Genomic DNA, 57,671 nt, shown 5'->3' on the forward strand with positions numbered 1-57,671 from the left:
GACAAAGGTTGAAAAATGGCCAGAGGCACTTTTTTCATCTTTGTTCTCCTTTGATTCATCAGTAGTACCCGCTGACGACGTATCCCCGCCCGCTTTCATCGACGTTTCGTTCCCAGATGCTGAAACACTGATATCTCCACCAGATGGATTCGTTGGTGTACCATCCTTGCTTAAACTAAGCGCAAACACACCAAGGCCTGTCCCAAGAACCACTGCAAAAACTATCGTTGTCATCACTCTCTTGAAGGGGCCCCGGTTTTTACCGAATTTCTGATCAAAGGAGCCTTTTTTCTTTTGATAAGGCGTGACGACCTTTGGATCAGAATGATAAATATGATCGGCTGCATCATCCCACTGAAAATCTTCTTCTTTCGGTTTAGACGAATCCTCCTGAGAAGCCGCTGTCTCCTGTTCCGACTGCCTTTTCTCCTCCCAATTCGAAAACGTCACTTGATCCTCCTGCTGTTTTAGCGGCTTGTGATCATCTTCATGGAGCATTTCTTCTTTGCCATTAATATTGACCTTTAACCCTTGTTTTTTTGACTGCCTTTTTTTCACTGTCATTCCCCGCTTTCTGACATTGTTTGTAAGAAAGACCTTTTTGTCCAATGAATCAGTGCGAATGTAACCCGTCCTTCTTTCTGTTTCACACTTTAACATAGCGATTAAAAAAAAGAACAAGACTTTTGTCGGCACGGAAAAAAAGTGTTCGCCAATTTTTTCATCCGGTCGATCCAGCGAATGGGAGCATGACTTGAGCTCCGAAAAGATACAGCCAAAAGGATAAAGAGATTGCAGGAACAAAAGGAAATGGCTCATCTAACCGAAAGGAAAAAACCTTTGCATGGACCAATCCAGTAATACATGAGAGGAAAAGAATGAGAAGGAATGGCTTGAAGCCAAAGCAAAATGCCAGCACAGCAAACAGCTTCATATCAGCTCCGCCCATGCTATTTGGCTTGAAACGTTCTAAACTATAGAACATAAGAAAGCAAAAAAGAAGCGAAGCCGCTCCTTCCCACCAAATAAGAAGTGGGTCAATCGTGCGGTATATGACGAAAAGAGGAAAAAAGAAGAGAAACAGCTCGTTTGGCACCCTCATATAAAGAAGATCGCTCACGACAGCAATCACGAATAAACTACAAAGAATCACAAGAAAAAGACTTTCAAATGAAACACCAGCGATTCTATAGATGAGCAAAAAAAGACTGCCTGACAGCAGTTCAACCATTGGATAAAGGAAAGACAGCCGAATGCCGCAATGTTTACAATTCCCCTTCAGTATGGCATATGAAAGCAGCGGAATCATCTCGAGGAGGGAAAGAGGCTGTTTACATGCTATGCAGTGAGAACGTGGAAAAAGTATGGACCGCTGCACTGGCAGCCTTTCGCCCACAAGGTGAAAGAACGATCCCATCGTGATGCCTGCAAGAAACACAAAAATACCCATCATATATCGCAGCTCCTTCTGAGAATAAGATAGACGGATTTTACCATGAGCGATATTCATTGAGCACATAGCGAAAATATGATTTCGCCTCTCTTCTACACTTGAAAAGAAAAAAACGCAAAAGGCATTAAAGCCATTTGCGTCTTTTTCTTACCCGATCATACGATTTCGTATATCTGAAATAAAATAAAGGGAGCCGGTCACAAGGATTACTGCTGAAGGATCATCACTTTTTTTCTGAATCCATTCTAGCACTTCATGAGGATCATCATCATATGACTTCGCTTCTAACTGACTGCATGCATATAGCTTTTCTGCTGATTCAGCTCTTGGAAAATCAAATGAAACAAAATGGATAGAAGAACTAATAGCTTCAAGTTTTTGAATCATTTGTTTGTACGGCTTATCTTTTAAAGCACTAAAACATACATGCACCTGTTTACTAGAAAAATGAGCCTGTACGGTTTCAATTAAACGGTCGATCCCTTCTTCATTATGAGCACCGTCTAAATAAACTGGTGGATGATCTTTGACCTTTTCAAATCTTCCAGCCCACACTGCCTGCCGAATGCCTTCATACATTTGCTCTTCTGTCACGCTTATATGGCCTTCATGCTCCAGCCATTCAATGAGTAAAACAGCAAGGGAAGCATTTTGCCTTTGATGCGTTCCAATCAACCCCGTTTCAAGCTGTCGATACTGCCTTTTTGATGTGCGTAACGTGAACCGTTCACCTGTTTCGGTTGGCTGCTGCTCATCAAAAATGCAAGTATCATATAATGAGATACATTCAGCATTCTTTTCTTTTGCTGTGTTTTGAATAACCGCTAGAGCTTCCGGCTGGTGAACTGCCGTGATCATCGGAATCCCCTCTTTGATAATGCCCGCTTTTTCAGCGGCAATCTGTTCAAGTGTATCACCTAGAATAGCCATATGATCATGACCAATCGACGTAATCGCTGTTAAGATCGGCACTGCAATATTTGTAGAATCAAGCCTTCCGCCAAGTCCTGTTTCCAATAGGACAAAGTCTACTTGGTGCACATGAGCAAAATAAGCAAATGCACACGCTGTTATGATTTCAAATTCTGTTGCTGCACCAAGCTCTGTTTGATCTAATTCATCAACAAAGGGCTTAATCTCATTCACCAAACTCAGCCATTCTTTATCCTCTATAGGCGTTCCGTTCACGCTGATTCTTTCATTGAACGTTAATATAAACGGAGAGGTGAAGGTTCCGACTGAATAGCCGGCTGCCTGTAAAACAGAACGCGTAAACGCAATGGTTGATCCTTTACCATTAGTACCTGCAACATGTACTGCTTTTATGTTTTGTTCCGGATTTCCTAATCTGTTCATCAGCCATTTCATTCGTTCAAGACCCGGCTTTACGCCAAAGGCCAGTCTGCTGTGAATCCACTCAATGGCTTCATGATAGGTTGTAAACAATGTCATCTCTCATTTCATAGGAAATTTTCAAAAAAGACGACTCCCTTTCATTAGGAGCCGTCTTTTCAACCTTATGCTTTCAGCTCTTCAATACGCTTTTGAACAGCTTCGCGTTTTGCGACATAATCACGTTCTTTCGCACGCTCTTCTTCTACGACACTTTCAGGTGCTTTTTTCATAAAGCCTTCGTTGCCAAGCTTTTTCTGTACTCGTTCTACTTCTTTTGTCAGCTTATCAAGCTCTTTTTGCAGACGGGCAATTTCTTCATCTAAGTTGATTAAACCTTCAAGCGGCAAAATGAGTTCTGCTCCAGAAATGACAGCTGTCATCGCTTTATCACTAGCTGGGACAGCTGTGCCGATTTCAAGAACACTTGGGTTTGTGAAGCGCTCAATATATGAACGATTTTTCTCTAAACGTTCCTGCACGTCAGCTGTAGAAGCTTTAATATAAAGTTCAACTTGTTTGCTCATTGGCGTGTTCACTTCACTACGAATGTTACGAACAGAGCGAATGAGTTCAACAAGTAGCTTCATATCAGCAGAAGCTTGCTCGTTTGAAAGCTCCGGCTTCACTACAGGCCATGCCGCAACAGTAATAGATTCGCCTTCATGCGGTAGATGCTGCCAGATTTCTTCTGTTAAGAACGGCATAAACGGATGAAGAAGTCTCATCGTTTGATCTAATACATACGCAAGGATCGAACGAGTGGTTTTCTTCGCTGCTTCATCTTCTCCATAAAGCGGAAGCTTCGCCATTTCAATATACCAATCACAGAAATCATCCCAAATGAAGTTGTATAAATGTCTGCCCACTTCACCGAATTCATACTTATCAGCAAGCTGTGTGACACTTTCAATTGTTTCATTTAAACGAGTTAAAATCCATTGGTCAGCAACTGATTTTTCTCCTGTCAAATCAAGCTCATCATACGTTAAGCCATCCATATTCATTAGAGCAAAACGCGAAGCGTTCCAAATTTTGTTCGCAAAGTTCCAAGTGGATTCAACCTTTTCAAAGCTAAAGCGAAGATCCTGACCTGGTGAGCTTCCAGTCGCTAAGAAATATCTTAATGAATCCGCTCCGTATTTATCGATGACCTCCATTGGATCAATTCCGTTGCCAAGCGACTTACTCATTTTACGTCCTTGTTCGTCACGGATGAGCCCATGAATGAGGACATCTTTGAACGGTTTTTCTCCTGTGAATTCAAGACCTTGGAAGATCATTCGGGATACCCAGAAGAAAATGATATCATAGCCTGTTACAAGTAGATTTGTTGGATAGTAGCGCTTGAAGTCTTCACTGTCTGCATCCGGCCAGCCCATTGTAGAGAAAGGCCAAAGCGCTGAACTAAACCATGTATCAAGCACATCGTTGTCCTGCTCCCAGTTCTCAATATCTTCTGGTGCTTCAAGCCCAACGTAAACTTCTTTCGTTTCTTTATGATACCAAGCCGGGATACGGTGTCCCCACCATAGCTGACGAGAAATACACCAGTCACGGATATTTTCCATCCAATGTAAATATGTTTTTTCAAATCGGTCTGGAACAAATTGAACTTGGTCGTCCCCTTTTTGCAGGTGAATGGCTTCGTCTGCCAGCGGCTGCATTTTCACAAACCATTGTGTAGATAAATAAGGTTCAACGACAGCTCCGCTGCGCTCACTATGACCAACTGAATGCATATGATCCTCAATTTTGAACAAAATACCTTCCTCTTGTAAATCCTTCACAAGCTGCTTGCGACATTCGAAGCGGTCCATTCCCTTGTATTGCAGTGCATTTTCATTCATTGTGCCATCTTCATTCATGACAAGAATACGCTCTAGCTCATGACGGTTTCCTAGCTCAAAGTCATTCGGGTCATGAGCAGGTGTAATTTTCACAGCTCCTGAACCAAACTCCATATCGACATAGTCATCACCAACGATTGGGATCTCGCGGCCTGTAATTGGTAAAACCACTGTTTTTCCGATCAAATGCTGATAGCGTTCGTCTTCAGGGTGGACGGCAACAGCTGTATCACCTAGCATCGTTTCAGGTCTTGTCGTCGCAATTTCAATTGAACCTGTTCCATCTGAAAGCGGATATCTCAAGTGATAAAACGCACCTTGAACATCCTTATAAATCACTTCAATATCAGAAAGTGCCGTTTTCGTCGCCGGATCCCAGTTAATGATGTACTCGCCGCGATAAATAAGCCCTTTTTCATACAATTGGACAAACACTTGTCGAACGGCTTTATTTAGACCTTCATCTAGTGTAAAACGTTCACGAGAGTAATCGAGGCCAAGACCCATTTTCGCCCACTGGCTGCGAATAAAGTCCGCATATTCTTCTTTCCACTTCCACGTTTCTTCCACGAACTTCTCCCGGCCAAGGTCATAACGGCTTACGCCTTCCTCGCGGAGCTTTGCCTCTACTTTTGCTTGAGTGGCAATACCAGCATGGTCCATACCTGGAAGCCAAAGAACGTCATAGCCCTGCATCCGTTTCATACGTGTCACGATGTCTTGAAGGGTTGAATCCCATGCATGCCCAAGATGCAGTTTTCCTGTCACGTTTGGTGGAGGAATGACGACTGTATATGGATCTTTCGTTTTGTCATTTTGTGCTTCGAAGAATTTTCCTTCAAGCCAGTACGTATAGCGGTCTTTTTCAATCGCATTTGGATCGTACTTTGTTGGCATTTCCTGATTATTTGTTCCCATTTGTGTAACCTCCACATTTTATCGGCTGATGAAACATAAAAAAAGCCTTTCCATCCTTATAAAAGGACGAAAAAGCTTTTTCGCGGTACCACCTTTTTTCATGAGACACATACACGTGTCCCATACACTCTAAAGGATAACGGGGTTCTCCCGAATTTCTCTACTTGTTCATTCAAGAAATTAAGCTCACAGGCGACCTTCCAAACAAGTACATCCTAGGAAACCTTTCAGCTCTTGGCTTCCCTCTCTTTAGGGTCTTGCTTGTACTCTTCCTGATCCACGCTTACGATATATCACGTTCATCAGCACATACTCATCTTTTATTAATATTACTAAATGCCTTTTGTTTTCGTCAATCATCTTTTCCGCTTTTCTTCTTCTTTATACAAATTGGGCAGGCACCCTTTGCCTTTTTGCCCATATGATAATAACAAAATGAAGAAGGAGGGCGTTTGACTTGAAGAAGATTAATCCTTATACACTCCCCCCCTGGCTGAGACAAATACGGGCAGTTGCCTCCCAAGTCGTTCTCCCGATTGCTATCTTTCAAGGGTTTCGTACGATTATTTTCCCCACGACATTCGACGTCCTCATTCTAGGTATTCTGATTTTTCTCGCCTGTGCCTTTCATCTTGATTGGTTTTAACACACATGCTTATGTACGGAGTATAAAGTCAACGCAACATAACCTCGTCATTCTGCGGATGACGAGGCACTTTGTTCTTCTTCAAGCCGTCTAGCCTGCTCAATCTCGTGAATCTTCATGACGGTCGGCTCTGAATTTTTCATCTGCCAATACGCTCTTAACAGCTGCTGACAGCTTTCCATTTCATCCTGTCCGCCTGCTTCATAAGCTTTTACAGTATCAAACAAACCTTGCGGATAAGCAAGGTAACTTAGGAACAAGTGCAGTTCTTCCTCTCGAAGAGGATTTCCTTTTTGATACGTATAAAATAAAGAAGTGCATTCAGGACAAGACGTGGGATAGGTTTTGAATGTACGAAAGTAAAAGGTCAGAAGATCATAAATGGGAGCGGCTTTTTTAGACCGCTCAAAATTGGTGAAATGTCCTGTCCCTACATCATTATACAAAAAGTGATGGATCGACAGCTGCCCATGATTTAGCACAACACGTGTTGTCTCTTGGTCTTTCATTTCTTCATGCCAATCCTCTAAACGTTCAAGCGCAAACTCACTGGCAGACATCGCCTCTGAAAAATACATAGCCGCGGCCAGCTCAAATGGCGACATATACCACGTTTGTTCTGCCCGCTCTATAAATCGTTCATACATGTCTTTCTCAGTTTCCCATTTGGTCTTGATTTGTGAGTAGTGCGCTTCTATTTCTTGCTCTGTAATATCCATCATGACTTCAGTCCGCTTATGAAGTCTAGCAATCTCTTGAAATAAATATTCATGCTTATCGTCCTGCTCTTCTCTCTTTTCATTCGTCAGCCACGGCATAAGATAATATGCAAACTGGCTTTCCCGATGACTTGAGAAAAAGGAACCGCTCTTCGTCCGATAAATCGGTACAAAGGAGCGATACCCCTTTGATTCTAGCTCAAGCATTTGCTCTGTAAATTGCATATGCCTGTTCGCTTTGACTTGCTTTAGGGCAAATACACCCTGCTTTGTATAGACCTTGACGACAGCAGGACTGACAGGTTCAATGTATTCAGCCTCAAGTCCGTATTCGTATAAGACAGATTGGATTTCATCCACGTTCACTCACCACATTTTCTCGGTCAGTCATCGCTTGCTATGCATTGCTTTTTTGATATTCAGGTATATAAAGAATCTGCCCTTCCTCAAGCTCCGTATCAATCGATAATGAGTTCGTGCGAAGAAGCTGCTGCACATTCAACTGATATCTCTCACAAATACGATCGACCGTATCTTCTTGCTGCACTATACATATTTTCATGCGAGAAAAATCTTCCTCCTCCTGCTTAGCGAACAGCTTTGTTAAATAAAGAGAGTTCTCACTGCCAGACGTTTCTCTCACGTCTTCTTCAGGCTCTTCTTCTTGAGCTGACTCATATATTTTAGGTGCTTCCCGTTCATATAACCGCCCGAGCTGATATTCGTCCTCCTGCACCTCTTGCTCAGTCTCTGGCTCTACTTGATAAGCAGGTGATTCAAATGCCGGATACGACTGTACCGTTTCTTCCTGCTCTTCGGTAGCTTCCGGATCTTTTCTCACTTCCACTTCAAAGAACGTATCATCCCGCTCCTCTTCTTCTAAGAGCTTAGGCGGTTCAAAAAATGGCGGTTCCTGCACCTGAGCTTCAGGAAAGGATCGATAACCAAGCGTCACTGCTTCTTCATGGTTATCCGTTTCTTCCAGCTCTTCTGGTTCGTCTTCCTCCACTTCTTCCCTGCTCACCAGCTCTATATCAATTTCTTCTTCCTCTTCTTCCAGTTCCTCGTGTTCTTCTTGCTCGGCGCGCATGTCGTGTTGTAATACAGGCTGTTCCTGATCATTCTCATGCTCATCACTTTGTAGCTCTTCTTGCTCCTCATGTTCCGGCAGCGCCTCATATTCATAGGTCACATCGCCATATTCCTCTACAGGACGATGGACAAATTCATACGGCTCCTCTACAGGCGCTTGAGGCTGTTCCTCGTTTAACAAACCCTCAATTGCTAGATCAGCCTGAATGGTGAGCAAACGATTCTCTGTCAGCTGGTAATCAAACGCATCAATAAACACAAACACATCATTTAAATGACTAATTTTGTTCTTCGGGATGGTGATATCGACCGGAAATTGATGCAGAAGCTCCGCCGTTCCGTCTTCTCTTACCTTTACCTCATCAGCTTCCCTGTATGATGGATAGGAACTCAATTCACCCAATAGCTCCTCTTGATTTATGTTGTATTCTCCTGTTAGCTCGAGTGAACCTCTAATGGAAACATAATCATTCACTTCTTGAACGAGAATGTCAGGATCGAGAGAAATTGACAGCAGCTCACTGACTTCCTGTCCGCTTTTGAAATAAATGGATTCTTCTACCGAAAACTGTAATCGATTGTTTTGAGACAAGTCGGTGTCCTCCTTTCATCTAATCCTTAAAAAATAAAATTAGATGTCAATACAGTTGTATGTGGGAGAGAGTCAAAATATGATTGGTTTTCTCCAATACAAAAAAGCCGATATGTCTCCATATCGGCCCAGCGTGCAGACAAACCTCCGCATTCGTTGTCAGGTCTGTGCGCCGGTGCTCACGAATATCAAATTCGCTCCGCTCCTGTGCTCGACCTTCCTAGACTTCAAAGGTTTTCAATTCACGCTGAAAAGAAAACAAAAGGCTGAAAACAAGCCTTTTGTCATGATAAAAAAGCCGATATGTCTCCATATCGGCTTTTGTTTATCGACGTAGTTTTTGAAAGACCTTTTCCACTGTCTCAATTGTATATTCGATGTCTTCATCTGTATGAGCTGTTGATAGGAATAATCCTTCAAATTGAGAAGGTGGAAGGAAGATGCCGTGATCGGCCATTTCCTTGTAAAATTCAGCGAATAGAGCAAGATCAGCTGTTTTCGCTTTGTCATAATTGATCACGTCTTCATTTGTAAAGAAGAATCCGATCATGGAACCCGCTCGATTAAACGTTAATGGAATTCCGTTTGCTTTCGCCGCTTTCGAAATGCCTTCTTCCAGCCGGTCCCCTTTTCGTCTAAACTCTACATAAGACTCAGGAGTCAGCTGTTTCAACGTTTCTAAGCCCGCTGTCATCGCAAGTGGGTTACCAGATAACGTTCCTGCTTGATAAATGGGACCACTTGGCGCAATTTGTCTCATAATATCTGCTCTTCCGCCATAAGCACCGACCGGAAGACCGCCTCCAATTACTTTACCAAGACACGTCAGATCAGGTGTAATGCCAAAATAGCCTTGTGCGCAGTGATAATCCACACGGAAGCCTGTCATGACCTCATCAAAAATGAGTAAGGATCCGTATTGCTCCGTGATGTCTCTCAGTCCTTGCAGGAAACCTTCTTGCGGAGGAACAACCCCCATATTTCCTGCCACCGGCTCTACAATGACACCTGCAATATCGTCTCCAAATTCTTGAAAAGCAACTCGAATGCTTTCTAAGTCATTGTACGGCACTGTGATCGTATTGCTGGCAACCCCCTCAGGAACACCAGGACTATCTGGAAGTCCAAGCGTTGCCACTCCAGAACCCGCTTTAATAAGCAAAGAATCACCGTGACCATGATAGCAGCCTTCAAATTTTACAATTTTATTTCTGCCTGTAAAACCACGCGCTAGACGAAGGGCACTCATCGTCGCCTCTGTACCCGAGCTGACCATACGAATCACCTCGATGGACGGAACTCGTTCACATACAAGCTTAGCTAATTCATTTTCAACTAATGTAGAAGCACCGAAGCTTGTCCCATATTCCGCTACTCGCTGAATGCTTTCAACTACACGATCATTCGTATGTCCTAAAATAAGCGGTCCCCATGATAACACGTAATCGATGTATTCATTTCCATCAATATCATAGATCTTAGAGCCTTTGCCTCGTTCCATAAAAATCGGGTCTGTGTTGACTGATTTAAATGCACGCACAGGGCTGTTGACACCACCAGGCATTAAATGCTGCGCTTCTTCAAATGCTTGCTTTGATTTTTCATAGCTACGTCCCATTTCAATGTCCTCCTGTCTATCCATTCTTTATTCTGAGAGCCATTTTGCTGCATCTTTTGCATGATACGTAATGATGAGTTCTGCTCCTGCACGTTTCATGCTTGTCAGCATTTCAAGAACAAGCTCTTTTTCAGAAATCCAGCCATTTTGTGCAGCGGCTTTAACCATTGCATACTCTCCGCTCACATTGTAGGCAACAACAGGGAGTGTAAATTCGTTTTTCACATCACGCATAATGTCTAAGTAAGAAAGGGATGGTTTGACGATTAAGAAATCTGCTCCCTCTTCTACATCAGATTGCGCTTCTCTTAGTGCCTCTAAACGATTTGCAGGGTCCATTTGATATGTTTTACGATCTCCAAACTGCGGAGTACTATGCGCCGCATCACGGAACGGACCGTAAAAAGCACTTGCATATTTCACAGCATATGACATAACAGGTACATGAATAAAGCCTGCTTCATCAAGAGCCTCACGAATGGCAACAACAAATCCATCCATCATATTTGAAGGAGCAATGATATCTGCACCAGCGCGCGCTTGACTGACAGCGGTTTTCGCTAATAGCTGAAGCGATTCATCATTTAAAATTTCACCATCTTCAACGATTCCGCAATGTCCGTGATCTGTATATTGGCATAAGCAAGTGTCTGCAATGACCACAAGCTCTGGGAAATGCTTTTTGATCTCTAGCGTTGCTCTTTGAACAATACCATGATCATGATACGCCTCGCTGCCCACATGATCTTTATGATCTGGCACACCAAATACAATGATCGATTTGATGCCAAGGTCGACAAGCTCTTGGATTTCTTCTTTCACAAGATCCACAGAAATGTGATATACACCCGGCATTGAAGCGACTTCTTTTCGAACATTTTCTCCCTCTACAAAAAAGATCGGATAAATCAAATCAGTTGGTCTTAAAAAGGTTTCTCTAACTAGCTCTCTCATACCTGCGCTTGTCCGCAATCTGCGGTGTCTGTTAAATTTCATCAATGGTTCAACTTCCTTTCAGATAAACGGCACATCAAATCAAGCATCCCGTCTACCGTATAAGTATCTGGGGTTTCAGAAGAAATCCCGTATTGAAGCAGGGCCTCTTTTGTCAGAGGACCGATCGTCACAAAACTGGTGTCAGATCGAGCCAGCATTGCTGCATCTGCTTCCATGGCATGCATAAACGAATGAACAGTGGATGAGCTCGTAAATGTAATAAAATCAAATAATTGCTTCGTCATTGCCGATTTGAGAGCGGCAATTCCGTCCTCATCCTTGACTGTTTCATATAAAATCCATTCTTTTACCTCTATGCCGAGCGGAATGAGGGTTTTCTTTACCACATCGCGTGACAGATGCCCTTTTGCGACAAATACACGCTCTCCTGGGCGCACATGGTCGAGTAACGCATCTGCCAGCTCTTCCGCTATAAATCGTTCTGGTACCACATCCACCTTCAAGCCATGCTGCTCAAGATAGGCAGAGGTTTTCTCTCCTACAGCAGCGACTTTCAAATGGGATAAGCTCTTATGTAAATGATGGTCTTTAATAAAGTTCAGAAAAAAAGACGCACCATTCACACTCGTGAAAACAAGCCAGTGGCTATTTTCTAAGTCCTTTAAAAAAATCTGCGCTTTTTCTTTTGTGAGCGTAGGCTCAAATCGAATAAGAGAGGTTAAAACAGCATGGCCGTTCAGCGCTTCAATCTTCTGCTGAAACACGCCCGCTTGACGTTCATTTCGAGTGACAAGCACCGTCTGTCCGTGAAGCGATTTTCCTATGGTCATTGGGAGGACAGATCCTTTTTCACCTTGTCGATCAAATCCTTTGCTCCCTTATCAGCCATCTGCTTCGCACATGCTGTTCCAATTGCCTCTGGGTCAGTGCCTGTGACAGTTTCCCGAATAATCGTGTGCCCATCTGCAGATGCCACAAGACCTGTCAATTCAATTTCATCATGCTCATTCATCGTTGCATAGCCAGCGATCGGCACCTGACAGCTTCCATCCATTTGTTTGAGGAAGGCTCGTTCAGCAAGGACCGTTTTCTCCGTATATTCATTCGTAAATTGAGCAAGAAGCTGCAATAGCTCTTCATCATCTCCGCGGCACTCAATCGACAGTGCGCCTTGTCCAACAGCAGGCAGACAAGTCTCAGGAGATAAAAATTCCGACACGACCTCTTTGCTCCATCCCATTCTGGACAGACCAGCAGCCGCTAGAATAATGGCATCATATTCTTCATTTTTCAGCTTTTCCAATCTCGTATCAATGTTTCCTCGAATCCATTTAATCTCAAGATCTGGTCTTTCCTGAAGAAGCTGCGCACTGCGCCGTAAGCTGCTCGTTCCCACAATTGCGCCCTTAGGCAGTTCACTTAGACTCAAATGATCCTTCGAAATCAGTGCGTCCCGCACATCTTCCCGCTCAGGAATACAGCCAATGACTAAACCTTCCGGAAGAGCGGCCGGCATATCCTTCATGCTGTGCACCGCCATATCAATGTCATGATTCAGCATCGCCTGTTCAATTTCTTTCACAAATAGTCCTTTTCCGCCAACCTTAGATAAGGTCACATCTAAAATTTGATCACCCTTTGTCACAATCTCTTTTATTTCAAAAGAATAAGAAGGGTTTAGTTCAGACAGCTTTTGAATGACCCATTTTGTTTGTGTAATTGCCAGCTTACTTCGTCTAGAACCTACTTTAATTGTACGCAATACGTCTTCCTCCCGACAATGCCCTTAAGACTCATCATTATTGAAACCAATGAAAGGTTGATAAGCTACCAAGCAGAAAATAATTAATCATCAGCACAAGAAATGAAGCGACATTCCACAGTGCCACGACTTTGCCCTGCATATTTCTCACCAATCTGATATATAAGTAAAAGCCGTATAAAAACAGCATAATGAACGAACCAAGCACCTTTGCATCTATCCAGTACACCGTATCATACGAAATATACGCCCAAATGATGCCAAGAATTAAACTAAGCAGGAGCATTGGCACCCCAATAATGTTTAAGACGTACGCCATATGATCAAGCTTTGATAAGTCTTCAATTCTCAGAAGCCATTTCCCCCATTTTTTCTTTTTCAGCAAACGATATTGAAAAAGATAGAGCAGCGAAAAAGCAAATGATAGTGAAAAGGCACCGTAGGATAAAATCGCCATCGTTATATGAATCACGAGCAGTTCACTCGTCAGCTTCCCCGTAAGTTCTGCTGAATGGAGATCAGATGGTGTAAAGGTGTGAATCGCCATCATGGAAAAGCCAATCACATTTGTAAAAAAGACAATAAATTCAACGCGCAATACTTTTGTGAGAACAAGTGAAAGTGTCACAAGCACCCACGTATAAAAATATAACCCCTCTGCTACATTCAACACAGGGAACCGGTCTGTTTCCATCATAATATAGAACATGTAGACTGTTTGCAGCAGCCAGACAATAGAAAGCAACCAGAAAGCCATTTTTCCAGCCTTCCGGTTGTGTTGAAGAAAATCTATGAAATAGAACAAGACACTGAGTGCATAGATTAAGATCGTCGCTTCGTTGAGTCTCGCTACAATGGATTCCATCATCGCTTAATCACTCACTGGCAACCGTAGCAAAGCCTTGTGCCATATTTGGTTTGAACAGCTGAAATGACCCTTGTTCCACCTGTACAGGCTCCACCTTTTGCTCTTCATCTTCAACCTGTAAATCAAAGATTTCTTTGAAGAGTAAAAGCTTTTCCTCTGCATTCGGCTCCGCGGCAATTTCTTTCGCCTTTAAGATAGGATCTTTCAGCATTTGATTGATGATGCTTTTCGTGTGTTTATTTAACAGCTTCATTTCACGGTTTGTGAGATTTGGAAGCTTCCGTTCAATACTCTGCATCGTATCCGCTTGAATGGTGAGTGCCTTTTCTCTAAGTGCAGAAATGACCGGAACAACACCAAGCGTATTCAGCCATTGCTTAAATTCAACAATTTCTGCTTCGATGAGGAGCTCAACCTGCTCAGCTACTGCACGGCGCTCTTTTAGGTTGGCTGCCACGATGCCTTCAAGGTCATCAATGTCATACAAAAAAGCACCTTCTACTTCAGAAATGGCTGGATCTAAATCACGGGGTACGGCAATGTCTACCATAAATAGAGGTCTGCCCTTCCGCTTTTTATTCGCACTTTCAACCATTTCTTTTGTAATGACAAATTGTTTAGCACCCGTTGAACTAATTAAAATATCCGCTTCGGATAATGTTTTTTCCAATTGATTTAAGCTCTTAGGCTCTCCAGAAAAACGTCCGGCCAATTCTTTCGCCTTCTCATACGTTCGATTGATGACCGTTACTTGGCCAATTCCTTGACCTTGAAGGTTTTGAGCCGCCAGTTCGCCCATTTTGCCCGCACCAAGAATCAGGACATGCTTATCAGAAAGACGTCCAAAGATTTTTTTAGCGAGCTCAACTGCCGCATAGCTGACAGACACAGCATTAGATGCAATATCTGTTTCCGCATGAGAGCGTTTTGCAACAGTTACCGCCTGTTTAAACAAATAATTGAAAACGGTACCAATGGTCTTCTCCTCTTGAGCTACTTTAAAGCTGGATCGCACCTGACCAAGTATTTGTGTTTCACCAATCACCATGGAATCAAGTCCACATGTCACACGGAATAAATGCTCAACCGCTCCATCGTTTTCGTAAAACTTCAAATATGGAGAAACGTCTTCCTTTTCTAAACCGAACCAATCGGCTAAAAATCTTTTTATATAAAACCGTCCAGTATGAAGCTGATCTACCACTGCGTAGATCTCTGTTCGATTACATGTTGAGATAACGATATTTTCTAGAATGCTTTTTTCTTCTTTAAGCTTGGACATCGCTGTTCCGAGCTCACTCGGTTCAAAACTCAGCTGTTCCCGTATCTCAACAGGGGCTGTTTTATAATCTAAACCCACAACAAGAATATGCATAACTTCAGCTTGCACCCCCAACGCCCTGTCTAATTTATAATAATTACAATATAGAATTTATTATTTATAATGATTATAACATATATTCATTTTTAACTGGATAAAAAATGTGAACAGATTTCAAAAATCTTGTGATATAGTAGAAAAATGTTCGACACCCACTGATGCCATATCATCACTTCAAGCAATTTACCAGATTTGGCGCGTGCGGACAAATGATCTGCTTAAAAGAAGGTGACATCTTTGAAGAAGAAATCCATTTTGCTGCCGCTTACTTTGCTGGCTGTAGCGCTATACGCCATTCTCTCAGGAGGTCAATTTGACATTTGGAAGGACCAAGAGAAATGGTACACACTTGTATTACTTTTTGGCCTCGCTTTCTTATATCAAGGAAAAAAGGAGCAAGAAAGCGCTCATGTGTTTATCGGTATGCTCATGACAGGCCTTGCGCTACACTTTATTCTTCAGCCAAAATTGGACCACTGGCCAGACACATTTACGATGATTGTGTTCATTGTAGGACTTGCACTTTTTGTGAAATCATCTCAGAAAAAAGAATATCGTATTGAAAGTGTTGTGCTGATTGCACTCGGTCTGTTCCTTTATTTCTTTCAGCAAATTACAAAACAGCTGAGTTCCCTTTCGATCCCTACTTCCGGCTTTGAATTGTACTGGCCTTATGTATTGATTGCTGTCAGTCTCCTCTTATTATTTTTAAAAAGGAAATAACTTATACAATAAAAAGGCATCTGCTGATAACAGATGCCTTTTTTTTAGTTATTAATCTTCGCAAGGATGGCATTCCAGGCTTCATCTTTTCCCTTTTTTGTTTCAGAAGAGAATAGGATGAGTTCATCTGATGGGACAATGTCAAGCGTCTGTTTGACGACTTTCGCATGCTTTTCCCATTTGCCTTTTGGAATTTTATCCGCTTTTGTTGCGATGATAATGACAGGAACTCCGTAATATTTAAGGAATTCATACATGTTCACATCATCTACTGATGGCTTATGGCGCAGATCCACAATTTGGACGACTGCTTTTAATTCTTCACGCATAGTAATATACGTTTCGATCATTCTACCCCAGGCTTCGCGCTCTGTTTTTGATACCTTGGCAAAGCCGTAGCCTGGAACGTCCACAAAATGGAGCATATCATTAATAATGTAGAAATTAAGCGTCTGTGTCTTACCTGGTTTAGAAGACGTACGCGCTAAATTTTTACGATTAATCAATGAGTTGATGAACGAGGACTTTCCAACATTTGATCGTCCAGCAAGAGCGATTTCAGGCAGCCCGCCGCTCGGGTACTGCTCTGGTTTCACCGCACTAATGACGATATCTGATTTTGTTACTTTCATCTTCCCTCTCCTACCAACGCTTTCTCAAGCACTTCATCTAAATGTGAAACCGGAATAAAGGTTAATCCCTCTCTCACACTTTCAGGAATATCATCAATATCCTTCTCATTGTCCTTTGGAAGAATAATGGTTTTCAATCCTGCACGATGTGCGCCTAATGCTTTTTCTTTTAGTCCGCCAATCGGAAGCACTCTTCCTCTTAACGTAATCTCTCCTGTCATACCAACCTCTTTTGATACAGGACGTCCTGTGAGTGCTGATACAAGAGCCGTCGCAATGGTGATACCAGCTGATGGCCCGTCCTTTGGAACCGCACCCTCTGGAACATGGATATGAATATCATGCTTTTCATTAAAATTAGGATCAATGTTCAGTTCATCTGCTTTGGAACGAATATAACTGAATGCCGCCTGTGCAGATTCTCTCATGACATCACCAAGCTTACCGGTTAACAAGAGCTTGCCTTTCCCCGGCGAGAGGGATACCTCAATGGATAAGGTGTCTCCACCAACTGTCGTATACGCAAGTCCTGTGACAACCCCCACTTGATCTGTCGTTTCAGCCTGACCATAACGGTACAGTCTTTTTCCTAGAAATTCAGTTAAATTCTTTTCCGTCACCGTGATGCGTTTGCGGTCTTCAGCCACAATCGCTCTTGCCGCTTTTCGGCAAATCGCCGCAAGCTGACGCTCTAATCCACGAACTCCTGCTTCTCTTGTGTAATAGCGAATCATATCATAAATCGCTGCTTCACGAAGCTGCAAGTTCCCTTTCTTTAATCCGTGCTCCTTTAGCTGCTTCGGCAGAAGATGATCTTTCACAATCTCTGCTTTTTCAACCTCTGTATACCCTGCAATCGTGATAATCTCCATTCTATCACGAAGTGGACCTGGAATGGTTGCTAAATTGTTGGCAGTGGCAATAAATAACACCTGAGACAAATCAAATGTCTCTTCAATATAGTGATCGCTAAAGTTATGATTTTGCTCTGGGTCCAATACTTCAAGCATAGCAGAAGACGGATCACCTCTAAAATCAGAGGACATCTTATCGATTTCATCTAAAAGAAACACTGGATTCATAGTACCTGCCTTGCTCATCCCGCGAATGATACGGCCTGGCATCGCACCTACATATGTTCTTCTATGTCCACGGATTTCAGATTCATCACGGACACCGCCAAGTGAGATACGGATAAACTTCCGGTCAAGTGATTTAGCAATGGACTTGGCAAGTGATGTTTTCCCTACTCCAGGAGGTCCTGCTAAGCAAAGAATCGGTCCTTTTAATGAATTGGTGAGTTTCTGTACAGCAAGGTATTCAAGCACACGTTCTTTGACTTTTTCCAGCCCATGATGCTCATCATCTAAAATTTCACTTGCAAGCTTTAAATCTAGACGATCTTCTGTATAAATTCCCCATGGAAGATTGATCAGCCAATCAATATAATTTCGAATGACAGAGCTCTCAGCTGAGCTTGAAGGAATTTTTTCATAACGATTCAATTCTTTTAGCGCCGTTTCGCGAACAGAATCCGGCATGCTGGACTCTTCGATTTTAGACATTAATGAACTGACTTCGCCTGTTTTTCCTTCTTTGTCACCTAGCTCCTTTTGGATGGCTTTCATTTGTTCACGCAAATAATATTCTTTTTGCGTTCGTTCCATTGAACGTTTGACGCGCTGCCCAATTTTCTTTTCAATTTCCAGCACTTCTTTTTCATTGTGAATTAAGCTGATGACTCGATTTAACCGTTTTTTGACATCGACTGTTTCTAGTACTTCTTGTTTGTCCTTTAATTTAAGCGGCAGGTGAGAAGCGACGATATCTGCCATTCTCCCCGGTTCCTCAATATCCGTCACCGTTGCATATGTTTCAGCTGAGATTTTTTTTGAAATTTTTATGTATTGATCAAAGTGATCTAACAAAGTGCGCATGAGTGCTTCTGCTTCTGCGTCCTTTAATTCTTCTTCTGCCAATTCTTTAATATCAACGGACGTATAGTCCTCCAGCTCCACGTATGTTTCGATCTGTGCTCGATTTAAGCCTTCAACGAGTACACGAATCGTTCCATTTGGCAGTTTTAGCATTTGTTTGATTTTTGTGTAGGTGCCGACTTTGAAAATTTCCTCTTCACCTGGTTCATCTATTGAAATTTCCCGCTGTGTTGCTAGAAAAATCATATGATCGTTCATCATGGCCTGTTCTAATGCTTGAACAGACTTCTCGCGTCCAACGTCCAAATGCAAGACCATTGTTGGATAAACAAGCAAACCTCGCAATGGAAGGAGCGGAACATTCTTTTTGATTTCATCTGCCATGTTGATTGACACCTCCGTCACTAGTATGAATCATTATAATATACCTGTTTCAGTCTTGTACAATGTAAAAGACTTAAGAAATGATGATCTTACCGTAGTATACCCTTTCTTTTTATCTTGAAAAAGAAAAAAAGATCTATTTCACTAAAAAATCCCCATATGTGATGGGGATTAAACAGATTTTCTCTTCATTTCGTCTTCTAGTCCATCTTTCTTCTCGTCTGGCGGATTGACCAAACACTGATCCAGCACCTCTTGGAAGTGCTTCACAGGCACGATGGTGACACCTTCAATCTCTTTTAAGATCGACTGCTGGTTGTCATAAGGAATAATGACTGTTGTGGCACCTGCTTGTTTCGCCGCCTTAATCTTCGGTATCACACCACCGATCGGCTTCACCTGACCCTGCAAGCCAATTTCACCTGTCATCGCTGTCAAATGATCAATCGGGATTTGATGAATGGCAGAGAAAATCGCTGTCGCCATTGCAATCCCAGCAGACGGACCATCAATAGGGGCACCGCCTGGGAAATTAATATGGATGTCATATTCATTTGTCCGAATGCCTAAGTTTCTCATTACTGTTAATACATTTTCAACAGAGCCTTTGGCCATACTTTTTCTTCTAATGGATTTAGACTGGCTGCCTATGCTTTCTTCTTCTGCAATGCCTGTAATGTTGATACTTCCTTTTTCAAGCGCCTTACATATGTTCACTTCAATCTCAAGCAGGGCACCGCTGTTTGGCCCGTAGACAGCCAGACCATTCACTACCCCCACTTTTGGCTTTTCCGGTACTTTTTGTTCATATCTTGGTGTCAGCTGACTTGAATGAATGACCCACTCTACATCAGCGAGTGTGATGTCTTTTCGATTTTCCGTGACGGCCATTCCAGCGGCGATCTGTACCATATTGACGGCTTCACGACCATTTTTCACATAGGTGGTTAACAAGTTCAGCCCTTCATCACTTAATTCCTTTTGAATCTTTTGGACAGCCTTAGCAGCGACGATTTTCAGTTCATGCTGGTCAAGATCCTTAAAGAAAATTTCTAAGCACCTTGAGCGAATTGCTGGTGGAATTTCTTCTGGTGTTCTAGTTGTGGCACCAATCAATCGAAAATCAGCCGGCAGCCCATTTTGGAAAATATCATGAATGTGATTCGGGATTTGGGTGTTTTCCTCACTGTAATAGGCACTGTCTAAAAATACCTTCCGATCTTCAAGTACTTTAAGCATTTTATTCATTTGGATCGGATGCAGTTCGCCAATCTCATCGATAAACAGAACCCCGCCATGCGCATGCGTGACGGCTCCTTGTTTCGGCTGCGGAATACCTGCCTGCCCCATCGCTCCTGCCCCCTGATAAATCGGATCATGAACGGAACCTATCAAAGGGTCCGCGATGCCCCGTTCATCGAATCTTGCGGTTGTGGCATCGAGCTCTACAAATACGGCATCTTTTTTAAACGGTGAGTCAGCATGACGTTTCGCTTCTTCCATGACAAGACGGGCTGCGGCTGTTTTTCCAACCCCCGGCGGTCCGTAGACAATGACATGCTGAGGATTCGGTCCGCACAGCGCTGCTTTTAGAGCACGAATGCCGTCTTCCTGCCCTACAATATCTTGAAACCCCTTTGGCCGGACTCTCTCTGATAAAGGCTCACTCAGCTTGATTGACCGCATCTTTCTGAGCGCTTCCATTTCTTTCTTTGATTCTTTGTCAATCGTCACCTTTTGTGTACGCTGATTTCGCAGTAAGTTCCAAAAGTACAGCCCGATGACGATTCCAAAGAACAGCTGTATGAATAATACGATTCCTGTCCAGCTCAATCGGTGCTCCCTCCTTCATCTATCGTATGTATTGGTTTCTGTCTGCTAGTATTTCCTAGAGCTGGACGGAATAAACACGTCTTCCACGATAAATAAAAAACTCCTGAATCAATTTGATTCAGGAGTGATAACTTCTCTTATGCAGATGTTTTTGTATCTTTATTGACGACTGTTCCGTCCTTCAACACAAGACGGGGCGGCTCACCATCAGCAACCGTTGCACCAGTGATTACACATTTTTCAATATCATCACGAGATGGAAGGTCAAACATCACATCAAGCATGATGCCTTCAATGATTGAGCGAAGACCACGTGCTCCTGTTTTGCGCTCAATTGCTTTTTTCGCAATTTCGCTAAGAGCATCTTCTTCAAACTCAAGCTCAACATCATCAAGCTCAAGCATTTTTGTATATTGCTTAACGAGTGCATTTTTAGGCTTCGTCAAGATTTCTACAAGTGCTTTTTCATCTAACGGCTCTAGGCTTGCAATAACCGGAAGACGACCGATGAATTCTGGAATTAAACCGAAGCGAAGCAAGTCTTCTGGAAGTACTTTTGATAGAAGAACTTCTTTTTCAAGATCTTCGACTTTATTTTCCGCACCGAATCCGATCACTTTTTGACCTAAGCGGCGTTTGATAATTTGCTCAATACCGTCAAAGGCTCCACCACAAATGAAGAGGATATTCGTTGTATCAATTTGAATGAATTCTTGATGCGGGTGCTTACGTCCACCTTGAGGCGGCACACTAGCAACGGTTCCTTCAAGAATTTTCAAAAGGGCTTGTTGAACACCTTCCCCAGATACATCACGAGTGATAGAAGGGTTTTCTGATTTTCTTGCTACTTTATCGATCTCATCGATGTAGATAATGCCTTTTTCCGCTTTTTCTACATCATAATCCGCTGCTTGGATCAGCTTTAGTAAAATATTCTCTACGTCTTCACCAACATAACCTGCTTCAGTTAATGATGTTGCATCTGCAATCGCAAATGGAACATTTAAAATACGAGCAAGTGTCTGAGCAAGTAATGTTTTACCGCTTCCTGTTGGACCAATCATAGAAATATTACTTTTCGAAAGCTCAACATCATCAATCTTGCTGTTGGAATTGATCCGTTTGTAGTGGTTATAAACCGCTACAGCTAAGGATTTTTTCGCATTGTCTTGTCCGATGACATACTCATCAAGAATCTCCCGAATTTCATGAGGTTTCGGAACATCCTTGAATTCAACTTCTTCCTCAGTGCCGAGCTCTTCTTCAACTATTTCCGTGCAAAGCTCGATACATTCATCACATATATATACGCCAGGTCCTGCGACCAGTTTACGCACTTGATCTTGCGTTTTTCCGCAAAACGAGCATTTTAATTGACCTTTTTCCTCGTTGAATTTAAACATTCTTTCACCCCTTATTCTTCTTCACTTGCCTGTAGCTAACAGTCAGCTACCTTTCTGGGTCCAGTATGTATGCATTTTACCATACTTTCCTAAAAGACGGTAACGATGTGTTTCTAACACTGCACATTCAGATATGTATAACAGAAAGATGCGACTTACACTATCGTTTCCAAAAGAAGCGATGATAAGTCAAAAATTGTACAAAACAAGGCACGAGTCACTCGCGCCCTGTTTTATTATTATGCACCATATTAACGGTTTTCTACAAGAAAATCAATTGCTTTGCGAACTTTTAGATCTTCTTTCATTGCTTCAGTAGATCCGATCGCTTGTTTGATATTTTCAATTGGCATGTTGTATGCTTCAGCCATTTTTGAAAGTTCTTCTTCCACTTCTTCGTCAGACACTTGTAAGTCTTCTGCAGCAGCAATTGCTTCAAGTGTTAGGTTAGATTTCACGCGTTTAGCAGCATCTTCTTTCATTTGCTCTTTAAGCGCATCTTCATCTTGTCCAGAGAATTGGAAGTAAAGCTCAAGATTCATTCCTTGCATTTGAAGACGTTGTTCGAATTCTTTCATCATGCGGTCAAGCTCTGTGTCAACCATCGCTTGTGGGATGTCAACTTCCGCATTTTCAGAAGCTTTTGCAATTAGCTCTTCACGAAGTTTTCCTTCTGCTTCGTTTTCTTTTGCTTCTTCAAGACGTTTCTTCGTTTTTTCAGTTAACTCAGCAAGAGTTTCTACTTCTTCATCAACATCTTTAGCGAACTCATCGTCAAGTGCTGGAAGTTCTTTTGCTTTGATTTCATGAATTTTCACTTTGAATACAGCTGGTTTACCTGCAAGGTCTTCAGCATGATATTCTTCTGGGAAAGTGACTTCTACGTCTTTTTCAGCGCCAGATTCAAGACCAACTAGCTGCTCTTCGAAACCAGGGATGAATGAACCAGAACCTACTTCAAGAGAGTAATTCTCAGCTTTTCCGCCTTCGAATGCTTCTCCATCAACGAATCCTTCGAAATCAAGAACAACTGTATCGCCGTTTTCGATTGCACCTTCTTCTTTGACAACAAGCTCAGCTTGACGGTTTTGCATTCCTTTTAACTCTTCTTGTACATCTTCATCAGTAACAACTGTGTCGTCTTTTTCTACGTTAAGACCTTTGTAGTCACCAAGTTTCACTTCAGGCTTCACTGTTACTTTTGCAGTGAAGATTAAGCTTTCGCCTTTTTCGATTTTCTCAACATCGATTTCAGGGCGGTCAACTGGCTCGATACCAGCTTCGTCGATTGCTTTTGGATACTCAACTGGAAGAAGAATATCTAATGCATCTTGATAAAGAGATTCTACACCAAAACGTTGCTCGAAAAGACCGCGTGGTACTTTCCCTTTACGGAATCCAGGGATCGATACTTGCTTAACAACTTTCTTAAATGCATCATCAAGTGCTTTGTTAAATGTTTCAGCGTCAACTTCTACAGTTAAAACGCCTTCGTTACCTTCTTGTTTTTCCCATTTTACTGACATGTGTGTTTCCCTCCAAAAATCTATTCAGATTGTGCGTTGTTACATTCTAAAGCATCATAAAGACTTCGTCCAATCAAAAACCACGCACTCCGCTAAAGAAGCGGTATTATGTATACAACATTTGACTTGATTATACATATCGTCTTTCAACTGTTGGAATCTGACAACTGCACTATATATGCACAAATACAACCATTATATTATAACATAACAAGTCCGTCTTTCAACTAAATCGACAAATTACAAATAAGAAATTTCTTCAATATCTTTCAGCATTGTGCAAGCTTCTCTCAGCTCTCGTTCGTTAAATTCATACAATAGATGCAATTCTTCGAGTTCAATCTCGATTCCATGCATTTCATAGCCGACTTTATGAAGTGCCGCTGCCCAAAGATTCGGATCTGTGTATTTAGGAAGAAATGGGTAAAGCACAAATAAGTGCCGGCGCCATAACTCTTCCACGCCTTGGTAAAGGGTTGGATTCTCATTGCCAAGCGTGTCATCAAGCATCCGAAGGACTTGCTGCAGAAGCGGCATCTGCTCTGGCTTGACAGCCTCAGAAGGCACAAGTGTTAAAGAATCACCGAATTTCGTCACATGAACCGGCTTTGCCACGTCATGATCTGAGAGAAGCTGCAGGATCAATGATTTCACCAAAGGGTTTCCATCGGGATTTTGTAAGATCGTATTTAATAGACCCATGTGCGGTGTAACATTCCGGTCTTTCAATGAATGGATGAACTGGACCTGCTCTTCCGGCCGCTTTAGCATATCATCTATATTGATTTCACCGCTGTCTTCCTCACCTTCATCTAAAATCTCATCAGGTGATTCGATCATTTTTCTGCTAAATTCTAGCAGCTTGTAAAAATGCTCTGCGCTTTCTGCTGGAAGGTGGTTTTCCTCAAGCACAGCCTCAATCGTTTGTTTGACTTCTTCATATTCCTTCAGCTGAATTAAGATTGTCATATACACTTGAAGCACAGTGAAATAGTGGCCATACCCCTCATGCAGCATCTTCTCACAAACACGCTTTGCGTCCTGCAGCTCACCCAGCTCTAGAAAACAAATCGCCATGCCGAGGTGAATATCGGATTCTTCATCGTCATCATAGGATTTTGCTTCTGAAAACAAGTGAAGCGCCTCTTGATACTGCTTATCTTTTAATGCTGCCATTCCTTTTTCAATCAGTCTTTCTTTCAGACCAGGAAACAAAATGACATTATCTTTCTTCTTGTCATGTTTCATACTTACGTTCCTTTCGGGCGCATATTTTTTATCAGTTTACCAACGAAGATTAGTAAACACAAGTAACGAGAGGTTATCATGCAAAAAAGAAGCCGTCACACCCGGGGCGGACAGCTTCTCGTTGTTTAGGCGCGCAGCCAGCTGCTGCGCTTTTCTTCAAATGCTTGAATGTCATCTTCTAGTAATAGCGTTAATGAGATCTCATCATAACCATTTATAAGCATTTCTCTCCAGTGAGGGTCTACAGTAAAGGGGGTGATATTCCCTTTATGATCTTCTATCTGCTGTTTTTCAAGATCAACCGTCATCTCAAACCCTTTGTTCTCATATGACGCCGCGAAAGTTTTCCACACATCATAATCAAGACGAATCGGAAGCATCCCATTTTTAAAACAGTTTTGATGAAAAATGTCTGCGAATGATGGCGCGATGACGATTTTAATACCATAATCATCAAGTGCCCACGGAGCATGTTCCCTAGATGATCCGCAGCCGAAGTTTTCTCCTGCAATCAAAATGGATGCTCCTTCATAGATTGGCTGATTCAGTTCGAAATCGGGATTTGGGCTGCCATCGGCTAAATATCGCCAGTCGAAAAAGGCAAATCGGCCATATCCTGTTCGTTCGATTCTTTTTAAAAATTGCTTCGGTATAATTTGATCTGTATCTACATTGATTCGGTTAAGCACAGCGGCTTTCCCTTTATGAGTGACTAAAGGCTCCATCTATGACAACTCCTTACACGACTGTTTTCTCTTGATTAAACTTCCTGACATCGACAAATCGGCCATGTATCGCAGCCATTGCAGCCATTGCCGGGCTGACAAGATGCGTTCTCGCACCCTTCCCTTGACGCCCTTCAAAGTTACGGTTTGATGTGGATGCGCAGCGTTCGCCCTCCGGCACCACATCGTTATTCATGCTAAGACACATACTGCAGCCAGATTCTCTCCATTCAAATCCTGCTTCAAGGAAAATTTCATGAAGGCCTTCTTCTTCAGCTTGCAATTTGACACTTTGAGAGCCAGGCACGACAATCGCTCTAACATGATCGGCTACTTTTTGTCCTTCAATCATAGAAGCGGCTTGACGTAAATCAGTCATTCTTGAGTTCGTACATGAGCCGATAAAGACATGCTCAATCGTAATATCTTCTATACGCTGATGCGGATGGACACCCATGTATTCGTAAGCACGAATCGCTTCTTTTTGATCATCTTCTTGCGCAAAGTCCTCAGGCCCTGGGATTGATGCATCCACAGGCAAGACCATTCCAGGATTAATTCCCCAAGTGACCATTGGTGAAATTTCATTTCCATCTAACACAATGGTTTTATCATAGGTTGCACCTGGATCTGTTCTAAGAGCTTCCCATTCTTTAATAGCTGCTTCGAAGTCTTCACCCTGCGGTGCATATTTGCGGCCGCGGCAATATTCGAAGGTAATTTCATCAGGTGCAATTAATCCTGCTCTTGCTCCTGCTTCAATTGACATATTACAAACGGTCATCCGCTCATCCATCGTCATGTTTCTGAATACTTCCCCAGTGTATTCAATGACATAACCTGAACCGAACTTCACGCCGTGTGCACCAATGACGGCTAAAATGACATCTTTGGCGGTTACCCCTTTTTGAAGCTTTCCGTCTACTCTAATTTCTAGCGTTTTCGGACGCTGCTGCCAAAGTGTTTGAGTAGAAAGTACATGTTCAACCTCACTTGTACCGATCCCAAAGGCAAGTGCGCCAAACGCGCCGTGAGTTGATGTATGACTATCTCCACAAACGATTGTTTTCCCCGGAAGTGTCAAACCAAGCTCAGGTCCAACGACATGGACGATCCCTTGATCAACACTGTGAAGGTCAGCTAGACGGACACCAAATTCCGCACAGTTGCGCTCTAGAGCACTCACTTGTTTTTTAGCAATCTCATCTTTGATCACAAATCGATTCACAGTTGGGATGTTGTGATCCATCGTCGCAAACGTGTTTTGAGGTCTTCTCACCTTGCGCCCTTTTTGTCTTAATCCTTCAAATGCTTGAGGTGATGTCACTTCATGCACCAAGTGCAGATCAATATATAAAAGGTCTGGTTTTCCCTCGCCGCTTTTGACAACATGCTGATCCCATATTTTTTCGATGATTGTTCGAGGCATAACCCTTTTCCTCCCTCTATCTAATTCCACAAGATTCTATTTATACAATTGTTTGCACGCGCTGCTTGAGTGCGTCTACAACTGCTGTTGTGATATCTTCAGTTGTTTGATACGTTCCCTCTTTTGCTGCTAAATCCTTTGTCCGTTTGCCAGAGGCAAGAACAGCTTCCACAGCTTCTTCTATTGCAGCCGCTTCGTCTTCTAAGGCAAAGGATGTTCTAAGCAGGCTTGCTGCTGATAAAATGGTTGCCAGAGGGTTTGCAACGTTTTGCCCCGCAATATCGGGTGCTGAACCATGAATCGGCTCATATAAATGAAGGCCTGTGCTTGATAAACTAGCAGATGGCAGCATACCGAGTGATCCAGTAATCATAGAAGCCTCATCACTTAAAATGTCGCCGAACATATTCTCTGTCACAATGACATCGAATTGAGCAGGCTTATAAATCAGCTGCATGGCGGCATTATCAACGAGCATATGCTCAAATTCAACTTCTGGATACTGAGAAGCAACTTCTTCTACCGCTTCCCGCCATAGTTTACTAGAAGCAAGGACATTCGCTTTATCCACAGACGTCACTTTTTTCCGTCTCGTTAAGGCCATGTCGAACGCTTCTTTTAATACGCGGACAATTTCTTCCTTCGTATAAAGGAGCGTATCAACCGCAGCTTCTTTTCCTTCATCATCCGTATAGCGTTCGCTTGGTTCACCAAAATAAAGACCGCCTGTTAATTCACGAACGATGACGAAATCAACTCCGTTAATGTGATCCTGTTTTAACGGTGACGCCTCGCTTAAGCTATCGAACACCTTTACAGGACGGATGTTTGCAAATAAGTCCAGCTGTTTACGAATGGCAAGCAAGCCTTTTTCCGGGCGAAGCTCTGGCGGGTTTTGATCCCACTTTGGTCCGCCGACTGCTCCTAATAAAATCGCATCAGCGCTTTTGCATACATCTACTGTTTCCTTTGGGAGCGGGTTGTTCTTTTCATCTATGGCTATACCGCCAATGAGCGCAGTTTCGAATTCGAATTCGTGCCTAAATTGAGCCGCTGTCTCTTGAAGGACAGAGACTGCTGATGTCACGACTTCCGGTCCGATTCCATCGCCGGGCAAAAGTGCAATTTTCTTTTTCATGAGAACCTTCCTCCTTTCCTATGAGATCGCGTGATGTTTCTCAATTTCAATTAGATTTGATTTGAAGATTAAATGTCTGTTCACTGCATTGACGTAAGCCTTCGCCGATGCTTCCAGCACATCTTGTGCTACGCCGCGTCCTGCTGTTTCTTTTCCTTCTATTGAAACAGTGACGTATACTTCCGCTAGTGCATCTCTGCCTTTTCCATTCGATTGAATGCGGTAGTCCAGCAAATGAATTCTTTCTTCCATGCAGCGCTCAAGCGTGTTGTACACAGCTTCTACACTGCCTGCACCTGTAGCTGCTTCTTGAATGACTTCCTGCGTTTCTTGATTTTTCAGAGAAACCGTTGCTGTCGGCATTTGCTCTGTTCCGTAGTGAACTTGCAGACTTTCAAATTCGTAACCGATTTTTCGGTCTGCTACTTTTTCTTCTAATATAATAGAGATCAAATCATCATCTGTAATCTCTTTCTTTTTCTCTGTCAAGTTCTTGAAGGTTTCAAAGAATTTATTGATTTCGTCTTCCGCTAGTTTAAAGCCTAATGTTTTCATGCGGTCTTTAAACGCGTGTCTTCCGGAGTGTTTTCCAAGGACAAGCACATCTGTTGTCACACCGACAAGCTCTGGAGAAATAATTTCATAGGTTGTTTTTTCTTTGAGGAAACCATCTTGGTGAATACCTGATTCATGTGCAAACGCGTTGTTTCCAACGACTGCTTTATTGCGCGGCACAATCATTCCTGAGTATTTGCTCACTACATCACTTGTACGCTTAATTTCATTCAATTGAATGGTGGATTCGACCTGGTAAAAGTCTTTTCGAATATGAAGAGCTACTGCAATTTCTTCTAAAGCGGCATTTCCAGCGCGCTCTCCAATTCCGTTGACAGCTGTTTCAATTTGATCTGCACCATTTTCAATGGCAGCAAGTGAGTTTGCTACAGCCATTCCTAGGTCATCGTGACAGTGAGCGGACAAGTTGACACGGTCAATATTCGGAACGTGTTCCTTCATATATCTAAAAATATTTCCGTACTCTTTTGGCGCTAGATATCCAACTGTATCTGGCAAGTTAATAACACTCGCTCCAGCGTCAATGACCTTTTCTACAATTTCTGCTAAGAAAGCAAGATCTGTACGGCACGCATCTTCTGCTGACCACTGGACAACCGGAAAACGTTCCTTCGCGTATTTAACCATTGAGACAGCCTGTTCTACGACTTCTTCACGTGTTTTCTTTAGTTTATGCTTCAGGTGAATATCAGAGGTGGCAATAAAGACGTGAAGCCTTGGTTCCACTCCATCTTTCAATGCTTCCCATGCAGCATCAATGTCACCTTTCACACATCGTGCAAGACCAGCAACAGAACAGTTTTTAATCGTTCTTGCAATTTCTTGTACGCCTAAGAAATCCCCTCGGGATGAAGCGGGAAAACCCGCTTCAATGATATTAACCCCAAGGCGCTCAAGCTGCTTTGCAATGATTAGCTTTTCTTGTGCATTTAAGTTCACTCCTGGTGATTGCTCCCCATCTCGAAGTGTTGTGTCAAAAAAATTAATTTTTCGCACCGACGCTCACCGCTTCCTTTTTCTTTCCTTGTTTAACGAAAGGCATCATTTCACGAAGCTTTCTACCAACGATTTCAATTTGGTGCTCATTTTCATTTGCATTGATTGCATTGAAACGTGGACGATTCACTTGGTTTTCAACAATCCATTCTTTTGCAAAAGTTCCGTTTTGGATATCAGTCAATACGGCTTTCATAGATTCTTTTACTTTTGCATCCACAACGCGTGGTCCTGAAACGAAGTCACCCCATTGTGCTGTATCAGAGATTGAATATCTCATACCTTCTAATCCTTCTTCATACATAAGGTCAACGATCAATTTCAGTTCATGCAGACACTCGAAGTATGCAAGCTCTGGCTGATAACCAGCTTCTGTTAACGTTTCGAATCCTGCTTTGACTAGTGAAGTAAGACCTCCACAAAGAACTGCCTGCTCACCGAATAGATCCGTTTCTGTTTCTTCTTTAAATGTTGTTTCAAGAACGCCAGCTCTTGCTCCGCCGATCGCTTTTGCATAAGCAAGTGCTTTATCTTTCGCTTGACCAGATACGTCTTGATAGATGGCAAATAGGGCAGGTACTCCAGCGCCTTGCTCATATGTTCTTCTTACAAGGTGTCCTGGACCTTTTGGAGCCACAAGATACACATCTACGTCACTTGGTGGAACAATTTGATGGAAGTGAACGTTGAATCCGTGTGCGAATACTAGTGAGTTGCCAGCTTCTAATTGATCTTTGATTTCTTCATCATATACTTTCTTTTGCTGCTCATCTGGAAGTAATACCATGACTACATCTGCTTGTGCTGCCGCTTCTTTTACTGTGAATACTTGATGGCCATCTTCTTGTGCTTTATTATAAGATCCGCCTTTTCTTACACCGACAATGACATCTACGCCGCTTTCTTTTAAGTTCAATGCATGTGCATGACCTTGTGATCCATAACCAATGATGGCTACCTTTTGACCATTTAATACGTTTTCTTGAATATCACCGTTATAATATACTTTTACCATTTGACTCTCTCCTTTTGTTTAGACAATTGAAATTGTTTTATTTGTTTGCGGCTTTTGCTGATTATCTCTTGCAAAGGCCGTGGTGCCAGTTCTGGCGACTTCTTTAATGCCGTATGGCTTAAGCAATTCAATGAGTGCTTCAATTTTTGAAGACTCACCTGTCACCTGAATGACGACACTCTCTCTGCTCACATCTACAATAGAAGCTCTAAACGGTTCAATGACCCCTGTGATCTCCATTCTAGATGCTGGTGCAGATACGACTTTTATCAAAGCCAGCTCTCGCTGAACGATTGATTGGTTTGTAATGTCTGTTACTTTCAGAACATCGATTTGTTTGTTCAGCTGTTTTGTCAGCTGTTCAATGTCTTTTTCTTGGTCTACATGGACGACGAACGTGATGCGTGATACATCTTGAATCTCAGAATGGCCGACCGTAATGCTTTCAATGTTGTAGTGTCTTTTCGTAAATAGGCCTGTGATTCTGTTCAGTACGCCTGATCGATTTAATACAGTCAACACAATAATTCTTTTCAAGGTTTCACCCCCACCATCTCATGAAGTCCTTTCCCTGGTGCTACCATCGGGAATACTTTTTCATCTCTCGCTACATTGACATCGATGAAAACAGGTTCTCTAGAGGTTAAGGCTTCTTCAAGCTTTTCTTTCGCCTCTTCGTCTGATGAGATTCTGATTCCTTTAATGCCATAAGCTTCAGATAATTTGACGAAGTCTGGCTGCTCTGAAAATTTAGAATGTGAGTAGCGTTCTTCGTAGAAAATTTCTTGCCATTGTCTTACCATTCCAAGGCTGTGATTATTCAGAACAATCACTTTGACTGGAAGGTTCAGCTCACGGATAACGGCAAGTTCTTGCAGGGTCATTTGGAAACCTCCGTCTCCTAAAACCGCTACAACGGTCGCCTCTTGATCAGCTAACTGAGCGCCGATGGCTGCTGGTAATCCAAAGCCCATTGTGCCAAGGCCTCCAGATGTGACCCACTTATCTGCATTATCAAATGGATAGAACTGTGCTGCCCACATTTGATGCTGTCCGACATCTGTTGCTACAATGGCTTTACCTTTTGTGAATTGATGAATGTATTCAATCAGCTTTTGAGGCTTAAAGCCTTCAGCTTCGTTTTCAACGTACCAGAGTGGATATTCTTCCTTCCACTGATTTAATTGGTTTTTCCATTCGTCTGATTCCCCTTGTTTCCCGTCTTGCTTGATCAGCTCTTCAAGAACGAGCTTGCTGTCTCCAACAACTGGGATATGGGTATGAATGTTCTTGCCGATTTCCGCTGGGTCGATATCAATATGAGCCACCTTCGCATGTTTGGCAAAATGATTGAGGTTGCCTGTCACCCTATCATCAAATCTCGCTCCGATTGAAATGAGCAGATCACATTGATGAAGAGCCATGTTCGCTGCATATGTGCCATGCATACCAGCCATCCCTAGGAAAAGAGGATGCTTTGCTGGGAATCCGCCAAGTCCAAGCAGTGTATGAGCGACTGGGATTTGCTGCTGCTCTACATACTGTCTTAATTCTTCAGATGCTTTGCCATGAAGAACGCCAGCTCCTGCTAGAATGACTGGTTTCTTCGCTCTGCTGACAGCTTCTACCAATTTGCGAATTTGCAAATAATTCGGCTCTACTTTTGGCTGATAACCAGGTAAATCAATCGGCTGATCATATTCAAATGTTCCTTCAATGCTTGCAACATCTTTTGGGATATCAATTAAGACTGGACCAGGTCTGCCTGTTGTCGCGATATGAAATGCCTCTTTAATGACACCTGGTAATTCCTCTGGATTTCTTACTTGGTAGCTGTGCTTTGTAATTGGCATTGTGATGCCGAGTACGTCTGCTTCTTGGAAAGCATCTGACCCAATGACTGAGGTTGCCACCTGCCCTGTGAATACAACAAGTGGAAGTGAATCAATCATGGCATCTGCAATTCCTGTGACAAGGTTTGTCGCTCCAGGTCCTGAGGTTGCAATGACAACACCTGGTTTCCCAGATACTCTTGCGTAGCCTTCTGCTGCGTGAATCGCTCCCTGCTCATGTCTTGGCAGGACGTGAAATAAACCAGAATCGTAAATTTTATCGTAGATCGGCAAAACCGCTCCGCCTGGATACCCGAAAATGACTTCTACTTTTTCTCTTTTGAGTGCTTCAATTAACATGAGTGCACCGTTCATCGTTTGTGGTGCTTTTGATTTTTCCGTCTCCATTTGTACATTTGTCCCCATTTGATTTCCTCCTCTTTGTCTTGCTTCAGTCAAGTCCTTTCACCCTTTTCCATTCAAGATAGAGATATGAGACCATATAAAAAAGCCTTCTCACCCCACAATGACACTACTTTTCATTAGGTCAAAGGGGCGAAAAAGCTTTGTTTTTTCGCGGTACCACCCTTGTTCACGGCAACTCCTGCTGCCGTCTCATGGACATCTTTCGTCCATTTTGGTAACGAGTGAAGCAATGTCACTCGGCCTGCCCTACTATCATTTCAGGCAGACACTCAGAGGTGAGTTCACTTTAGAAAGTAACACCGGTTTCCAGCTAGCACCGGCTCTCTGTAGATACTGACTCTAAAGCTACTAGTCCTCTTCAACGTTTATCGATATCTATTTAGCTTGCATGAATGTTTTCATCTGTAAAAACGACTTTCTCTCCTTCTTCAACTACTCGCTTGCGGAATTGTTCAAGAAGTTTGTTTGTGTGGAAACCAGGCTTCCCTTCACCGATTGTACGGCCATCAACTTTGACAACGGCGATGACTTCGGCTGCGGTTCCTGTTAGAAAAACTTCTTCTGCAGTATACACATCATGTCTTGTGAATGGTTCTTCTTTCACTTCGTAGCCTAAGTCTTCTGCAATCTCCATGATGGCATTTCTTGTAATGCCTTCAAGAGCGCCGATATAACCAGGCGGCGTATAAAGCTTGCCTTTTTTATAAATAAACACGTTGTCTGCAGAACCTTCTGCCACGTACCCTTGATCGTTCAGCATTAGCGCTTCACTCACACCGGCCATATGGGCTTCGATTCGGACAAGAATGTTATTCAAATAGTTTAATGATTTTACTTTTGGGCTAAGGACATCTGGACGATTTCGTCTTGTTGGGACCGTCACAATATCAATACCCGTTTCATATAGGTGCTTTGGAAAAATGGCCAGCGGTTCTACAATGATCACTGTGTTGGCTCTCCCGCAGTTGTTTGGATCTAAACCAAGATCACCCGCTCCTCTTGAGACGACAAGGCGGATATAGGCATCCTTTAGGCCGTTCCTTTCAACTGTATGAATCATCTTCTCCGTGAGTTCCTCAAGTGAATATGGAATGTTCAGCATGATAGATCTGGCGGAATCATATAGGCGGTCTAAATGTTCTTTCATTCGAAAGATATTTCCGTTATATACGCGAATTCCTTCGAACACACCGTCGCCATATAAGAAGCCATGATCGTAAACTGAAATTTTCGCATCCTCTTTTTTTACGAGTTCATCGTTTAAAAAGATCCACTGTTCCTTTTGGTCTTCCATTTTCAGTGAGCACCCTCTCTTTCAAACAAAAAGTAGTTGAATTTTCAGACACTTTATATTGAAGTGTCTCACGCTTGCACTGCGTGTTTGTTTAGCTTTTGTTGAACCCATCTTACGCCGCTTTCCATACAGTGTCAACAGCATTTTTAAAATTATTAGACAATTTAGACTAATCAAAATTAAATGTATACGCTTACACCTTTGCTAGACAAGGAATGAAAAAACTTAAAATTTTTTGTATTTTTTCTTCAATTGATTTACTTTACATGAACGGTTTTCTTTTGAGAAAACTTTTGTGATATTTTTTCACATGGTTTTTGATAGATAATGTGAGGTTTCGATGATTTTGTTTTTTCCTTTGGCGTGCCTTTCTAAAGCGTTTTCCTATGAATTTATGATAGAATGAGAGCATCTAATAGAAGGAGGGCAATAATACATGGCTAACATCAGAGGTTATATCGGAACGTATACAAAGGGAGATAGTCAAGGCGTCTATACGTTTACATTAAATACAGACAAACAGCAGATTGAGAAAGTAGAAGTCGCTGCTGAACTCGAAAATCCTACATATTTAACCGTGTCAGAGGATCAAAAGTTTGTTTATGCTGTTGTGAAAAAAGATTCACAGGGCGGTCTTGCTGCTTATCAAATTGATTCAACAACGGGCAAACTTCACTTCATCAACCAAGAGCTTGCCGATGGAGCTTCTCCTTGTCACGTCAGCGTGGACAGTCAAACAAAAACGGCGTATACAGCGAACTATCATAAAGGAACAGCAGAGATGTATGAAATCGATGCTGAAAATGGCTCAGTGATCCGCACGCTGTCACAGGCGCAGCATGAAGGAACTGGCCCTAACGAAGAACGTCAGGAAAAACCGCACACTCACTTTATGGGTCTCACACCTGATGAACAATTTGCAGTAGCTGTTGACCTTGGAACAGATGGAATTTATACGTATAAGAAAGAAGACGGCAAACTCGAGCTTGCTCATACATTTGAAACAAAACCAGGCAGCGGACCTCGTCATATCACATTCCATCCAACGAAATCTGTGGCATATGTGATGACAGAGCTAAGCTCAGAAGTGATTGTACTTCGTTACTTTGAAGATGGTCATTTTGAAGAGATCCAAACAATTACGACCATTCCAAACGATTTTACAGAGAACAATCAAGGCAGCGCCATTCATGTCTCTTCAGACGGCCAATTTGTTTATGCAGGAAATCGTGGGCATGACAGCATTGCGATTTTTAAAACAGACGCTGACGGCAAACTAAGCCTTGTCGAGATTGCTTCTTCTGAAGGAAATTGGCCTAGAGATTTTGTGCTTGATCCAACAGAAGAATTTCTCGTCGGTTCAAACCAAGAATCTAGCAATCTTGTGCTATACAAACGCGACAAAGAAACAGGGCGACTCACTGTCTTACAATCAGACATCCCCGTCCCACATCCAGTTTGCGTGAAATTTTTAGGATAATGAAAAAAAGCCTCCAACTGTGGAGGCTTTTCTTTATGCAGACGGCATACCGCCATCCTCAAGCTTTTGATCAATGAAAGTTGTATCGGTTTTTTCACCGAACCATTTTGACAGCCTGTCTTGTGCTTTCCCTTTCACATCAGCATCAATATACATTGCTACTTGAAAGAGAGCAAATGTGATGGCTCCTAAATCATCTGTGTAGCCGGCACCAATCAATGTATCGGGAATGAGGTCAATTGGAAGGATAAAGTATCCGAGTGCTCCAATAATCAGGGTCTTCGCTTTAACCGGCACTTCGGGTTTTTGTAATGTATAGTAAAGTAATAGCACAGCATAAACAAGAGAGACACCAGCTTTTTGCGCCGTCTTTTTCAGCTTATTCCAAAAGGCATGATCATTAAAATACTTTTTCGAACGCTTTAATAGTTCTTTTTTCTCAGAACGATTCATCATATCGCCTCCATCTTCAGCATAGCCCTTTCCCCTTAGTTATACAAGATATCCGCCCATTCGACAAACAAAAAGCAGCAGAAAGCCGCTGCATTCTACTGCTCTTTGTAAAATTTTTCGATCGCCTTATCGATGTACACCCATCCTTTATAAGACACATGAATTGTATCTTTAAAGAAATAAGGATCATACTCATGCTTAGTCAAATCTGCGACTTGATACCCATTATCTCGAATTTGACGATTGATTTTTTCATAATACCCTGTACGTCCCTCTTTTGGGAAACCAGTGTAATCATACCATTTTCCATTGACAGGAATCGTCACAAACAAAGGCTTCGCCCCAGCCTGCTTTAAAATATCCAGCATGATTTGAAAATCTTTGTATTCTGGTGATTCCGCATAAGAATTTCCTTCACGGGAATCCTTCATCTTCTTCATGATCGGTTTCAGTTTGCGGTCAAACAGTTTTTGATTAATATGAAACGGGTTGTCCCCAGCTCTTTTCGCACCAAAAACGCTCGCTTCTTTTTCAAGATCAGCCCATGTTTTCCCTTTGACCGAAGGAGATGGATGAAGCTTACGCTCATGCCCCGATCCAATCGTATAGTACATGTCTTTCTTTTGAAGCATGCCATAATACATTTTCGCAATAGGAGAAATCGCGCCATAAGCGAACTTGTTTCCTGATAGCTCTGCTTTAAAAAGCTCTGTGATGACCATGTCGTTCTTGACTGCTTTAAACGTCATAATTCTCTTGATCAGTTCTTTTTTCACAGCAGGATCAATTTCTTTATTATACGCGAGATTAAGCGCTTGAAGAGCTGAATAGTTAGGTGCAAAGTGATTCTCGTCAGATCCCCATTTCACAAACCACTGAGGAGACACGATAAACACAAGCTTCTTCCCTTTTAGCTCATCCATATGCGCTGCGAAATTCATCGCATGAATTAATGATTGCGATCCACCTTTTCCAATAAGATAAGGTGTAAACCCTTGAGGATTCTCATGAAAGAAATTCGAAGGGTGATATGGATCAAAACGTGATAGTTCAGAAGATCCATAGATCGGCAAATAAGTTGGATCTTTTAGCATTTCATCTTGTAAATAAAGCCCTTGAAACATCCCTGGATCTAATTCTGTGGCTGACTTTTGTAATTTGTCTTTTGGGATCAGATGTGAGAGCCATGCATTTGGTACAAGAAGAACACCAATGAATAGAACAGCCGCTAAAATAAGCGGCCCAAAAAAACGCTTTTTCATTACTTCATCTCTGCCAGCTGCTCAGCAATGTGGTTAGGCGTATCCCACACATCACGATCGAATTCTGTAATCGGAACAGTGATGCCAAGCTGACTTTCAATTGCCATAAGCAGTTCTACTGTACCAAATGAATCAAGAAGACCTTCTTCAAAAATTGCAATCTCTGGGTTTTCTTTTACAACGTCGTCCTGACAAACTTCTGCAATAATACCGTATACTTGATTTTTAAATTCCATAATTTTCTACTCCCTTAATGATTAATGAAATGGTTTTCCTGAAAAAATATAAAATCCGAAACAAATCACATGGAATGTAATAATGATCGACACAACCATTGTGACCTTATTGTCTGGCCACCACTTGTGCTTTTTATTCCATTTCTCAAATAAATTGTAACCGGACATGATAACTGCATGGTATAGTCCGTAAATAATATATTGAAGTGCAAGTCCGTGCCAAGCACCCATCAAAAGGAAAAGGACAAAGTATCCAATATTTGATACGGCCATACGGTTTTTGATCCACTTTTTCTTTGTCATAAAGAACACAAATCTCATAAACACGTAGTCTCTAAACCAGAAGGACAGCGACATGTGCCAGCGATTCCAGAAGTCTTTAATGTTCCGGCTGATAAACGGTTTGTTAAAGTTTTCTGGTGATTTAATGCCCATGATATAACTCACACCGACAGCAAATGCTGTATAACCAGCAAAGTCAAAGAACAAATACATACTGTACGCATACATATATGTTAATTGCTGAACAAAGTGACTGCTGCTAATGTGATGAATATGCATTAGAATATACGTGTGAATCAAATATCCAATAATGAACTTATATAAGAAGCCGATGAAAATTTTATGAATACCGGCATATAGAAGGTCACTGTAAGCTTCCTTTTCAGGCGGTGTATCCATATCCTTTTCAAACCGGCGGTAACGATCAATCGGACCTGATGAAATCGTTGGGAAAAAGACAATGAAATAGACCAAACGATGAATCGGAATTTTCTTCTTAATCAAGCCGTCTCTTGTCTCAATAATTAACTGAACACCTTTAAATGTTAAGTACGAGATCCCTAAAAAGCTCAGCCAGTTTATTGGCGCCGGCTGGTGCGGCTGATGAGTTAAAAAGAACGGTAATACCTTTGACAGCACAAGCGGTAAAATAGATGCCACCACTGCTGCATAGAAAACGGATGCCTGATTCGCCTTTAACCGGTACGCAATATATAGGCGGATGATAAACACTTGCCACACAGTGAACAAGAAAAGCAGCAGTGCGCCATGTGCATCCTTTGAGAAAATAAGCGCGAGTGCCACAACCGTTGCAAACATGTTGTAGCCCTGCATTCTTTTGCCGCGAAGACCAAGAATGATCGTCGGTAAAAGAAGAATACCAATTAGAATGAAGAAAAAGAATGAACTAAACGGAATCATAGAAGAACCTCTTTCGCGATTCTCTTACGGTCAACCTTCCCGTTTGGCGTCATGTACAGCTGCTCAAGATAGACAAACTTCCTTGGAATCATGTACGCTGGCAGTGAATCTGCCATTTCTTTCTTAATCGCACTTGTCAGCTGATATTCTTTTTCAAAAGAATGCGCTGCTGGGACAATCGCTGCAATCAAGTACTCCACATGACCGTTAGGCTGGAACGGCACAATCACACAAGCATTGACATAGGTTGTCTCGCTCACATGATATTCAATTTCTTCAAGCTCCATCCGGTATCCATGCAGCTTAATTTGATAGTCCAGACGGCCATGGCACGTAATTAATCCATCCTGCGCCACACCTGCGTCACCTGTACGGTAAGCAGGGCGTCCTTCATATTCAAAGAACACTTTATCCGTTAGAGCTTGTTCACCTAAGTAGCCTCTCGTGACGCTTGGCCCCACGATGACAATTTCGCCTTTCTCACCATCAGGAAGTGTCTTGCCTTCTTCATCTAAAATGACGATATCTGTATCAGGTTTGGCATAGCCGACTGGTAAAGAATCGTGCTCATCAAGAACCGCCTGCGTGACTTCAATAGAAGTGATCGCAACAGTTGCTTCAGTTGGACCATACGTATTAAAGACCTGTGCCTTTGGAAAACGCTCAAGGAGTGCACTTGCTACAGCTACAGGAAGCGCCTCACCGCAGAACAAGAAAACTTTCAGCTCTGGTAAAAGCTCCCCTGTAAAGGAAGGGTCCATTAAGCACATTTGCACAAAGGAAGGTGTAGATGTCCACACTTCAACGTCAGATTGACCAAGTGCTGCAAACATATCCTTCGGCTTATTCACGAGATCTTTCACTAAACAGTAAAGCGTGCCGCCTGATTGAAGGGCTGGATAGATATCCATCACTGATAAGTCAAAAGAAAATGGCGCTTGGTTTAAGAACGTGCGCCCCTCACCAATTGGAAAGTCGCGGCACATCCATTCTGTAAAGCTTTCGAGATTATTGGCTGTTACTTGAACGCCTTTAGGTTTCCCGGTACTACCAGACGTATAAATGATATAAAAGACGTCATCCTGTTGAACCCACTGCGAGGATGGCGGTGCTTCTTTTTCAAGAGCTAAAAGCGATGCCGCACTCTTCACTTCAATGTGTTCTTCTACATTTAGTAAATTCTGTTCGTTTGCACAAATCAATAGACTGGCTTTTGAGCTTTCAATAATTGAGACGATACGCTCAGCAGGGATTGAGATGTCAACCGGTATATACGGTCTGCCTGATTTCACACTGCCTAAGAAAGAAATCAGCATCTCTGGCTCCATATGACCGTATACAATGACAGGTGCACTGCCTGTTGCGACTGCATCAATCGCACCAGCCATTTGGTCTGATAAATGCCAAAGCTCATCATATGTGATCGAAGCATGTTGAGAAACAAATGCTGGCTGTGTCGGTTTCGTTTGCTGGTATTCATGAATCGTGTGTAATAGTTTCATAGTTTAATCTCCAATTAAAAATCGTTGTAAATGAATGATCCCGTATTTGCTGTATGGAATCCGTAAATAAAGAACAATAATAGCAAAATAAGTAAGTAAAAACTTGTATATCCTATCCATTTTACAGACTTATTTTCTGATAGCTTTTTGAATAGCATATTGATAACCTCTTTTCTTTTGACACTTATAGAGACGCATGGATCATCAAAAGAGTTTCATATCAAATCATAAAAATTTTAAGAAAAGATAAAAAAAAGATGTCGAATTGATGAACATGTCATTAGGCAAAGCTGTCTTATTGTAACAAAGATTTAATATATTTGAAATGAAATCCAAGCTTAAATTTGCCTTAAAATTGGTGAAAGCTGTCGAACAAATGCAAAAGCCACCTAGTCAGCCTAGATGGCTTCGATCTCAATTACTTCTTATATTTATTGACTTCGAACATGAGAATGTTTTTAAACACTACATAATCCTTTTTACTTTCAAATGGACCTTTGTTATTGTCATGCTCGTCAATTTCATAAAAACCTGGTCCTTCTCCCGCATCACGCTTCTTGTACCAGGATAGGAAGGCATTGACTTCTTTCATTGAAAGGTCATACTCTTTCTGCAAGCCGTTGACCATTGTGATGATGAGGAGAGCATCGCCATCTTCATCTGTTCCATCGTCTTTAGGCGGTGTTGTTGGTTCTGGGTCTTTGTCGCCGGGGGTTTCGGTGTTGTTTTCTTGAGGTAATGCGTCTCTTAGAGAAATAGATAAGACTGATTTAAATTTTTCTTTTGCATTAGGCATATCACCATTTGTGTTTTCTTCTCCTCCAATGATATAAAGATTATCATTGACAATTGCAGCGGAATGTCCCTTTCTATAAAAGGTTTTAGGTGTTTGAACGCTATAACTTGTCCCTAAAATTACATCGCGTACCGATAATCTAGCAGTTCCGCCTGTAAGCAAAACTTTACTATTGTAAACAGCAGTCGCATAATACCCTGCTGACCATCCACCTTGCTTTTTAATCCATGTATCCGTATCAGGATCGTATTCACCGATCATTTTATTTAAAGACTCAGTTCCCCCAGATAAATATAACTTTCCATCTATCTCATTTAATGTTCCGGCAGTCACAATATAATCTAAAGAACTTTTCTTTTCCCATTTTTTCGTTTCCGGATCATAGCTGTATGTTTTCATTTGATAGTTACCTTCTTTTGCGACAACAAAAATCTTTCCTTTTACACTGCTCGCATATATTCTATATGGGGAAACTTTTTTTTCCAGCGGAATATCTTCAAGCTTCTCCCAAGAATCATTTTTAGTATTATAAACTTCAACTGTCTCCACAACTCCATCTGTAGACATTCCACCAATGACATATATCTGGTCATTTAGAATCGCCGTAGCCGCCCCATATCTAGGGGTTGGCATTGATGTTTTACTTGACCATTCATTTTTCTGCGGATCATAAACATAAGTTTGATCTGCACCTTGCAGTCGCCCTGGACCCCGACCACCTATTACATATATTTTGCCATCAACTACTCCACTACTAGCACCAACACGTGCCTCTGGCAAATCTGCTTGTTCTTTCCATTCTACTGTTTCCGCTTTTACTGAATGTAACGGATAAAATAATGACGTAATTAATAGGAAGAATATTAAGCTTAATTTTTTCAAGAAAATCACTCCTTAAAATTGTTTACCCAACATTTATCGGTTTTTTAATGACTTTCTTCATACTTTTGTTATATTTTTAATAATTTAACACTATATCATCTAATGCCGCTTCACTAACCGTTCATCTATTTTGGAGAAAAAATTATTCTCTCTTTTGAATATTTACCCTTTGCGATTAGTAAAAATAAAATGGATTGTTAATTAAAAAACGCCCTTCCAATGAAGGGCTGTGTTATTAACTACTTTCTTTTGAGTATTTCTTAATCAATGCTTCGCTAATCCTGCTTACGATATAGATCGAAAATGCTAAAACCAGCATCAACGGAAACATGCTTAAACGATCATCTGCAACATATACAATGCTCCCCACAATGATAGCGTTAATAAATGCTTCACCGCCATTTCACCCCTTTGTAACAATCATATACATTTTATTACACAAAAGGTTTAATTGAAATAATTCCCATATAATCAGCAAGTTTCGTTTGTCCGCTCTTAAAGTAGACAGCTATTCCCTTTATGTTGTTCGGACAATTTCCATATGTTAAAATCAACTAAAATACCTATTTAATGGATCAACCAGGAGGTCATTAAGTGACACAGCAAAGCACGCCATCAAAAATGTTATTAATTACTTTACCCGGCGCTATTATTGCCCTTGTGATGACCTTGGGGAAAATTGATACACCTGTAACAAATGTTTTATTTTATATTGTGGCTTTCAGTGTGATGGGTTTAGTTGTTTCAAGCTTATTAAAAGACTTCAGAAAAAAGAAAAATTAACTCCTCATCTTGGGAGCTGTCGTTTATGCAGCTCCCTTTCTTTATGTGGACGCTCTCAAAATTCGAAATGAAAGCAAAAACATTTTGAATGAAAAAGAATTAGAGAAATCAAAATAGGTGCCAGTGAAGTGAGAAAACATTAAAAAACACGCACACCCATTTAGCACTTCCAAAAACCTTAAACAACTTGCACAAACAGAAGAAGCCATTAACACCATGATGGAAACAGTCAAAGCAATTGCTACGAGTACTAACAGAAAGTAAAGGAGAACGGAATGAAAACCCTTGATGCCTTTGAGTTGAAGAATGGAATTGACCAAACGCTGAACAAGTTAAAGCAGCAATCACAGAATGTTAAGTCCCTAGAAAAACAAATCAATCAAATCATCTCCTTAGATGGCGCATTAAAGGGAGAAGCTGGACAAGCGATAAAAGATTTTTATATGGAGTGTCACATTCCTTTTTTGCAATTCTTTCAGATCGTCATTGAAGAATACAGTGGTGTGCTAAAAAAGACAAAACAGGCACTTCATGCGTTTGAATCAAACCCGAATGGTTTTATCTCTCAATCATTCATTGAACACGAGCTTGACCAAGGGTTAAAAAAAGCCGAACGGACCATTTCTGATATTGTATCCGATGTGAATCAAGCCCTCAGCAGGGTAAGCCATATTGAGCATTTGCCTCATGTAGATGAATCTGCTTTTCAACAAAGCTATCAAAAAGCATGGCTTGAGACGTCCAAAACCATCGGACTACTTCATGCATTTGACAGAGAACAAACAGGTGCTCTAAATGAAACAAAAAGTTCCCTTTATACAATGAAGCAATACATAGATACTTTAAGCAAGATGTTCACTGGCCCGAAAATTGAAATTACCAGTTATCAAAAAGGCACTATCTTCAAAGCTGGAAAGGAAGAAAAAATCAGCAGCAACATCAGCGGATTGAATGAAAAAATAGACAACCCTAAAGAAGCCCCAATGATGATCATGCTGAAGAAGCTGAATGATAAAGAGAGATCAAATGTGGATACGATTTTAAATAGGAAACCGTCTAATAAAATCAATCCAAACGCCGTGTTCGTAAATGGAAAAGTATATAATACAAATGAAAAGATTGACTTCGCAAACGCCAAAACAGTTGAAGTTATTCGAGATGGAATGCTATATCGGTTACGAATATCGGATCAAAACAAAGTGAATATTGAAAGCATCACAAAGATTTCTGATGTGAAAACGGGTGAACAAACCTCAAACATCTTAAATACAGCGGTTGAATTTACAGGAATAAATGATGCCATTCGAGTCATCACAGGGAGAGACCCTGTCACAGGTGACAAAGTCGCTGAAATGGACCGTCTAGAATCAAGCATGTACATGATACCAGGAGCTAAAATCGCTAAAGTTGGAAAATATGTTTTTAAAAAAATGAAAGGAGAGAAAGTAGCCAAGAAGATTGTTAAAACTCCTTCCTTCGGCAAACACTCTGTACCAAAAGGTCCGTATCGTGAAGTAAATGGTTTCCCTGTAAAAGTAAAACCAGGCGCTCAAGAGAAACATATTCCTGATGCACCTAACTATAAACAGGAGATAGCTAATGGAAAGAAAAAAAGCATCTTTTACGGGGACAATAAAAAAGCCCAAGAATTGCTTGATAAATATGCTGGTACAGGACACATCCCATCAAAAGGAAGAGAAGTTGTTAAATTTGATCACAAAATAGGTAAAGTATATGAATTAGAAACTGGAAAATATATAGAAACCAATAGAGGAACAATACATTACTCAAAAGATGGTGCTCACATAGTTCCAACAAAACCAATACCATAAAAAAGGATTGATACTCTTGGGATATAACTCTTTAATCAAAATATTAAATAAATATGGTGCCAACGAATTGCGATTAGAGTGGAAAAACGGATTACAGATTATTGGAAAACCAGATGCACTCTATGAAACAGATAATGGGCTAGAAGACGATGATATAAATTATACAGAATATTACGCAGTTGCCTTTATTGTCAAGGATATCATTGCCCAACCTACTCATAATGAAGGAAGAGTATGTGATTGGGTAATACAAGAAGGAAATTCTTATGTGGAAATTTCCCTTTATGATGATCCACCTAAGGCTGTATATTTAGCAGACGGTCAAAAATTATGGGAATTGGACAGCGATGAATAACAATGAAAAGCCCCTCCGTGTCGGAAGGGCTTTCTTTTACTTCCGCTTTACTTCAACATACTTTGAAGTAACTGTAATATAATGGCCTGATTTCAGCTTGTACATTTTTGCCTCATTGACTGTAACGATCTATCAATCATGAATGCTCCACCCGACTTTACTTTTTTGTGCTTTGCTGACCAGCTCGGCTTATCGTAGATACATATCGCTATTCAGCTTCATCACAGCCATTTTAACACCCTCTGGTGACATTTTTTTAGTTGCTGTTTCTGACGATGACGATTCCTTTTTCTTTTTAATCAAAAAGCATCCGCGAGCCTTATCGGATATCCCTCGGCAGTCATTTAACTTGCTTATATTCCTTAACCTTGCGATAGAATGCAGCCTGAGTCATGTTTGATTTGTTCATAACTTCAACTGCAGTGATATTTCCTGCTTTCCATTCCTTATAAGCCTGCTCAAGTTTTAGGTCTTCCAAGATGTTTAACCCTGTGCCTTTGCTGAAGCAATGCCCTCAGCTGGACGAGTCTTAATTTAGTTCTCTCTTCTTCTCCTTCGCCTTCATACATTTCTCGACTTCCGATAAATTGGTCTGCAACTTTTATTACATCCCAACCTTGATTGCAACGTAATACGTTGAATTACTTGTTTTTGAACATGTTCATTCCAACCTACTCATGAAAGCTTACTGAAATAAATAACTCCTTCACAAGTTTATTCATTATTAATACTTGGATTAGCAGTAAACAACATAAACATTAAAGGGAATGTGTACAATTGGAGGGAGTTAAATGACACAAGAATCTAATGAGCGTAAGTTGCAACAAATAAAACAAATGCAACAGATGTTTCTAGAGAAAATGAAAACTCAACCTTATCCCATGTACCCTAATTACGGAAAAATCACACGCTATGAAGAAATCCCGATTAATTTACCTGAACAACGTCAACTTCGTCATCCGGGTGTAGAAGGTTTAATGGTACCACTTCCAATTATTGAAAATACAAATTACAAAGGGAGTGGTAAGTTAGCGGGAAAAGTTGCTCTTATTACAGGAGGGGATAGTGGTATTGGTGCAGCAGTAGCCATTGCCTTCGCAAAGGAAAGCGCTGACGTTGCGATTGCATACTTAGATGAACATGAAGATGCTAATAGAACAAAAGCAAGAATCGAAGAACTCGGGCAACGTTGTTTATTGATGCCAGGAGACTTGCGAGATAAAAGGCAATGTATCACCATTGTAGAGAAAACAGTAAAAACCTTCGGACGTCTAGATGTTCTATGTAACCACGTTGGTATCCAATTTCAACAACCAAGCCTTCTTGACATTACAGACGAACAATTTGATGACACCTTTAAAGTCAACATATACTCACATTTTTACACAACCAGAGCAGCGCTTCCTTACTTAAAACCAGGCAGTTCTATTATCGGTACTTCTTCAGTTGTAACGTATGTAGGTGAGCAACAAATGATTGATTATACAGCCACAAAGGGTGCAATTGTTGGTTGGACACGTGCTTTGGCTAAAAATGTTGTCAAACAAGGAATTCGTGTAAACGCCGTTGCTCCAGGTCGAATCTGGACGCCACTAATTGCAGCAAGCTTCTCGTCAGACCAAGTGGCTGTATATGGAGCATTTAACCCAATGGAACGAGTTGCACATCCATTTGAACTCGCACCAACATTTGTTTATCTAGCTTCTGATGATTCACGTTTTGTTACAGGTCAAGTGTTGCATGTTGACGGTGGGGAATCCACACATTCCTAATATAAGGAGGTCATTGGATTGAGATATGAATTTAATCCAGAAGTAGAGTTATTACTTGTAAACCATTCAATGAAAAAAGTTACTATGGTTTATATTGAGGATTCATGGCTAATGTCTGAAATTGGGCGTAGACCGCCTTATTATTGCTACCCAAATTACGAACTGAATTATCCAATCATTTAAATAAATCGCAGTTATTCAGGTACGTTTAGGGTATACAAAATTTGATAAAAAAATAGGGAACGGAAATACTTAAAAATAAATCTGCTCCCAAGACCCTAATTTGAAGCGAGAAACGAACTTACATTCCAACAAACAAAAAAAGCCTGAAACCCTTTATAATAAAGGGTTTCAGGCTTTTAATATAGTACGTCCCAGGAGAGATTCGAACTCCCGACCGACGGCTTAGAAGGCCGTTGCTCTATCCTGCTGAGCTACTGGGACATGTTGTTATGTAGTGTGCTTTGGTATATTACCTCAGCGACAAGATTTATTATATTACTATTGTTCTTTAAAGTCAACGGTTTTTCGAAAGTTTTTTCATAAGGGGCAAATGCTGCACCCTTATGAAATACCTTCCAATGTGACAGTGTTTTCGAGGTCTTGTATGACCTGACCTTCGTCCGTGAAAAACTGTACGTTTGCTTCGCTTCCATCTAGTGTCAGTATAGCATAGCTGCGCTCTTTTCGCACTCTTGGCAGGTGTACGCTGCCTGGGTTAATGAGCAGTTTTCCTCTTAGCAGTTCACTGCCTGGGATGTGCGAGTGGCCAAAGCAGATAATGTCTGCGCCCAGCTCTTCTGCACGGTAGTAGACTTGAAGCAAGGATTGTTTGATGCCATGCAGATGTCCGTGAGTGAGAAATAGTTTTCTGCCTCCATCAAGTGGGAGCAGGAGCTCTTCTTCAAAATCGCCTATAAAGTCACAATTTCCTTTGACGACTTTGTATCCTTCAAGTGCTGGGTGGTTCGTTTCGAGTTCTGAATCTCCGCAGTGAATCATCATGTCGACTTCAGCCGCATGTCGTTTGGCAATGGTTTGAAGTTCGTCTGTGAGTCCATGACTGTCACTAATGATGAGTATCTTCATGGCTTCATTCCCCCTTATTCATTTGCGTCTAGCAGTGATGAAAGCTTTTGAAGCGCGACCGCTCGATGGCTGATCTTGTTTTTCTCCTCTGGTGATAACTCCGCCATCGTCTGGTCTTTGTCTTTGACGATGAAAATTGGGTCGTATCCAAAGCCGTTTTCGCCGATTGGTTCTTCTGCGATGAATCCTTCTACTGATCCTTCTACCGTCTTTGTTTCTTTGCCCGGTATGCTGACAGCAAGGGCACATCTGAATCTGGCTGTGCGGTCTTCTTTTTCAATGCCTTGAAGTTCGCTCAGCACTTTTTCCACATTCTCAGCATCGTCTTTATGCTCACCAGCGTATCTCGCTGAATACACGCCGGGTTTCCCACCCAGATAATCAATGGACAGACCAGAATCGTCTGCAATGACCATTTCGCCTGCTTTGGCTTGAATCGCCTCGGCTTTGATGATGGCATTTTCTTCGAAGGTTTGTCCTGTTTCTTCAATCTCTTCAGTAAATCCGATGTCTGCTAGTGTTTTGACCGTGAATCCTTTTGGCTCAAGAATGGCTTTGAATTCTCTCGCTTTGCCCGCATTGTGCGTTGCAATGATGGCTGTTTTCATCCTGATCAAACCCTTCTCTTTATTCGATGACTTCTCCTGTTACTGCTTTTTGCTTTTCGATTAATTCTTTGATGCCCTTTTCGGCTAAATCAAGCAGTCCGTTTAGCTGTTCTCTTGAAAATGTCGCTTCTTCGCCTGTGCCTTGAAGCTCAACAAAGCGTCCAGCGCCTGTCATGATGACATTCATATCTACTTCAGCTGAAGAATCTTCTTCATAGTTTAAATCTAACAGAAGCCCCTGCTGAGAATCAATTCCGACGGATATTGCCGCTAAATAATCAGTGATCGGGTTTTCTTTGATAACGCCTTCTGCTCGAAGCTTTTGAATCGCAAGTGTCATGGCGACAAAAGCCCCTGTAATGGACGCTGTGCGTGTGCCGCCGTCTGCTTGAATGACATCACAATCAATCCAAATCGTGCGTTCGCCAAGCTTTTCTAAATCCACGACTGCGCGGAGTGCTCGTCCAATTAAGCGCTGAATTTCCATTGTACGTCCTGTGACTTTTCCTTTAGATGATTCCCTTATCGTTCTTTGTGCGGTTGCTCTTGGAAGCATGCTATATTCTGCTGTAATCCAGCCTTTTCCTTCTCCTCTTAAAAAAGGAGGTACGCGGTCTTCGATAGATGCGTTACAAATCACCTTCGTATTTCCCGCTGAGATTAAGACAGAGCCCTCAGGATGTGTGATGTAGCCTGCCTCTATTTCAATTTTTCTTAATTCGTCATATTGTCTTTCATCTAATCTCATGTTTTACCTCCGTTACAATATACATTCCGCGCGCGTACCAGCGGGGTTCTCCTACTAATTTTGACAACCTCGGCTTGTTCTAACCGCTCGGAATAAAAAAGAGGCAGCGAATATGCATGCCTCTTTTTCTCCATTATATCAATGTGTGACGTTAAAAACTACCTGTATTCACTTGTTCTGGTCTTGAAACCGGCTTTGTGAGCTCTGCTCCTTTTTCGTTCACAAGCTCCGCCTTGCCGTTTACCTTGACGGATACGCTTTTAACGTCCGGCAGCTCTGTTAATGTGAGCACAATGCTATTAAGAACTTTTTGTGAAATAACCTTTTTCTTTTCATCTGCACTGCCAAAAATAGATTCATTAAAATCAAGTGTCACATGTCCGTCTTTTACTTTTGGAACATCATTCAGCTTCACATCTTGATCAAAGTCTGTGAGCAGATGGCTTGTTTTACTTGGTCCAGAGACGAGCTCATCAATCGCTGCTGTAATTGGATCATACTCGTCTTTTGGTGCTCTTGTAGTGACCGGAACGTAATAGGTCTGTTCATCAGATTCTGCTAAATAATAGACAGTTACAGGCTTTGTCGCCGTCATATCAGCGGCAGCCTCGTGCTGAATATTAATCCCATCTTCTCTGCTTAAATCATCTGATATCGGTGTACCGTTCACAGGCATTTCTTTTAATTCATGTCCATTCATCTTCAATTTCACTTTGGCGATGGAATCAAACTGCGTTAGCGTCCAAGTGACAGATTGCAGAATGCGCTGTTCGTCTTCCTTTTTATAGTTTTTGAATTCATTTGAGAAGTCAACAACAGCCGTGCCATCTTTAATATCGACAGATACACTCGTGTCAGCTGGCAAAACCGCTCTGAATCCGTTTGGCATTAAGTTAGAAATAGGTCCCCCATCCACGAGATATTCAAGGGTTTGTTTGGCACTTCCTTCATTTTTTGGCAATGGGATAGATTGAGAAACGACATAACCGTTTTTATCAATTAAATATAATTCTCTCATGACTGTATCAGCCTGCTTCTCTTCTTTTCCTTCTTTGGCTGTTTGTTTGTCTTCTTTATTTTCTTTCACATATGTGACGTTTTGTGGTGGATCAATCTCTGTTTTCGCTTGGTCTGTTTGAAACAATCCGCATCCTGACAAAAGCATGGCTGACGCGATACACGTAACAGCTGCTGTAGATCCTTTTTTCAGCATACTTCACCCTCCTCTAGTAGTTTGTACTACTATGTATACGAGCTCCCCCAGAGGATTAGACCCATTTCATAAAAAAATAACCCACCTCAAGTAGAAGCGGGTTATTGCTGATAGACATGTTCAAGTGACACGGTTTCGACCTTCCCTGGCAGATAGCCAAACCAGTCACGAGCGATGTTTTGAAAATTTTTCTGCTGCCCTGTTGTGTAAAATGTATGGACAGGCTCTTCTTTGGACGTATTCAACAGACCTTTGTATGAAAGAATGGTACTTGCTTCTCTAGCTGTCTCATCCCCTGATGAAATGATGCTCACTTCACTGCCCATAAAGCGCTGAATCGGCTCTTTTAAAATCGGATAGTGTGTGCAGCCAAGAATGAGTGTATCAATTCCTGTTTCTTTCAACGGTTCAAGGGAAGCTTTCACCACTTCATCTGCTGTCTGATCTAAAAACGTACCGCTTTCCACAAATGGAACTAGCAGCGGACACGCCAGGCTTTGAACCGTCAGCCCTGCTTTGAGTGATAAAAGTGCTTCTTTGTATGCCTCGCTCTTGATCGTATTAACTGTGCCAATGACGCCGATATGCTGGTTGTTTGTCACCTTGATCGCTGTCCGGGATCCGGGCTGAATCACACCAATAACCGGAATATCAAGCGTTGCTTTGATTTCATCAAGTGCGATCGCCGTGGCTGTGTTACACGCAATGACAAGCATTTTAATATGGTGATGTCTTAATAAGTAGTGCGCCATTTCCCATGTATATTGAAGAACCTCTTCTTCTTTCCGCGGGCCATACGGACATCGTTTCGTATCGCCTACGTAGATGATTTTTTCTTTTGGCAGTTGTCTCATGATTTCCTTCGCAACGGTTAAACCGCCGACGCCGGAATCAATGACGCCGATTGGTTGATCCAACAAAATCGCCTCATTTTCTTTTCATTTGCTGCTGTAGTTTCGTTAAGGATTGGTTGAAAACGATGGCTTCTTCTTCTGAGAAAGCCCCTAGAAGTTCACTGACGTATTCTTGGCGTTTGACAATCACTTCTTGAATGATCCGCTCGCCTTCAGGCAATAAATGAATGCGAACCACACGGCGGTCAGATGGATCCTTTACCCGTTCAACAAGTTCACTTTTTTCCATTCTATCAATTAAATCAGTGGTTGTACTGCAAGCCAAATACATCTTTTGTGATAGCTCACCTATTGTCATATCTCCGAATTCATAAAGCCACTGAAGACCTACGAATTGAGGAGGTGTAATCGTATATTGATTCAGGATTTCTCTGCCTTTTTGCTTAATAATTGCAGCAATATGGCGTAATGATTTTTCAATCTCTGCAACATGGCCTGACTCATTCGTTTCCATTTCATTGATACCTCACTATAGCATCTCACTTTGATTAAAATGTACATTTCTATTTTCCTTGTTTTTCAAAGAAAATGCAAGAAGAGACTCATGGAAACCATATAGAAATAACCGGCTCCTTCCCAATATGGAAGGAAAACCGGCTGACGTTAGAGCTCTAGCTCACCCATACGCAGAAGCTCGACTACGGCCTGTGAACGGCCTTTGACTCCTAGCTTTTGCATGGCATTCGAAATATGATTTCGAACAGTCTTTTCGCTAATAAAAAGCTCGCTTGCAATTTCTTTTGTTGTTTTATCTTGGACGAGCAATTCGAATACTTCTCTTTCTCTTTTGGTTAATAGCGGCTTGGATTGAAACTCTTTCTCCTTCAAGTATTGTAACCCTCCTTGCTAAGGTGAGAGCTCTAGTCTCTATAGAATGGGATTCTGTATAGTCGAGATATCATATGCCGGGTGCAAGGGGTAGGTGACGTTAAAATCGAGAAATCCCGTATATGAGCGTCCAATTCACTGCGCTTTCATCCACACAAAAAAGGACGAGTCTCCTACCCGAGACATCGTCCTTTTTTATCCAGTATTTAAAAGATTGAAATGGCGCCTGTTAACAAAGCAATAAGTGTTGTAAAAAGGGCTGTTAACACGGTCCATAGCAGTGCGTATTTTTGCAAATCGCCAATATCTTTGTTCAGCATACTGACAAGAAGCAGTGTTGAAGCCACAAGCGGGCTCAGTAAGTGAACAGGCTGTCCGATGATAGAAGCGCGTGCAATCTCCACTGGATCAATTCCGTAAGCTGCGCCAGCTTCAGCCAAGATTGGCAGCACCCCGAAATAGTAAGCATCATTTGAAAGAACAAATGTAAACGGCATACTCGTCAAAGCAACAATCAGCGGGAAAAATGAGCTGTAGGAATCCGGAATCATGTAAATCACCAAATTGGCAATGGCCTCAACCATTTTTGTTCCCGAAAAGATCCCAGTGAAAATCCCTGCTGCAAATACAAGTGTGATAACCGTTAATGCGTTTCCTGCATGTGATAAAATTCTCTCGCGCTGATCTTCAATTTTTGGATAGTTGATCATGAGAGCAATCACAAATCCAATTAAGAAAAGTACGGGAATCGGTATGATATCTAGAACTAGTGTGACCATGACAGCAATTGTTAGAAAAAAGTTAATCCAAATCAAATTCGGTCTCTTGATATCAGCGACTCCATCCTCGATTGACGCAGCCAATTCAGGAGAAATGGACACTTCTTCTTTGTGCTGTATCTCTGCAATCCCAATCCGTTTTCTTTCTTTTTTCCCGAGTACATACGCAGTAAAAAGGATAAAAAGACCGCCTCCAATCATCGTTGGAAGTAATGGAATAAAAAATTCACCTGCATCTAATCCAAGCGCCGCGATGGCACGAGTAGCCGGGCCGCCCCAAGGCGTCATTCCGCTCATAATTCCTAAGGATAATAATGAAACTGTTCCTAAAATTAATGGGTTCATCCCAATTCTTAAGAAAAGTGGCAACATTGCTGATACGGTAATCATATACGTTGTTGTTCCATCTCCATCTAAAGCAACAAGCATAGACAAAATCGCTACCCCAAAAGCAATTTTGACAGGATCACCTTTTACAATACGTAAAATGAGTTTAATTAGAGGATCAAATAATCCAGCATCCAGCATGACACCAAAGAATAAAATTGCAAATAACAATAAAGCAGCTGATGGTGCAACAGTTTTCAATCCATCAAGCATCATGTCGCCTAAACCTTTGTTAAAACCGCCGATCAATGCAAATACGATAGGTACAATGGTTAAAGCCGCCACCGGATGCATACGTTTCGTCATAATAAGAAATGTAAATGTCAAGACCATCAAGATCCCTAAAATAGCTAGCACTTCATATCCCTCCATCCTCTTCTTCACATGATCTGCAAGCACCCCTTTGCACTTGCGACCTACATGTTAGCGCTTTCTATTTCAAGGATATAATAGCTTTTTTTATAATGAAAATATCGATTTTTTCGTATATTCAATAAATTTCTTTTATAATTAACCTTGCTGATTTCTTAAAAACTCAATGAATGCTTTCACAACAGACAAATGGAGTGAATCTGGCTGGTACATGAGCCATGTATCTCTTAAAACAGGCTGTCCATCTTTATACGAAAGACCTTTTACAAATAACTCATCACTTGGTCTGAGGCAAATTTCCGGGACAATCGCATAGCCTAAACCATGCTTCACCATCTCTTTTGAAGTATCCTGCCGATCAGTCTCCATCGTGACAAGCGGGGGCATTGTGAATGTTTCCTGCCACCATCTATTAATCAGCCGTTTTAATGAACTGTCTGTATGATAGTCAATGAGCGGCAGCGCCGGGAGATCCTTTAGCTGAATTTCTGATTTTGAAATGATACAAAGCCGCTCTTTATCGAGCAAAAATCGTTCTCCATTCCAGTCGTAATCTCCTCTTAAAATGCCTAAATGTACACTTGATGTCCCTAATAAATCCATGACTTTTGTGCTCCAGCCTGTGTTTACCATAAATTGAACATGTGGATACTGCTTAGAAAATCCTTTTAAAATTTCAGGCAGTTTATACTGGGCAAAGTTACTTGAAACCCCTAACCGGATCGTTCCTTTGACCTTTTTTTGCATATTGAGCATACCATCTTTCGTTTGCTGGAGCTGTTTGAGCATGTCATTTGCGTATTTAGCCAAGTACTCGCCCTCTGACGTAAATTCGATGCCTCGTTTTCTTTTAAAGAAAAGCTTCATATCAAACTCCTCTTCAAGCTGTTTCAATCGGTAACTTAAGGCAGGCTGAGAGACAAATAATTTTTCTGCCGCTTTTGTGATGTTCTTTTCTTCATAAAGCACCTTTAGAAACCGCCAATCTTTTTCATCCATTTTTTTGCCCTCCTTTTTTACTAATCATAAAATATTTTTATCGATTATTCTCAAAATAATGTATTTAACTTATTTCTTATTATACTTTACCATTTTGGTTAGATAAACAGTTAATTAAAAATTGAGGGTGAGAGTAATGAGAAAAGTTCCAATCACAATCATGCGAGGCGGTACAAGCAAAGGGGTATTCATTCAAGCAAACAATGCACCATTTGAACACGATGAACTCGAGGCATTCCTATTAGACATTATGGGCAGCCCTGACCGGCTGCAGGTCGATGGAATCGGCGGCGGTAATTCTTTAACAAGCAAAGTAGCCATTATTGATAAAGCCACCCGCCCAGATGTGGATGTGAACTATACATTTGCACAAGTCAGCATTAATGAGAAATTTGTCGACTTTAAAGGGAACTGCGGGAACATCTCATCAGCCGTTGGGCCATATGCCATCATTAAAGGACTTGTTCAAGCGGTTGAGCCTATTACGACTGTACGTATCCTCAATACAAACACAAATAAAGTCATTACAGCAGAGGTCGAAGTCGAAAATGGAGAAGTAAAATTTGAAGGACAGGCAGAAATTCCAGGAGTAAAAGGGACAGGTTCTCCCATTTATTTATCTTTTGAAAATCCTGAAGGCGCTGTCACAGGCAAAACCTTTCCGACTGGAAACAAAATTGATACGATTCAAACAAAGTTTGGAGAGATTCCAATCTCGATCGTTGACATTGCAAATCCAATTGCCTTTATTCGTGCCAAAGATATTCAATTAAAAGGAACTGAATTGCCTGAAGAGTTTACAGACGAATTACTGGATGATTTAGAAGAAATTCGTTCTATCGCTGCTGAAATGTGCCACTTTGCACCAAAAGAAATGGCGACATTACAATCTCCAGCTGTTCCAAAGCTTGCGCTCATTAGCGAGCCTGCTGATTATGTAGATACAAATGGAGTCTTGAGAAGAGCAGCAGATATGGACATCATCGTTCGTATGCTATCGATGCAAAGACCACACCAAGCACTTGCCATTACTGGCTCTGTCTGCGTAACAGCCAGCTGTTTCTTGGATGAAACGCTTCCGGCTCAGCTGTTTCAAGGAAAAGATGACACACTTCGTATTGGGCACCCTGCTGGTGTGATGCAAACTGAAATTGATATCTCTCAAAACAGAGTCAAAGTCATTCGAACCGCAAGAGAAATTCTAGACGGAGTTGTCTTCACGAAACAAGACTATATCATTCAGCCTCAGATTAAAAGAGAAGCTTAAAGCAGACGAGAACATCGTCTGCTTTTTTTAATGCTCAAGCGGTGCATCAATATCTCCGGCAGAATGGGCTTTTATCTGCCCTTTCTCATCTTTCAACTGGAGATGACCGTAGCGATTGACCCCGCAGCAAATGCCTTCTTCCCACTTTTGTTTTTCACGATCTAACGAGATTCGGAGCGGTTTATGAAGACGATATAATCGTTTGTTATAGAGGGCAGTGAGCGCTTCAAATCCTTCATTCTGCCAGCGTGTATGATACTTTCCAAATGCTGCCGCTAGTTCCTTTACAAGCTGATCGGCTTTCACCTCTGACAGCTCTGACAGGCAAATGGTTTTGTACGGAACATGCTCGGGTTTTGTCTTTACATTGATGCCAACTCCGATATAAATAGCGGTACGGTCTGCTTCAATCAATGTGCCTGATACTTTTGCTTCATTAATGAGAATATCATTGGGCCATTTGATCGCCAGCTGATCTTCAGCCCTCATGAGAGGTTTGAGCACATCATAAATCGCAAGTGCCGTCAACGGAGCGATCGTTGACTGAGTGGAGAGCTCTTCTGGCGGCAAGACCGTCATGGTCACAGCGACATTCCCTGCAGGTGTTTCCCACGGCCTGCCAAGCCTGCCTCTTCCTGCTGTCTGCTGATGTGCATAGACAGCAAATGAGGGCTTTTCTCCTTGCTGCATCAGTCTTTTTGCTTCATTATTTGTACTATCAATGGTGTCATATTGAAAAATCTTCATGTGTTCTCCTTTTGTTTCTCTTAATATCCTTTTTATTATAACAAAATGAAGTTTGCACGTTGATGAGGGCGCTATGTTACTTATTTCGCTGGGCTTGAAATGTCTCTTTTTCTTCTTCAGTAAAAGGAACAGAAGTGCCTGTGTCTTTACTAATTTGCACCATCGTGACTGAGCCTGTAAAACATGGTTCCTGCTGTTCGTTTTCTCCTAAGTAATGAAGAATGAGTGAACTTGATCCGACTCTTTCTGGTTTTACATACACACGAAGCCTTTCACCAATTTCCACCTGTTTGATGTAATCACATTGCAGGTTTGCCACAACTGTCATCGTCTCTTTGACTCGTTTCATACGTTTATCAACAATTCCCGTTTTTTGAAAAAAGGCAATCCGTGCTTCTTCGAAATACACAAAAGGGGTGACATTGTTCATATGGCCAAACATATCCGTTTCTGAAAAACGGACAGTCGTTTCGACATAAAATCGAAAGGATGCCCTCCATTGTTCAAACGGTTCCTCAATATATGACGGCAGTCTCACTTCATCATCTCCTTATTCATCAATAAACGCCTCTCCCAGATCGGAAGAGGCGTTTATTTTGTGTGACATCCAGCCTCTCCGTAAACACTCATCATGATTGGCAAAGAGGACTGAATGTGCTGTTATTCTGCGTGATCGCTTCCGAAGAAGTTACGGAAAGCTTGTAATGTTGTATCTCGGTTAAGTGCTGCAATTGATGTTGTCAGCGGGATTCCTTTCGGACACGCTTGCACACAGTTTTGAGAGTTCCCGCAGTTCGCA

54 protein-coding genes, 1 tRNA gene and 2 other annotated features (2 of these 57 only partly in view) are annotated in these 57,671 nt (G+C 41.7%); of the genes, 8 read left to right on the plus strand and 47 right to left on the minus strand.

Annotated elements, in window-relative coordinates:
- The 4 genes from AKG37_RS03065 to AKG37_RS03080 all read right to left on the minus strand — a co-directional run.
- Positions 1 to 564: the 5' portion of an SPOR domain-containing protein gene (locus AKG37_RS03065; protein WP_237697581.1), read on the minus strand. The gene continues 453 nt to the left of window position 1, outside the view; only the first 564 of its 1,017 coding nucleotides appear in the window; its start codon is at positions 562 to 564; the stop codon falls past the left edge of the window.
- A gap of 157 nt (positions 565 to 721) precedes the next feature.
- The gene (locus AKG37_RS03070) at positions 722 to 1,453 is read right to left on the minus strand and encodes a prepilin peptidase (protein ID WP_060697511.1); all 732 of its coding nucleotides are present in this window, start codon (positions 1,451 to 1,453) and stop codon (positions 722 to 724) included.
- Between the two features lie 147 nt (positions 1,454 to 1,600).
- The gene (locus AKG37_RS03075; RefSeq protein ID WP_060697512.1) at positions 1,601 to 2,905 is read right to left on the minus strand and encodes a bifunctional folylpolyglutamate synthase/dihydrofolate synthase; all 1,305 of its coding nucleotides are present in this window, start codon (positions 2,903 to 2,905) and stop codon (positions 1,601 to 1,603) included.
- Positions 2,906 to 2,970: 65 nt separating this feature from the next.
- Positions 2,971 to 5,613: a valine--tRNA ligase gene (locus AKG37_RS03080; protein ID WP_060697513.1), complete on the minus strand. Its 2,643-nt coding sequence runs from the start codon at positions 5,611 to 5,613 to the stop codon at positions 2,971 to 2,973.
- 59 nt (positions 5,614 to 5,672) lie between these two features.
- Positions 5,673 to 5,902, minus strand: a binding site (T-box leader).
- A gap of 168 nt (positions 5,903 to 6,070) precedes the next feature.
- On the opposite strand from AKG37_RS03080, the gene AKG37_RS03085 reads away from it, so the two are divergent.
- Positions 6,071 to 6,259 (plus strand): hypothetical protein, encoded by a 189-nt coding sequence (locus tag AKG37_RS03085; RefSeq protein ID WP_003216497.1) that lies wholly within the window; start codon positions 6,071 to 6,073, stop codon positions 6,257 to 6,259.
- Between the two features lie 47 nt (positions 6,260 to 6,306).
- Here the strand turns inward: AKG37_RS03085 and ysxE are convergent, their stop codons facing one another.
- The 8 genes from ysxE to hemA all read right to left on the minus strand — a co-directional run bounded on the left by ysxE (position 6,307) and on the right by hemA (position 15,242).
- On the minus strand, positions 6,307 to 7,338 hold the full coding sequence (gene ysxE, locus AKG37_RS03090; RefSeq protein ID WP_060697514.1) for a spore coat protein YsxE: 1,032 nt from the start codon (positions 7,336 to 7,338) through the stop codon (positions 6,307 to 6,309).
- Positions 7,339 to 7,375: 37 nt separating this feature from the next.
- Positions 7,376 to 8,662 (minus strand): LysM peptidoglycan-binding domain-containing protein, encoded by a 1,287-nt coding sequence (locus tag AKG37_RS03095; protein WP_060697515.1) that lies wholly within the window; start codon positions 8,660 to 8,662, stop codon positions 7,376 to 7,378.
- A 325-nt stretch (positions 8,663 to 8,987) separates the two neighbouring features.
- Entirely contained in the window at positions 8,988 to 10,280 is a 1,293-nt protein-coding gene (gene hemL, locus AKG37_RS03105) for a glutamate-1-semialdehyde 2,1-aminomutase (protein ID WP_060697517.1), read from the minus strand.
- A 27-nt stretch (positions 10,281 to 10,307) separates the two neighbouring features.
- Positions 10,308 to 11,276, minus strand: a complete 969-nt coding sequence (gene hemB / locus AKG37_RS03110; protein ID WP_060697760.1) for a porphobilinogen synthase — start codon at positions 11,274 to 11,276, stop codon at positions 10,308 to 10,310.
- Entirely contained in the window at positions 11,276 to 12,067 is a 792-nt protein-coding gene (locus AKG37_RS03115) for a uroporphyrinogen-III synthase (protein WP_060697518.1), read from the minus strand. The genes hemB and AKG37_RS03115 overlap by 1 nt, the downstream gene beginning before the upstream one ends.
- A complete protein-coding gene (hemC, locus tag AKG37_RS03120; RefSeq protein ID WP_060697519.1) occupies positions 12,064 to 12,999 on the minus strand; it encodes a hydroxymethylbilane synthase in 936 nt (311 codons plus the stop codon). The genes AKG37_RS03115 and hemC overlap by 4 nt, the downstream gene beginning before the upstream one ends.
- Before the next feature lie 37 nt (positions 13,000 to 13,036).
- Positions 13,037 to 13,867, minus strand: coding sequence for a cytochrome c biogenesis protein (locus AKG37_RS03125; protein WP_060697520.1), 831 nt, complete (start codon positions 13,865 to 13,867; stop codon positions 13,037 to 13,039).
- A 7-nt stretch (positions 13,868 to 13,874) separates the two neighbouring features.
- Positions 13,875 to 15,242: a glutamyl-tRNA reductase gene (gene hemA / locus AKG37_RS03130; RefSeq protein ID WP_060697521.1), complete on the minus strand. Its 1,368-nt coding sequence runs from the start codon at positions 15,240 to 15,242 to the stop codon at positions 13,875 to 13,877.
- A gap of 243 nt (positions 15,243 to 15,485) precedes the next feature.
- Between hemA and AKG37_RS03135 the strand changes: the two genes are divergently transcribed.
- On the plus strand, positions 15,486 to 15,971 hold the full coding sequence (locus AKG37_RS03135; RefSeq protein WP_060697522.1) for a hypothetical protein: 486 nt from the start codon (positions 15,486 to 15,488) through the stop codon (positions 15,969 to 15,971).
- A gap of 44 nt (positions 15,972 to 16,015) precedes the next feature.
- Here AKG37_RS03135 and yihA read toward each other — a convergent pair whose 3' ends face one another.
- The 14 genes from yihA to ilvE all read right to left on the minus strand — a co-directional run bounded on the left by yihA (position 16,016) and on the right by ilvE (position 34,365).
- Positions 16,016 to 16,603, minus strand: a complete 588-nt coding sequence (yihA, locus tag AKG37_RS03140) for a ribosome biogenesis GTP-binding protein YihA/YsxC (RefSeq protein ID WP_060697523.1) — start codon at positions 16,601 to 16,603, stop codon at positions 16,016 to 16,018.
- Positions 16,600 to 18,924, minus strand: a complete 2,325-nt coding sequence (gene lon / locus AKG37_RS03145; protein WP_060697524.1) for an endopeptidase La — start codon at positions 18,922 to 18,924, stop codon at positions 16,600 to 16,602. Before lon ends, yihA begins: the two co-directional genes overlap by 4 nt.
- 171 nt (positions 18,925 to 19,095) lie before the next feature.
- Positions 19,096 to 20,757, minus strand: a complete 1,662-nt coding sequence (lonB, locus tag AKG37_RS03150) for an ATP-dependent protease LonB (protein WP_060697525.1) — start codon at positions 20,755 to 20,757, stop codon at positions 19,096 to 19,098.
- A 137-nt stretch (positions 20,758 to 20,894) separates the two neighbouring features.
- Complete coding sequence (gene clpX, locus AKG37_RS03155; protein ID WP_024423180.1) at positions 20,895 to 22,160, minus strand: ATP-dependent protease ATP-binding subunit ClpX; 1,266 nt, start codon at positions 22,158 to 22,160, stop codon at positions 20,895 to 20,897.
- A gap of 251 nt (positions 22,161 to 22,411) precedes the next feature.
- Complete coding sequence (tig, locus tag AKG37_RS03160; RefSeq protein ID WP_060697526.1) at positions 22,412 to 23,686, minus strand: trigger factor; 1,275 nt, start codon at positions 23,684 to 23,686, stop codon at positions 22,412 to 22,414.
- A gap of 240 nt (positions 23,687 to 23,926) precedes the next feature.
- On the minus strand, positions 23,927 to 24,934 hold the full coding sequence (gene ddcA / locus AKG37_RS03165) for a DNA damage checkpoint antagonist DdcA (RefSeq protein ID WP_060697527.1): 1,008 nt from the start codon (positions 24,932 to 24,934) through the stop codon (positions 23,927 to 23,929).
- A gap of 125 nt (positions 24,935 to 25,059) precedes the next feature.
- Positions 25,060 to 25,659, minus strand: a complete 600-nt coding sequence (gene leuD / locus AKG37_RS03170) for a 3-isopropylmalate dehydratase small subunit (protein ID WP_060697528.1) — start codon at positions 25,657 to 25,659, stop codon at positions 25,060 to 25,062.
- A 13-nt stretch (positions 25,660 to 25,672) separates the two neighbouring features.
- The gene (leuC, locus tag AKG37_RS03175) at positions 25,673 to 27,088 is read right to left on the minus strand and encodes a 3-isopropylmalate dehydratase large subunit (RefSeq protein ID WP_060697529.1); all 1,416 of its coding nucleotides are present in this window, start codon (positions 27,086 to 27,088) and stop codon (positions 25,673 to 25,675) included.
- A 40-nt stretch (positions 27,089 to 27,128) separates the two neighbouring features.
- On the minus strand, positions 27,129 to 28,226 hold the full coding sequence (leuB, locus tag AKG37_RS03180; protein WP_060697530.1) for a 3-isopropylmalate dehydrogenase: 1,098 nt from the start codon (positions 28,224 to 28,226) through the stop codon (positions 27,129 to 27,131).
- 18 nt (positions 28,227 to 28,244) lie between these two features.
- A complete protein-coding gene (locus AKG37_RS03185; RefSeq protein WP_060697531.1) occupies positions 28,245 to 29,798 on the minus strand; it encodes a 2-isopropylmalate synthase in 1,554 nt (517 codons plus the stop codon).
- Positions 29,785 to 30,813 (minus strand): ketol-acid reductoisomerase, encoded by a 1,029-nt coding sequence (ilvC, locus tag AKG37_RS03190; protein WP_060697532.1) that lies wholly within the window; start codon positions 30,811 to 30,813, stop codon positions 29,785 to 29,787. Before ilvC ends, AKG37_RS03185 begins: the two co-directional genes overlap by 14 nt.
- Before the next feature lie 18 nt (positions 30,814 to 30,831).
- A complete protein-coding gene (ilvN, locus tag AKG37_RS03195; RefSeq protein ID WP_007501584.1) occupies positions 30,832 to 31,350 on the minus strand; it encodes an acetolactate synthase small subunit in 519 nt (172 codons plus the stop codon).
- Complete coding sequence (ilvB, locus tag AKG37_RS03200) at positions 31,347 to 33,071, minus strand: acetolactate synthase large subunit (protein WP_060697533.1); 1,725 nt, start codon at positions 33,069 to 33,071, stop codon at positions 31,347 to 31,349. Before ilvB ends, ilvN begins: the two co-directional genes overlap by 4 nt.
- Positions 33,072 to 33,193: 122 nt before the next feature.
- Positions 33,194 to 33,442 (minus strand) — a binding site (T-box leader).
- 8 nt (positions 33,443 to 33,450) lie between these two features.
- Positions 33,451 to 34,365: a branched-chain-amino-acid transaminase gene (gene ilvE, locus AKG37_RS03205; RefSeq protein WP_039180440.1), complete on the minus strand. Its 915-nt coding sequence runs from the start codon at positions 34,363 to 34,365 to the stop codon at positions 33,451 to 33,453.
- Positions 34,366 to 34,801: 436 nt separating this feature from the next.
- Here ilvE and AKG37_RS03210 point away from each other — a divergent pair, with 436 nt between their 5' ends.
- Complete coding sequence (locus tag AKG37_RS03210; RefSeq protein ID WP_060697534.1) at positions 34,802 to 35,845, plus strand: lactonase family protein; 1,044 nt, start codon at positions 34,802 to 34,804, stop codon at positions 35,843 to 35,845.
- A 33-nt stretch (positions 35,846 to 35,878) separates the two neighbouring features.
- Here the strand turns inward: AKG37_RS03210 and AKG37_RS03215 are convergent, their stop codons facing one another.
- The 7 genes from AKG37_RS03215 to AKG37_RS03240 form a co-directional block, all read right to left on the minus strand.
- Positions 35,879 to 36,298 carry a YkvA family protein gene (locus tag AKG37_RS03215; protein WP_060697535.1) on the minus strand — a complete coding sequence of 140 codons (420 nt, stop codon included), beginning with the start codon at positions 36,296 to 36,298 and terminating at the stop codon, positions 35,879 to 35,881.
- 95 nt (positions 36,299 to 36,393) lie between these two features.
- On the minus strand, positions 36,394 to 37,560 hold the full coding sequence (gene dltD / locus AKG37_RS03220; protein WP_060697536.1) for a D-alanyl-lipoteichoic acid biosynthesis protein DltD: 1,167 nt from the start codon (positions 37,558 to 37,560) through the stop codon (positions 36,394 to 36,396).
- Positions 37,560 to 37,796, minus strand: a complete 237-nt coding sequence (dltC, locus tag AKG37_RS03225) for a D-alanine--poly(phosphoribitol) ligase subunit 2 (RefSeq protein WP_024423191.1) — start codon at positions 37,794 to 37,796, stop codon at positions 37,560 to 37,562. The genes dltD and dltC overlap by 1 nt, the downstream gene beginning before the upstream one ends.
- A 21-nt stretch (positions 37,797 to 37,817) precedes the next feature.
- On the minus strand, positions 37,818 to 38,999 hold the full coding sequence (gene dltB / locus AKG37_RS03230; protein ID WP_060697537.1) for a D-alanyl-lipoteichoic acid biosynthesis protein DltB: 1,182 nt from the start codon (positions 38,997 to 38,999) through the stop codon (positions 37,818 to 37,820).
- Entirely contained in the window at positions 38,996 to 40,501 is a 1,506-nt protein-coding gene (gene dltA / locus AKG37_RS03235; RefSeq protein WP_060697538.1) for a D-alanine--poly(phosphoribitol) ligase subunit DltA, read from the minus strand. The genes dltB and dltA overlap by 4 nt, the downstream gene beginning before the upstream one ends.
- 14 nt (positions 40,502 to 40,515) lie before the next feature.
- Complete coding sequence (locus AKG37_RS18415) at positions 40,516 to 40,665, minus strand: teichoic acid D-Ala incorporation-associated protein DltX (protein ID WP_024427820.1); 150 nt, start codon at positions 40,663 to 40,665, stop codon at positions 40,516 to 40,518.
- 254 nt (positions 40,666 to 40,919) lie between these two features.
- Positions 40,920 to 42,179, minus strand: a complete 1,260-nt coding sequence (locus AKG37_RS03240) for a Kelch repeat-containing protein (RefSeq protein WP_060697539.1) — start codon at positions 42,177 to 42,179, stop codon at positions 40,920 to 40,922.
- A 594-nt stretch (positions 42,180 to 42,773) separates the two neighbouring features.
- On the opposite strand from AKG37_RS03240, the gene AKG37_RS03245 reads away from it, so the two are divergent.
- The 3 genes from AKG37_RS03245 to AKG37_RS03255 all read left to right on the plus strand — a co-directional run bounded on the left by AKG37_RS03245 (position 42,774) and on the right by AKG37_RS03255 (position 45,149).
- Positions 42,774 to 42,962 carry a hypothetical protein gene (locus AKG37_RS03245; protein ID WP_060697540.1) on the plus strand — a complete coding sequence of 63 codons (189 nt, stop codon included), beginning with the start codon at positions 42,774 to 42,776 and terminating at the stop codon, positions 42,960 to 42,962.
- Positions 42,963 to 43,237: 275 nt separating this feature from the next.
- Positions 43,238 to 44,794, plus strand: coding sequence for a T7SS effector LXG polymorphic toxin (locus tag AKG37_RS03250; protein ID WP_060697541.1), 1,557 nt, complete (start codon positions 43,238 to 43,240; stop codon positions 44,792 to 44,794).
- Between the two features lie 16 nt (positions 44,795 to 44,810).
- Positions 44,811 to 45,149, plus strand: coding sequence for a hypothetical protein (locus tag AKG37_RS03255; protein ID WP_060697542.1), 339 nt, complete (start codon positions 44,811 to 44,813; stop codon positions 45,147 to 45,149).
- Between the two features lie 340 nt (positions 45,150 to 45,489).
- Here the strand turns inward: AKG37_RS03255 and AKG37_RS18975 are convergent, their stop codons facing one another.
- Positions 45,490 to 45,627, minus strand: a complete 138-nt coding sequence (locus AKG37_RS18975) for a hypothetical protein (protein ID WP_162838472.1) — start codon at positions 45,625 to 45,627, stop codon at positions 45,490 to 45,492.
- Between the two features lie 313 nt (positions 45,628 to 45,940).
- Between AKG37_RS18975 and AKG37_RS03260 the strand changes: the two genes are divergently transcribed.
- Positions 45,941 to 46,921, plus strand: coding sequence for an SDR family oxidoreductase (locus AKG37_RS03260; RefSeq protein WP_060697543.1), 981 nt, complete (start codon positions 45,941 to 45,943; stop codon positions 46,919 to 46,921).
- A 370-nt stretch (positions 46,922 to 47,291) separates the two neighbouring features.
- Here the strand turns inward: AKG37_RS03260 and AKG37_RS03265 are convergent.
- From AKG37_RS03265 to AKG37_RS03310, 10 genes are all read right to left on the minus strand, one after another.
- Positions 47,292 to 47,365: transfer RNA gene (locus tag AKG37_RS03265), tRNA-Arg, on the minus strand.
- A 120-nt stretch (positions 47,366 to 47,485) separates the two neighbouring features.
- Positions 47,486 to 48,010 carry a YfcE family phosphodiesterase gene (locus tag AKG37_RS03270; RefSeq protein ID WP_060697544.1) on the minus strand — a complete coding sequence of 175 codons (525 nt, stop codon included), beginning with the start codon at positions 48,008 to 48,010 and terminating at the stop codon, positions 47,486 to 47,488.
- Positions 48,011 to 48,024: 14 nt separating this feature from the next.
- Positions 48,025 to 48,627: an XTP/dITP diphosphatase gene (locus AKG37_RS03275; protein ID WP_193391689.1), complete on the minus strand. Its 603-nt coding sequence runs from the start codon at positions 48,625 to 48,627 to the stop codon at positions 48,025 to 48,027.
- A 10-nt stretch (positions 48,628 to 48,637) separates the two neighbouring features.
- On the minus strand, positions 48,638 to 49,366 hold the full coding sequence (rph, locus tag AKG37_RS03280; RefSeq protein WP_024427165.1) for a ribonuclease PH: 729 nt from the start codon (positions 49,364 to 49,366) through the stop codon (positions 48,638 to 48,640).
- Between the two features lie 151 nt (positions 49,367 to 49,517).
- On the minus strand, positions 49,518 to 50,579 hold the full coding sequence (locus AKG37_RS03285) for a GerMN domain-containing protein (protein WP_060697546.1): 1,062 nt from the start codon (positions 50,577 to 50,579) through the stop codon (positions 49,518 to 49,520).
- A 101-nt stretch (positions 50,580 to 50,680) separates the two neighbouring features.
- The gene (gene racE, locus AKG37_RS03290; protein WP_149865063.1) at positions 50,681 to 51,499 is read right to left on the minus strand and encodes a glutamate racemase; all 819 of its coding nucleotides are present in this window, start codon (positions 51,497 to 51,499) and stop codon (positions 50,681 to 50,683) included.
- Between the two features lie 7 nt (positions 51,500 to 51,506).
- Entirely contained in the window at positions 51,507 to 51,947 is a 441-nt protein-coding gene (locus tag AKG37_RS03295; RefSeq protein ID WP_007501606.1) for a MarR family winged helix-turn-helix transcriptional regulator, read from the minus strand.
- A gap of 149 nt (positions 51,948 to 52,096) precedes the next feature.
- Positions 52,097 to 52,321 (minus strand): spore germination transcription factor GerE, encoded by a 225-nt coding sequence (gerE, locus tag AKG37_RS03300; protein ID WP_003184172.1) that lies wholly within the window; start codon positions 52,319 to 52,321, stop codon positions 52,097 to 52,099.
- Positions 52,322 to 52,527: 206 nt separating this feature from the next.
- Complete coding sequence (locus AKG37_RS03305; RefSeq protein WP_060697548.1) at positions 52,528 to 53,844, minus strand: CitMHS family transporter; 1,317 nt, start codon at positions 53,842 to 53,844, stop codon at positions 52,528 to 52,530.
- 153 nt (positions 53,845 to 53,997) lie between these two features.
- Complete coding sequence (locus tag AKG37_RS03310) at positions 53,998 to 54,858, minus strand: LysR family transcriptional regulator (protein ID WP_060697549.1); 861 nt, start codon at positions 54,856 to 54,858, stop codon at positions 53,998 to 54,000.
- A 136-nt stretch (positions 54,859 to 54,994) separates the two neighbouring features.
- On the opposite strand from AKG37_RS03310, the gene AKG37_RS03315 reads away from it, so the two are divergent.
- A complete protein-coding gene (locus tag AKG37_RS03315) occupies positions 54,995 to 56,125 on the plus strand; it encodes a 2-methylaconitate cis-trans isomerase PrpF family protein (RefSeq protein ID WP_060697550.1) in 1,131 nt (376 codons plus the stop codon).
- 27 nt (positions 56,126 to 56,152) lie between these two features.
- Here AKG37_RS03315 and AKG37_RS03320 read toward each other — a convergent pair whose 3' ends face one another.
- The 3 genes from AKG37_RS03320 to sdhB all read right to left on the minus strand — a co-directional run.
- Positions 56,153 to 56,872: a biotin--[acetyl-CoA-carboxylase] ligase gene (locus AKG37_RS03320; RefSeq protein ID WP_060697551.1), complete on the minus strand. Its 720-nt coding sequence runs from the start codon at positions 56,870 to 56,872 to the stop codon at positions 56,153 to 56,155.
- 76 nt (positions 56,873 to 56,948) lie between these two features.
- The gene (locus tag AKG37_RS03325) at positions 56,949 to 57,410 is read right to left on the minus strand and encodes an acyl-CoA thioesterase (protein WP_060697552.1); all 462 of its coding nucleotides are present in this window, start codon (positions 57,408 to 57,410) and stop codon (positions 56,949 to 56,951) included.
- A gap of 122 nt (positions 57,411 to 57,532) precedes the next feature.
- Positions 57,533 to 57,671, minus strand: partial view of a succinate dehydrogenase iron-sulfur subunit gene (gene sdhB, locus AKG37_RS03330; RefSeq protein WP_060697553.1) — the 3' portion only. Its footprint extends 626 nt past the window's final position; the window shows 139 of its 765 coding nt (coding positions 627-765); its start codon lies beyond the right edge, outside the window; its stop codon occupies positions 57,533 to 57,535.

The organism is Bacillus australimaris, from assembly GCF_001307105.1.
In the GTDB taxonomy this organism is placed as follows: domain Bacteria; phylum Bacillota; class Bacilli; order Bacillales; family Bacillaceae; genus Bacillus; species Bacillus australimaris.

Bases quoted from the DNA above. Each gene is read 5' to 3' on its own strand.
- AKG37_RS03070 (WP_060697511.1), bottom strand. From the start codon at position 1,453: ATGATGGGTATTTTTGTGTTTCTTGCAGGCATCACGATGGGATCGTTC.
- AKG37_RS03075 (WP_060697512.1), bottom strand. From the start codon at position 2,905: ATGACATTGTTTACAACCTATCATGAAGCCATTGAGTGGATTCACAGC.
- AKG37_RS03080 (WP_060697513.1), bottom strand. From the start codon at position 5,613: ATGGGAACAAATAATCAGGAAATGCCAACAAAGTACGATCCAAATGCG.
- hemL (WP_060697517.1), bottom strand. From the start codon at position 10,280: ATGGGACGTAGCTATGAAAAATCAAAGCAAGCATTTGAAGAAGCGCAG.
- hemB (WP_060697760.1), bottom strand. From the start codon at position 11,276: ATGAAATTTAACAGACACCGCAGATTGCGGACAAGCGCAGGTATGAGA.
- AKG37_RS03115 (WP_060697518.1), bottom strand. From the start codon at position 12,067: ATGACCATAGGAAAATCGCTTCACGGACAGACGGTGCTTGTCACTCGA.
- AKG37_RS03125 (WP_060697520.1), bottom strand. From the start codon at position 13,867: ATGATGGAATCCATTGTAGCGAGACTCAACGAAGCGACGATCTTAATC.
- hemA (WP_060697521.1), bottom strand. From the start codon at position 15,242: ATGCATATTCTTGTTGTGGGTTTAGATTATAAAACAGCCCCTGTTGAG.
- yihA (WP_060697523.1), bottom strand. From the start codon at position 16,603: ATGAAAGTAACAAAATCAGATATCGTCATTAGTGCGGTGAAACCAGAG.
- lon (WP_060697524.1), bottom strand. From the start codon at position 18,924: ATGGCAGATGAAATCAAAAAGAATGTTCCGCTCCTTCCATTGCGAGGT.
- clpX (WP_024423180.1), bottom strand. From the start codon at position 22,160: ATGTTTAAATTCAACGAGGAAAAAGGTCAATTAAAATGCTCGTTTTGC.
- tig (WP_060697526.1), bottom strand. From the start codon at position 23,686: ATGTCAGTAAAATGGGAAAAACAAGAAGGTAACGAAGGCGTTTTAACT.
- ddcA (WP_060697527.1), bottom strand. From the start codon at position 24,934: ATGAAACATGACAAGAAGAAAGATAATGTCATTTTGTTTCCTGGTCTG.
- leuD (WP_060697528.1), bottom strand. From the start codon at position 25,659: ATGGAGCCTTTAGTCACTCATAAAGGGAAAGCCGCTGTGCTTAACCGA.
- leuC (WP_060697529.1), bottom strand. From the start codon at position 27,088: ATGCCTCGAACAATCATCGAAAAAATATGGGATCAGCATGTTGTCAAA.
- leuB (WP_060697530.1), bottom strand. From the start codon at position 28,226: ATGAAAAAGAAAATTGCACTTTTGCCCGGCGATGGAATCGGACCGGAA.
- ilvC (WP_060697532.1), bottom strand. From the start codon at position 30,813: ATGGTAAAAGTATATTATAACGGTGATATTCAAGAAAACGTATTAAAT.
- ilvB (WP_060697533.1), bottom strand. From the start codon at position 33,071: ATGGGGACAAATGTACAAATGGAGACGGAAAAATCAAAAGCACCACAA.
- ilvE (WP_039180440.1), bottom strand. From the start codon at position 34,365: ATGGAAGACCAAAAGGAACAGTGGATCTTTTTAAACGATGAACTCGTA.
- AKG37_RS03210 (WP_060697534.1), top strand. From the start codon at position 34,802: ATGGCTAACATCAGAGGTTATATCGGAACGTATACAAAGGGAGATAGT.
- AKG37_RS03215 (WP_060697535.1), bottom strand. From the start codon at position 36,298: ATGAATCGTTCTGAGAAAAAAGAACTATTAAAGCGTTCGAAAAAGTAT.
- dltD (WP_060697536.1), bottom strand. From the start codon at position 37,560: ATGAAAAAGCGTTTTTTTGGGCCGCTTATTTTAGCGGCTGTTCTATTC.
- dltC (WP_024423191.1), bottom strand. From the start codon at position 37,796: ATGGAATTTAAAAATCAAGTATACGGTATTATTGCAGAAGTTTGTCAG.
- dltB (WP_060697537.1), bottom strand. From the start codon at position 38,999: ATGATTCCGTTTAGTTCATTCTTTTTCTTCATTCTAATTGGTATTCTT.
- dltA (WP_060697538.1), bottom strand. From the start codon at position 40,501: ATGAAACTATTACACACGATTCATGAATACCAGCAAACGAAACCGACA.
- AKG37_RS03250 (WP_060697541.1), top strand. From the start codon at position 43,238: ATGAAAACCCTTGATGCCTTTGAGTTGAAGAATGGAATTGACCAAACG.
- AKG37_RS03260 (WP_060697543.1), top strand. From the start codon at position 45,941: ATGACACAAGAATCTAATGAGCGTAAGTTGCAACAAATAAAACAAATG.
- AKG37_RS03270 (WP_060697544.1), bottom strand. From the start codon at position 48,010: ATGAAGATACTCATCATTAGTGACAGTCATGGACTCACAGACGAACTT.
- rph (WP_024427165.1), bottom strand. From the start codon at position 49,366: ATGAGATTAGATGAAAGACAATATGACGAATTAAGAAAAATTGAAATA.
- AKG37_RS03285 (WP_060697546.1), bottom strand. From the start codon at position 50,579: ATGCTGAAAAAAGGATCTACAGCAGCTGTTACGTGTATCGCGTCAGCC.
- AKG37_RS03295 (WP_007501606.1), bottom strand. From the start codon at position 51,947: ATGGAAACGAATGAGTCAGGCCATGTTGCAGAGATTGAAAAATCATTA.
- AKG37_RS03310 (WP_060697549.1), bottom strand. From the start codon at position 54,858: ATGGATGAAAAAGATTGGCGGTTTCTAAAGGTGCTTTATGAAGAAAAG.
- AKG37_RS03315 (WP_060697550.1), top strand. From the start codon at position 54,995: ATGAGAAAAGTTCCAATCACAATCATGCGAGGCGGTACAAGCAAAGGG.
- AKG37_RS03320 (WP_060697551.1), bottom strand. From the start codon at position 56,872: ATGAAGATTTTTCAATATGACACCATTGATAGTACAAATAATGAAGCA.